This window comes from Paraburkholderia sp. C35 (assembly GCF_003121405.1).
In the GTDB taxonomy this organism is placed as follows: Bacteria; Pseudomonadota; Gammaproteobacteria; order Burkholderiales; family Burkholderiaceae; genus Paraburkholderia.
Genome location: NZ_QBUY01000010.1, coordinates 1 through 52782, shown reverse-complemented (window position 1 = coordinate 52782; position 52782 = coordinate 1). Strand labels below are relative to the sequence as shown.

The window sequence follows — 52782 nt, the reverse complement described above, 5'->3', positions numbered from 1 at the left end:
CGGATCACGAAGGGGCTGGAGTGGATCGGGTCCATCCAGTCGGCGGCCGGGTCGATGCGGATGTTCTCCAGCGGCTGCAGTTCGATGCACGGGCGGTCTTCCAGCACCTTGTCATGCTTGACCGCGCGCATCTTCGGCTTCTGGCCGTCTTCCTCGTACAGGCCCTGACCGGTGTCAGGGTCGATATCCTGCACGTAGGCCGTCTGGCGCTCGGTGCGATAGCGCCAGTACTGATACGAGCACACCGCGCCCATGGTCGACGCATCCTGAAATCCGCCCATCAGGATCATGAACCACGGGATGGTCTTCGTAAGCCGGTACTGCACGAGTGCCTTCAGAACCTGCGCCGACGCGAGCTGCTTCGGATCGCCCTCATTCACCGCGCGCGCATCGAGCACATCGACATTCGAAAAAAAAGCCGCACAGGCGGCGGCTTCAATCTTGCGGATCAGCGTCCGGGTCTTCGGACGGTAGATCTTCGAGCGGTGCCGGAAGGCATCCGTGTTGTACTTCGAGTCCGGCGCGTGCCGCGACTGGAAGGCGTACAGCGCCTTCACCCATTCGCCGCGCAGATTCGAGTCCAGATACGAGGTCGACTGCTGATAGGCCTCAGACGCGATCGACAGCCAGTCGGGCGAGCCGCTACCTGCAGCAGCTTCGCGCTTGGCGAGATCGGGTGGGGTCGGTCCGGCGACTTGATACATAGATTTATGTGTTGTCCGGTTTGAAGAAGCGCGGATCCGCGCCGTCGAGCACCTGTGCGAACTGGCCAGCCCACGCGCCGCGCGCCATCTTCGCGCGCTCGAGCAGCTCGCCGCCCGCCATCACTGCGGCGTGTTTCATCTCCGACCACGTCGCCAGCTTGTCGGGATGCAGCACGAAGCCGTAGAACGAACTGATCGCGAGATTCTTGACCACAATCACGCCACCCTGCCAGCTCACCGCCCAGAGGTGGTTCGGATACTTCTCGTTCAGCGCTTCGCCGATGTTCTTCGCGGTTTCCATCTGCGCGATGTCGTCGGTGCCGCCGAGATCGGCCAGATGAATCTCAACGTCGTTCATTCAATCCTCCGTGTAGTCGGGTTCTGTGAAGTCGCGCATCAGGTTGTGGCGCCCTTCATGGCCGAGCCACATGTATTCCTTCAACGTCACGTGCAGCTTGATGCTGTCAGGCAGATCGTCGTAGTCACGATTGCCCGTCGGATCAAGTGCGCGATATAGCGCGTTGGTTGCTGAGCGCATAGCGGCTTGTCCGTTTCCAGTTGTCGTAGGCCAGCTTCGGCGTGCTGCCGAAGCCGATTGCCCAGCTTTCGGCGAGCGATCTGGCCTCGCCACAGCACCACCGGCCATTCAGCATGTAGATGCGGGGCCGTTCACTCGCCACTGACGTCATACGGTCCCCTCAGCGAGTCCTCCATAAATCTGCTGTTGCTCCACTCGTACACCGTGTCGCGCTCGCCCCATTCTTCGCCCCATGCGGCAATCACCATCGACGTCACGCTGTATGTGCTAAACGTGACCTTCTGACCGAAAGTCGGTTGCCACGGATAGACCGGTGAGTTCATCTCAATCCTCCACGTAATCCGGCTCGAGCGACTGCTCGTCGATCATGATCGGCGCCGGCATGTCCATGTCGTAGATCCGGGAGCACACGTCGACCAGGTCTTTCTTGGCGCCAAACGGGAACAGCCGGTATTCCTCGCGGAACTCGAAGGTCAGGTCATACGCACGGCCGTTCTCGTCGCGGCGGACGATATTGCGACCAACCCGGAAGCCGTCACCCGCCTCGATCACGGTGCGCTGCATACGCGTGACCTTCTTCTCGTCAAAGCCGTATGGAACGAGAAAGCGGCCGTTCTTGCAGTCTGGTTCCAGACGCTGCACACGGTCGATCTTCGATCCGCCGCCCTCGCGCGGCCACGCCAGTTCCTCGATCTCGAAGAAGTGCTGCTCGATCTGCATCCGCTCTTCGAAGTAATCGAAATCAGACTCAGCACCGAACTTCTCGTAGCCGCACTTGACGATCTGCACGCCAGGCATGCTCATCCAGCGCCGGCGGAGCAGCTTCATCGCCTCCCAGCGCTCCGACAACTTCATCTTGTGGCGGAAGCCGTCGAGCAGATACTTGTTCTTCGCGCTGTCGATGCCGATCACCGCGAAGGCAGTGTTGTCGCTGTCCTTCTTCTTGCTGCGCGCCGGGTCGCACATCACCGCGACGTTCAGGATTGACGGACGCACCTCGTAGGAAGTCAGCCACTCCAGCTTGAACATCGCCTGCTGGCCGGTGAGCGGATTCTGCAGCATCTGACACGCGATCGTGTATTCGCCCTGATCGCGCTTCTTCTTTTCCCACTCGTCGACCGTCAGCAGCACTGGATTGCCGCTCGGCGTGCCGTCGTCGGTGGCCGGGTGAATGCGCTCGATCAGGCTCTTGCGGTCGATGATCGACTGGTACGTGTCCGCGAAGCTGTAGCGCGTGCCGACGTGCCAGCGCCGGCCGCCAGCCATGCCGAGGTTGTCCGACAGTTCCCAAGCTTCCGTGGTCTTCTTCACCTGCTCCGGCGTGGTCACCGATTCGCGCGTGACCACATCGTCATACACGCGAAGCCGGAAGTGAGCTGACGTCGGCTGCCCGTCGACCAGACCCCACGCCTCTACGGTCGCTTCCTTCGGATTACTCTCGCGCTTGACCAGCAGACCGTTTTCCAGCGACCAGCGCGGAGATGACTTCTCAGGCGTCCGGTACAGGATGTCAGGGAACGCCGCCTTCAGCCGCTCGTTCGACTGAAGCTCCATCATGATCTGGCGGAGGAACTTCTGCGCGATGCCGCGCGTGTGGGCAAAGATGCCGACGGTGATCTCAGGATCTTTCACGATCTCCTGAATCACGCCAGCGAACGTGATGATGGTCGACTTATAGTGCTCGCGCGCCCACAGATCGAGCTTCTCGTCCGGATCCGCCTCGACCTCCCGGCACCGCGCGTAGATCCACGGATGCAGCATGTCATGCCGGCCGCACACGCGCGTCAGCAGATAGAACCGATCCTCCTGAACCAGCGCGCGGATCGCGGTGAGGTCTCGCCCGCCGTCGTCCAGCTTGTCCCACTCGGTGAGCACTTCCTCCAGAGGGAGACTGTGCAGATCCATCAATCCGCCGTGCGCCCTCTGATGAGCGCCCTCAGATCGGACGCGCGCCCCAAGTCGATCGCGTCATTGTCGTCCGGCGGTGGCTCAGCCTCGCCAATTCCGTAGGCCTCGCGCTCCAGACCGATCAGGCGGGTGCGCGATCTCACGAGCGACTCATGCGACGACACCAGCAGCGCCACGTCCTTGGCGTCGGTCGCATTCTCCATCAGCGTATCAAGCTTCTCGGCAAGCTTTTTCGAGCGCGCCGCTTCCGCCCGGATGTCCTTGCGGTGCTCTGTAATGATCTGAACGTTCGCTGCAGCGGCTGCGAGAATCCCGTGAGCATCACTTTGTACGCTTTCTGTTAGCTTTTCCTGTACGTGTTCCTGTGCCTTTTGTTTCGACTCTTCTACTGCGGCCTGTATCAGTCCAGCTTTGGTCTGCGCACGCACCTGCTGTGAGAGGTCACGTGTCCACTCATACTTCTTGGCACGGCGGACAATTGCCGAGAGCGCGACTTCATGCTTCTGCGCTATCTGACGCAGGGAGAGCTGACCGACGCGGTAGTCGCGCTCGATTGCCTCCCAGTCAATGTCAGAGCGACGTCCCACGTTTATTGGCCCTGAAGGTAGTCGCGCAGCTTGGCGACGAGGCGATTGCCGTCTGTGCGTGCGCTGCCTGTGGCTTTCACGATGAACTGGTCAAGCTGGTTGCACCAGCCGAGCGGCGTATCGTCGGCGGGTTCCGTGCGCTCCGGATAGCTCACTACGGATGCCTGAGGCAGTTCGCCGACTGTGCTGACCGTCGAGCCATCCTCATACGTCTTCGTCTCGAAGCGATCCATCAGGTTAGCGAAAGTAGCAACGGCGTCGGCTGTGGCCGGTGAGAGCGGGGCAACGTCGGTCGAAGTCGCAGTATCGGCAGAATCCGCCGGCCCCGCAGGGTTTCCCGCAATGACAGGCGGAGCCGATCCACCAGCTTCAACGGGTGTGCCACCCTCGCTTGAAGTCGACGGGATCGGGCTTTCCGTCGGCTGGCCGGTTTGGATCGCACCAGTCGGGATGGACGGCGTATCGGGCGTTTGCTGCGGCGTGCCAGATGATTCCGTCACGACAGGGGCCGATGCGCCGCCAGCGGGCTCCCCCACTGGTGCCTGTTGCGGTTCCGTGCTCGACGGCGCCGCGTCCTGGATATCGCTCATGCTGGTGTTCCTCGATTCGATGTATCGCAATGCAGCTGCGGCCACTATTCCCGCCAGAGGGCCACACGCCACGCCAATCACTTCTTGCCCTTCTTGACGTGCTCGGGCAGCTTGCTGACCTTCTTCCCGTGGGTCTCAGCAACGAACTTCTTGCCGACGCTCTTCGGGATGCCGAGATTGCTCTTCCCCTCGGCAGCGGCATGCATAGCCGCGTTTTGAGCTTTCGATTTCGCTGGCATCGTCTTTCTCCGCAACGCCGAAGTCACACGTGCAGGACGCAGCATTGCGCCCGCACAACCCGCAGTCCGACATCACCGGCTCCCGCGCTTGACGGCCGGCTTCGCGCCTCCGCTGGCCACCTTGGCGTACTTCTGCGCTTCCGCGCTCGCGTGCCGCTTCGCCGCTGCGTGCCGCTTCGAGTCGGACTCAATCTCTTTAGCGCGCGCAAGCGTGTGCATGTCTTCTCGCGCACGCCAGTCTTCTTCGGCCTTCATCGTGGGCATGAGCACAGCAGCCGCCTTCTTGGTAGCCATGGGGGAACCTCCGGGAATAAAAAAAGCCCGCGACCTCAACGGTGGCGAGCAGAAAGCCGGACGGTGGCCCGGCAGGAGACGCTTGAATGGTGGCGACGACTAGGGGACTCGAACCCCTGACATCCGGATAGACAATCCAGCGCTCTACCAGCTGAGCTAAGTCGCCATGAGAGAGATGCCAGTCCGTATCACGCTACGACGCCGACCGCCGCTGACTGGCCCATAAACGAAAAAAGCTCACGCCGTTTCGGGCTGTGAGCTTTTCTGTGACAATTACGGAATCTATCGAAACTCTATGATATTACTCATTTTTTGCTCCGTCAAACCGAGGACTCGTGTTCACGAATGAGCATGCCTGCGATTTCGAGGCGGTCCGTGAAGTTGAACCACGCGCGTCCTTCTAGATCCTTCAGAAACTCCTTGATCTTCGCGTGCTGCTCGCCGGCGGTCTTTCGAGACACGCTGCAGAAGTCGGCAATCTCCTGAATGCTCAGCTTCTGACCGAAGAACTTCTCCGTCGATGCAAGGCGAATCGCGCGGCTCGACATGCCGCTGCCGACGGCCGTCAGACTCACGTCACACAGCTGGCTCGTCGCCATCGTCCAGATCGGGTTCGGTGTCCACTTGCTGCAGCAGGGCGATCCACACGTGCATCGAAGTCGCTTGGCGCTGCAGCGTGCGATCAAGGCAAGCGCCTCGGCGTAGTGGATCCGAATGACCTCAGCCATCACCATCCCGGCCTGACCCGATCCATCGAGTCCGGACAGGCCGCGGCCGCTGCCGTGCGCGCCGCGCGTGAGGAACATCGCCATCGGCGACTTCGCATACTGCTGATCGGAGAAGTGAAGCGCGAAAACGATCGCTTCCTTGGCGTCCTTGAAAATCCCCTCATGCTTAGCGCCAGTCATTTCCGCTTGCTCCCGTCGTCATAAAGTTCGCATCTGCGCATCCGATCGATGCACAGCTCAGCTTTTCTCTTTCTCTTGCGGCACGCCACCGCCGCGGTATTGAACAGCCTGTCAGTCTTCAGAAAAACGCAGCCGGCGCACGTGCGGTTCTCCCGGCGAATGAGAATTTCGAGCGGGTCGCCCTTTTCCCATTTCGCTTCTCCCTTGTCAGTCATCGAAGTAGCCAGGCGACAACACATGCGCTGGCTATTCCCAATAGCCACGCGGGCACTAGAGGGATAGAAACGTAGCAAACTGGCTTCCCGCTGTTGTTGGGCCACTGGCCTGTGATCGTCAAACCGCGCGATCCCGGTGACAGTTTCATCGCACCGAACCTTCCATCGAAGATGGGTCGCACGAAGTACTGGTTCGATTTTCTATACACCACGACAAAGCAGCTGAAGTGCAGCGTGCCCATCACCGCAAAATGTTCATTTCCCGGCGTGATCTCTACCTTCTCTAACCACTCCGGCACTTGCGCTCCGGGCACACCAATGCAGAACGGAAATTTCATGGGGCTACCGTGAGTAATCCGCGCTCAACTAACGCGACATAGGTTTTAACGACCATCTCGGCTTCGAAGATCCGCCGCTCGTATTTGTCCATGATCCCGCCCTGATCGAGGATCGAATGACATCCGCGCGTACCCGGCCGATCGCTACACAGTGCCGCCAGCGCGGCATCGCTCGACTTCAGTGCCATGCCTTTGTCGCGGTTCATGTGTGCTGCCTGCGTGTATCCAACGACGCCACAACACACGCACGGCAGCTGCGCGACGATTCGTCGGATTTCTTCGGAACGAAAGGTGAGTGTTTTCGGGAAAATGACGCGTGCTGTCATTTCTCCTCCAGCATCGCGAGGCGACCGTCGAGATTTGCAGGTTCGAACCATTTGGCGTCTGGTCCACATTCGCCGTCCTTGCCGCGCAACTTAACAGGCTCACCGGCGTAGAGCAGCTGCTGACCCGTGACGGGATCAAATTCCTGCCGCGTGCTCCGCGCGACGCAACTCGCACCAACGGCGAACTTCGAAATCTCGGTCACAGGTTTGTAGTGTTTGCAGTCTTTGCAGAACTTCATTCGCTCACCCCAACCGTCGACTGGATGACTGACATCGTTAAAACGCCATTCGTGCGCGCGAGGTCACACGGACGGCCGCACACTTGGCGCCGGATCGAGCCGTCCCCGTACTCGATCACGAGGAAGGCGTTCGCCACTTCTCGCGCATCGTCCTCTGTCATCCAATCGGCCTGCTGGCGCAGATGCGCGGCGACGTCGGTATTGCTCGCCGCGAGGCCGTTGAGCGGAAGGGATTTCAGATCCGCAGACATTCAGTCACACTCCCCGCCATCCGAATCTGCCGCAGCAAAAAGGCGTTGCTTCAACAGGTAGCCTTCGAGCGGCCAGATCTTCTGCACTGCGTTCTGGCGCGCGATCTTGCGGCCGATCTCGATGTCGAAGTTTTCCGGCGATGCGCAAGCACTTTCGCCGGTCACGGTGAAGCCATTGCGCAACGTCAGTACGCAGAAGGTGAGTAGCATGTGCGCACGGCTCGCCACTTCGGGACGCTCGAATGGCGAGACGTCCAGACCGATCGATGCGTGATGTGCTGTGAAATACAGTTCGTCGATAATTGCCGCTTCGATATCGGAAGGCGTCACACGCGGTGCCGTCTTTCCCTTGCGCACAATCTCGTCTTCGATCTTCTCGTCGCCGTTGCGCGGCGTCTGAGTTGCCATGTTCATGTCCATTTTCTCTAGGTGATTTGAGCCAGTTGTTTAGATCGACAGATTCCTGCCGAACCACGATTCGCGTTCGCGCGACGCGGCTTCGAACGCTTCAAGGCACGAGATCATGTATTTCGCAAGAATGAAGTCTGGGGTATTACTAGCGTTTTCACGGGAATGCTCATTAAGAAGTCGTTCGAGTTCTGCCTGAAGCGCGCCATCTGTTCCACTGAGAGGTGATGCGGGAGCGGCAATCTCGGTGCGAGAAGGATTAGGTGCGGGATTCGATGCACTCATTGCGTTTTCTCCTATTGGGATATCTGTGCTATTCGTTATGCCAGGCTCGGCTTAGAAATAATTCGCCGTAATACGGGGTGAACTACACGACAGCGTCATCGCTCGATTTCAGGTCGAAGAAAATTTTCACGATCGGGCGGACCTGAAAATTTGGCATCCCCGATAGGACGAATTACAAGTCGAATCGTTACCTCTTCACACATTCCCATCGTGTGCCTCCGTTCCATGTCGATGTGATGCAGCAACCAGTCAGGAGCAACGCGAGCTATCAATGGCTCGAGCGATTCCTTGAACTGTCTGAAAATCAACCGTGAATGCACGTCGTTATAGGCTGTTCTCATCACGTCGTCTCGTGCTTCTCAATCTGAGCATTCTCTTTCTGCTCATGTTTGACTGCCTGCCCTTTTTGGAAAGGCATCCACTCGGCGTAACCGCCTCCTTCCGGAGGTAAATCATCGCCCTGTAACAACGTCACGCTGGTACGCGAATGTGCACCGCCGCCGCACGCATCAAACACCGCAAGATTCACTGATCGGTCTGAGTGAACGTACGCAATAAGCGCGGCAAGCTGTTGGTCGCTAGCAAGCGCATCATTTTTTTCGGGTGTAAACCAGACAACACGGCCAATGCTGGGTTTGATCATCGTTTGCTCCTGTGGTTAAAAGGTCTCGTCGAACGAGACGGAAAAATCGTTTGCCGCGTTCGCCTGCACGCGGGTAACGTAGTCGGTGAATTCCTTCTGCCCCATCTCAGACGTCGACTTGCGTCGGCTGAACAATTCACCGGTCGGCAGCGTCACGTCGACGCGTGGGCAGTACAGGTTCGCGTAGTACTCGTGCCACGTGTCGGGCTTGAACTGCTGATCGTTCACCCAGGCCTGCTCGGAGATATCGCGCAGCACGACACCCCAGTAGAAGGCGTTAGCTTCTGAGGTGCGGCGCCGATCCTCCGCCGTGACGATCACGCGGAGCGGCGTGCCGCGTTCGATGTGAGCTTTCGCGTGCTCGCGCACCAGCTCCTTAAGCAGATGCCAGACAGCAGGCCCGGAAAGCGTGAATTCCTTGTAGAGACGCGCGCTCACAGAATTCTCCCGATGAGATACATGCAAGCGGCAATACCGTGTGCGGCCCACCATTCCATCTGCCGAACGGTGATGCGTCGGCTTCCCAGCACAATCGACAGCGCAGCAACGAGAAATGTGAGCAGGCATACGCGTGTCATGCCGCCGCCTTCGTGAGGGACGCCGGCGCTGCCGATGGCTTGTGTTCATCGCAGTAGTCGCGCCCTTCGTGGGTCCAATGCGCCTTCACGCGCGGGCCCAAGCGACGGCACACGCAGCAGTAGCGCCAGCCACCGCCCTTCACCATGTCTTTGGTAATCCGTTTCATGCCGCCTCCCGTTCGTCATCGAAGTCCTTCAAATTCATCGACGTCTGAAACACGCGTCCACGCTTGCCCTCTGGAACCCGAGAAAGACCGAGCGCTGTCGAAAACGGATTGATGCTCTTCACGAGCTCGCCCTGCTGCAATTTCATTTCGCGCTGTCGCTGGTGGTAGCGTCGGCTAATCTGAATGGGTGTAAGGCGTGGCGGCCGAGGAGCGCTTTCGCCCCCACCCACCGCCCACACCTTTGACTTGGCCCTGCCGGATGGCTTGTAGTCGACGACGTGGAACTTCGATCCGCAGTTGAAGCGCAGCACCTCCATCACGGTGCGACACGCGATCCGTGTCTCCCCGGCAATCTCGTCTGCCGTCAACGGACCTTTCTTCTCAAGAAGACGGCGGATCAGCACAATCGATACGGACTCGGCGCGCGAAGGTCCGCATGGACGGCGGCCAAACTTGTACAGCGCCGCGCTTCGGACTGCCTCCCATGTGCGTCCAGGGAACAGATGCATCAGCTCTTTGTATGACTTCTCGCTGGCCCATGCTTCCCAGAGAAGCCCCAGATCCTTACCGCTCCACGGTTTATCAGGCACGCTTTTCATCACTCGATCTCCTCAAGCCAAAACCACGATCTCAGAGAAGAAATTGAACGAACCGTCGAAGCTGCGACACCGAATCGAGGGCCAATCGAATAGCTGGATTCGCCGCTCTTCAGCGCTTTCCGAATCTCGATCACTTGAGCCTCCGTCAATCGAACTCGACCAAAGCGCTCCCCACGATTCGACGTTCCATGCATCACCTTGTCAGCTTCGTTTTCCGCCTTCGTCGCCCACCGAAGGTTTTTGTAGAGGTTATTGAGACAGTCGCCGTCGTTGTGCGCGGCTTCGTGCATAGGGGTTGGTGCTGGTCCATGAAACGCCTCGGCAACAAGTCGAGATACGTGACATGCCCGCTTCTTGCCGCCACCTCGCATTACGATCATCAGGCGTCCGTTTTCAGAGAGGTATGGCTTCCTCAATCCGATGTGGCCTAACCGCTTAACCACACGCTTGATGCCCCCGAACTCGCTGATCTCGTACTCAGGCCAGCTTGGGCAGGATCTCCACTCCATTACTCAATCTCCTTTGCAATGGCGTAGTGCAGAATTGCCAAACTATCGGCAGCGTTGTCGTCCACCACCTTGAAGCCGCGGCGCCGGGCTTCGTCCACCATCGCGTCCTTGTTGCAGTTGCCGCGACCCGTCCAGCTCTTCTTCACAGAGGTCACGCTGACCGGCTCGAGGCGGATACGGTTGATGTCGCAGAAGACCTCGAGGCAGGCGAGGAACCCGCCGTATACATGCGCGGCAACAACGTTCGGATGCTCACGCGTGCCGTGCGCCATCACGTTTTCGTAGTAAGCGACGTGGAATTCGCCACCGACTTCCCGCTTCAGCGATGACAGGTGCGCAGAAAAACGAAGCCAGCGTTGCCCAGCTGCGTCGGTCTTGCGCGGATGGAAGCTGATAGATCCATGCCGCACGCGCCCGTTTGCATCGCGCGTCGACCAGCCGAGCTGAGTGCCCAGATCGAGAGCGAGAATGCAGAGTGTGTCCTGCGCTACTTCGACGGTCGGTACATCGAATTCGGTTACGAGATCATTCATTCGTCAAATCCTCTTGATGCCCGAGGTTTCGTGCGCGGCGTCGGGATGTAACCGCCGGAGAGATTGCCGAACTTCGCCTGCTCGGCAATGAATTCGAGATGCGCGGTGCCGAGCGCGCCGTTGCGCTGCTTCGCGACGATCGCCTCGGCTACGCCCTTGTCCGACGTGTCTTCGTGGTAAACCTCGTCGCGGTACAGCAAGACGATGATGTCAGCGTCCTGCTCGATCGTTCCGGAGTCGCGCAGGTCCGAAACCATCGGCCGCTTGTTGGGACGCTCTTCGAGTTTTCGGTTCAGTTGCGATAGCAGCATCACCGGCACGCCGAGTTGCTTGGCGAGCAACTTCAGCCCGCGAGTCACGGCACCGATTTTCAGGTCGTGTCGCTCTTCGCTGCCGAGCTGGATCAGCTGCAGGTAGTCGATGACTACCAATCCCAAACCGTGTCGCCGCTTGATTGCTCGGCTTCGGCTAACGATGTCCCCGAGGGAAACGTAACCAGATTCGTCGACGAAGATCTGCGTCTCGGTCATGTGCTGAACGGCGCTCGTCAGATACGGCCAATCAGCATCATCGAGCTTCGAGCCATCGCGCAGCTTCGAGATCGGAAGGCCCGACAGCCGAGCGAGCGTACGCATGTTCAGTTGCTCGGTCGGCATCTCGAGCGAGAACACTGCCACGGGCAGACCGAGTTCTGTTCCGACGTGGTCGGCGATGCCCATCGCGAAACCCGTCTTGCCCATTGCTGGACGGCCAGCAACGACGATCAGCTCGCCACCACGCATCCCACCGTCCAAGCGCCAATCGAGCGCCTTCAGGCCGGTCGAGATCGAGGTCTTCTGCGAGTTTCCGCTGTGATACTGAGCATCGAGTTTTTCGAGATACGCCGGAAGACTCTCAGACGCTAGCTTCGGCGCATCCGACGACAGATCCGCCAACTCCTCGAGTCGGCTCTGTGCCTCGCCGATGATCTCGTCGACCTCTTTCCCGTTCCGGGTGAACGCCATCGCGCTGACTTCGTCGGCAGCCGTGATGATCCCGCGCAGCTTCCAGCGATCGATCACGATTTCCGCGTAGCGCCCGATATTTGCCGCGCTCGGCGTGTTCGAGAACAGCTTGTTCAGGTACGCCAGGCCGCCGGTCTGGTCAACACGACCGTCCGACTGAAGTCGCTCGTAGACGGTCATGACGTCTGCCGTACGCGTCGCCGCGATCAACTTCGTGATCACGTCGAAGATCACTCGGTGTTCGTAGCGGTAAAAATGTTCGGCGCGCAGGCCTCGCAACTCGTCAAACGCGTCGTTGTCGAGCATCAACGCACCGAGCACGGACTGCTCCATCTCGAGCGAATGCGGCGGGGTGCGCAGGCCTGAATCGTCGAATTCGTGGGGGGCGTTCATGCTGCGTCCCTCGTGAACTGGCCGCCTTTGACCTTCGTGTAGCCGTCACGACCGATCAGCCAATCGAAACCGCAACGCGGCGGCACGTCGACGTTTTTCGCAACCCAAGGGAAATACCGCTTCCAGAAGTCGGGGTCTTTCGTTCGGAAAGTCAGGAAATCGTCGATTGCGTTAGCACGCGCTTCGGTGAACACGGCGGTGTCGATACGGCCTAGGTTGTCTCCAAGCGAGGCGTTGTACGTCTCGATGACCGAGATCTGCTTTTCGGTGTACTCGACCACCAGTTCATCCTGCCAGCAGGCCTTGTTCAGCCAAGTGGACGCGTGCTTGATAAACCGCTTCTGCTTCCACTGCTCCGACTTCTTTGCGATATCCAGACCAGCAAGGATCTGCTCGAGCAAATCGTCATCAGGGTTGAGCGTGGTGAAAGCTTTCAGGGCGTCCTGCTTTTGCGTCTTCCTCGGGTACGCCGACCAGAAAATATCGAATCGCTCGCCAAGCGAGCGAGGGAAGGTTTTTGTCTTTTGGTAGTTGTCTTTTGAAGGGTTGTCTTTTGTGGTTACCGATTCGGTAACGGGGGGGGTTACTGATTCGGTAACCCCAGGGTTACCGATTTGGTAACCCTTTTCAGCCTCATCTGGGGTTACCGATTCGGTAACCGTAGGTGCCTGAGATTCATCCATTTTTTGGTCTGGAATATCGTTGTTTTCCGGTTGTTCGGGGGTTACCGATTTGGTAACCCTAGGGGTTACTGATTCGGTAACCCCAACCCACGACTTGTAGTGCTTGTTGATCCCCAGTCGATGACCGAATTTGCCCACTTCACGCGTGATTACCCGGCGCGCTTCAAGATCGCGAACCGCAACACTGACGTGAGGTTTGGCAATGCCAGTCATCTCTGAGAGCTGGGACAATCCAATGTCATCCTGCTTCTTGTTGAAGCCGTAAGTCTTGCGGATCACGGCCATAACAACGGCCCACTGACGCGCGTTAAGACCGGCCAACAGCAACGCATCAAGCAGTTCATTCGCGAGACGCGTGTAGCCGTTCTCGAGCTGCGGTGATTCGTCTTGCACACAGCCGCCCTTATTCGTCGAAACCGCGACACACCGTCGATCTCGTTAGTCCGCGTTCTTTTTCCATCCGCTCGATCTGAGCCTTCGAGCGATGCGCAATCTCGTCTTTCATCGAGCACCACAGTCGCGCGCGTTCGACGAGATCGGACGACAAAACCATCTGGGCGCCGAGCTGCTCGATACGGGCCTCGCGCGCTGCGTCTTCTGTTGACTGATCGGGTGCGTTCATGCCGCCCTCTGTGCAATGACTTCTTCCATGATCGTTAGCTTCGACTGGCGGTTGAGCCACTGCTGGACTCCCCAGTTACCAACCGTTGCCGCCCAGGCGTTCAGACACTTTGCGGGCAGATCACGACGCGACGGCTTGTCATCTGCCTGCAAATAGTCCGAGACGTGCGACGCATAGCAGCCGATCATCTCGGCCAGCGTCTGGCGCGTCATCGCCTTGCTTCGGCGATTGGCCCACGACACGCGAACGATCTCGCGATACGTCGAACACTTCGCCACCTCGGCATCCGGCAAAAACGCCGGCGCGAGCACTACCCCGCCCACTAACCCCAACTCGTTCATTTCTTTCACCTTTTAGAAATTTTTCATCGCCTAACCGGTTGAATCACCGGTTGGGTTCGGCGCCAAATAAAGGCGTCACGAAGACGCCCCGGAACCAACGATGCTTGCCACCAGACAACCGCAAAAGCGACTGCCTCACCCAATAAAAAAGCCCGGGCCCGAAGGCACCGGGCAGACCTACACACGCGGGGGTAAAGGCGTGCTAGGAGACCACCGTTCCAACTGCAATTCGTTTCTAAGTCACCTTCTCTCCAGATGCGCGAACAAAAGCCCAGTCAACGCGATCGTTGAGCTCTTCGCAGCGGACTTCGCCGCCCGTGAGTTCCTCGATCTTCGGGCACTGTTCCGCAGCAACCGGACGTTTGCCGGTTAGCCACTGGTAGACCAAGCCCTGCGACACGCCAAGTTGCGCGGCAAATGTCGTCTGACTGATCTTGTGTTTGGAGAGGTAATCGGAGAGCTTCATGGACCAAATACTAGCACCGCTAGTTCTAATGTCAAGAGCGCCGCTCGTTGAGGTATCCAATAGCATCGCTACACTGGAATCCATGACGAAAGCAGCGACCAGCACAGATGACCAGCAAGCGGCCGAGGCGCGCCGCCTGGCGGAGCTTTACAAAGAGAAAAGCGGGGGTTTGACGCAGGAAGAGTTTGGTTCGAGATACAACATCGGCACGCAAGGGATGATGTGGCAGCTACTCAACGGTCGACGTCCACTGAGCCTGAAGTCGGCCATAGGTTTTGCGCGTGGACTTAACGTGCCGCTCGACGAGATCAGCCCGGCTATCGCTGCCGAAGTGAAAGAGGCCGCGAAGTTCATTCCGGATCTGATGATTACGCGGTCTGACGGGACGATCGCTATCGTCGAGATCAAAAAGCAAGAGTACGATCCAGAGCTCGCGGAGAGGCAAATAAAGCGCTACGAAGAAAAACTGGGGCAACCTATTACGCGGCTCCCGGTATATGTCGTGGACGCGCAGAACGCGATCGCCGAAGCGTATAAGGCCGACGCGCCTCGCGAGGTATTCGACGCAGTCAGAATCCTGCTATCCCAGCACCAAAAACATGTAGAAAGTGGCACTATTACCGCTCACCAGAAAGACGAGACGGTAAAGAAGCCCGCAGCCTCGATGCAAAGCATCGCGGAAGACGCCGACAGAGCGATTCGGGACGGAGAGAACCGCCTCGCCACACGTACCGAGGACACACGTGCGGCGCGAAAGACCGGGGTTCGAAGATCGAAAGGTGTTCGACATTGACGAGTATCGAAAGCGAAAAAGTCGAGCGTCCACCGATTACGGGGCCAAGATGGCAAAGCGAGACCCAGAAGGGTTTGACGGGCAAAGTACCGTCTACCGTGGGAACCTGTACGTCCACATCGACGACGACGGAAAGGTGGACTACGACATTGTGAAGGCAACGCGCCAGGACGCGCCCGCGCTTGTAATGGCGTGCCTGATCATGGCCATGAAGCTCACGCAGCTCATCGGCGAAGAACATCCCTGATATTTCTTCAGAAAAGACAGATCCGCTTCGGCGGATTTTTTTTCGCCCATCTGACTAGCACTGCTCTTGACAATCAAAATAGCGGTGCTATTCTTCACTCCAACGCAGCACACAACACGGCAGTCATCGGGAGATCGCCATGAATCGCAGCTACTCGTACTACTGGAACGGAAACGAAGTCTCGCGCGCTCAAGCCAGCTTGCTGATGGCTCGCGCCGCATATCAGCAAGGCTACGAGACCGAGAACTGGGAGCCGTCGTTCCGCAGCCCCAGCACCGAAGAGTGCCGCGACTTTCTCTTCGACATCAGCAACTGCCAGCTGGAAATCGTCGCTCACTAAAGCGGACGGCCGCCGTTGCGCGGCCTTTATCCAAAACCTCGGAGACAACCATGTCCCAGATCAACGAAGCACTGCAGTTTTCGATTCCTGAACTCAACGAAGGCGAGGTCTACGCCGGCATCCTGCTCGGGAAGAACGGCGCGGCGCATCAACACGTGATCCTTCTGCCCGGCGATATCGAAGACGGCAAGTGGAGCAACGCAAAGGAATGGGCGCAATCGATCGATGGAGAGTTGCCGACGCGCCGTGAGCAGTCGCTGCTGTTCGCTAACTGCGGTGAAGAGTTCAAGCGCGACTGGTACTGGTCGGGACAGGAGCACGAATCGGACAGCGCCTACGCCTGGTACCAGTACTTCGGCTACGGCGACCAGAGCTACTACCGCAAGGCCAGCTACCACTGTCGTGCGCGTGCCGTCCGCAGATTGCCCATTCAGTAATTCAGTTATTTCCTTCGGCTTTCATCGGGAGTTAGCCATGACCACAGGACGCGTAATCGACGAAGACGGACACGAAGCAGAAGGTGTGCTCCGCGCGAACGGAATCGTTAGTTTCACCATCGGCCGCCTGACGCGCCACGTCAGCATCGATGACTTCGCAGAGTTGGGTTTCGTGTGGAAGGCGAACCGCTCGGACGACGAGTCGCCCGCTACGTATCGCGAGCCCGTCGACAGTCCGCGCGTTTTCCGCGTGACCGGCGAAGGTGTGGCATGAGCCCGCTTCTCGTCCCGGTGATCGCTGTCTTTGTGGTCCTTGGCGTCGCGTTGGTTGTGGAGACGGTGGGCCTCATTCGAGTGGGGAAGTAATGAACACGATTCTTAGCAGTAGCGTTGAAGAACGCGTCAAGGCAGTTGTGGCAGAGCAAATGTGCGTGAGCATTTCGGACGTTTCGTCCGAGGCGCATCTGACGGCGGATTTCAACGCGGATTCACTCGACCTGATCGAAATGATCATGGCGATCGAAGACGAATTCGGCATCGAAATCACTGACGAAGAATCCGAGAAGCTCTCGACGGTCCAGACGCTGATCGACTGTGTTCAAAGAAAGGTTTGAAAAAACCCCGTAGGGGAGGACGGCGTGGCTTGCGACAAGTTCGCGTTGCCCGAGGATCACCCACAAACAGATGACGGGCCCTCAAACAGTCGTGACAGGTCGGAGAGACGGCCACTGAATTCCGGGCAGCGCTGGCATGCCGTAGGGGGAATCAAATCCCGTGAATGCATGCTCACCATTCAGGACAAGGTGTGGAACCCGAGGACACCCCGGAAAGACGGGGACTTTCAGAAGTGAGCGGTTGGCGGCACCGGTTGGGCTCCGGTGCACAGATATCCCCCTGAACGTCTACGGCAGACACGTGCGCCTTACGCGAACACTGACCGTTCACTCCTGAAGGTCGAAAGACCTTTCAAAGCCAGCGCGGCTCTAACAGCGCCATCTTGGGTGGGATGCCCTTGGTACTACTGCCGCGCCAGGCGTGACCGGAATAGGCGTGCTGTTTCCGGCAGAGGGGTGAAAAGTCCCTGATGCAAGTTGGCCCGAGGCGTTCCGCCGAGACAACCGACCTCTGCGAGGCGAATGCCCATACCGGTGGAAGGCCGGCCAAATTATCAGGAGTCCCATCATGCGCTACGTCGATAACCATTCCTCTCACGATGACTGGCTCACTCGCGGTTCTGAGCCGGCCGAGGATTCTGAAACGGACACGTACGAAGACTTCCTCAATCGCCGGTTAAAGGGTGAAGCTGATCTCGACTTCACGGTTCCGTACTCCCACTCACAGGTGTTGCAATGAACTGGTTCGCAATCTGGTTGATCGTCGCCTCGATGTCGCTCCTGTTCATTCGCGGCGCCACGCGTAGCGAAGGGGTTAAGGAGTGAGGCGCTACCTCGTCCATCGTCTTGCCGGCCGTCTGGCGAGATTCGTTCGTGGTGAAGACCGTGAGCCGGTGCACCAGTGGACGGAGTCTGAGCTGCGCCAGCTGGATCACGCGTACGGCGTGCTGGTTGGTCTGACGCTGGCGGCGATCGTCGCGATCTTGCTTCTGCTGATCAACAAGCCTGTCTGTTTTTGACGGCCGCGCGACCGACTCGCGCATCTACCTGAGGAAAGTGGAAATGAAAAAAGCAATCGCTATGGCGGTACTCGCAGTTGCAATGAGCGCCGCACACGCGGGCGGATCCGACAGCAGCTTCAACGTCGGTGGGGGCTTCAGCAGCTCGGTGACGTTGTCGGGCGGATCGATGGCCGAGTCTGGCCAAAACGGCAACGGTTCGTCGTCGCAGTACAGCACGTCGAGCGCATACGGAGTCGCAGCGGGCGGCACGGCTATGGGCGTTGGTGTCCTGCCGGCCGGCTTCGCGGTCGCGGGTCTGGGCGGCAGTGTCAGCGGCGCTTACGGCACCAGCGGCACGTACAGCTATTCGAGCGGATCGACGACGGGCAGCGGCTACGGCGATTCGAAGGGCGGTGCCGGCGTCGACTATTCGTCGTCTGGCTGGAGCGGTCTGTCGGGTTCGTACTCGTACTGATCAGAAAAACAAAAGGCCTCAGCTGCGGGAACAGCCGAGGCCTCACTACCACACACCTGAGGGGTGGCCATGAACAAGTTCACAGCGGTTCTGATTCTAGCACTCAGTGCGTCGGGATACGCACACGCTCAATCGACGACGGCGAACGCATCGCAACAGTCTTCGTCGAGCTCGACGGCACAAGGTTCGATCCAGTTCAGCCAGACGCCCGAGCACACCACGGAGACGATTCGTAACGTGAGCGCGCCCGTCCTCGGTGCGTACGCGTCGAGCTTCTCGCAGATGAACTGCGGACAGACGGTTCAATTCGGCGGCGCGATCGCTGGCGTGTCGTTGGTCGGTGGCGCTTCACACAGCCTGCAGGACTGCAAGCTCGAAGTTGCGGCAGCAGAGACCGTTCGCCAGTCGACGGTGACGGAAGACGCAACCGTGAAGGCCAATCTTCAGAAGGCCGCTGTTCTGATCCGTTGTCAGGTGAGCAAAGAGGTCTATGACGCATACCGCGCGGCGGGCTTCGACTGCTCACTCAAGCCGGCAGAACTGGAATCCCGCACAGACACGCAGCCAGCGAACTATCGCGTCGCTGGCAACTGAACGGAGGCGGACATGCTGAAGGATCGCGTCATTGACCTGAAGTACGAAATGCTGCTCGAACGCACGAAGCGCCGTCAGGCTGCGGCTAAGGCAGAACTGGTGCGTCGCGGCGTTGAGCCGCGCGTCCGGATCGGTGGTGCATGGGTTCCGCCGAACGTCGCGCGCGTCTTCGTCCACACGAACGTGAGAGGTCTGGCGTGAACGTAGTCAAACGCACTGACGAAGCTCCAGGGGAACACATCGTCTGCGATAGCTGCGAGAAAGACGCAGTGATCGTCCAGCGCGATTTCGGAATCGGCCGCAACGAGTACTGGGGCAACAAGAGCGTGCACGTCGATTACCGAAACTGCTGCAGCGAATGCGTCGATGAGGTGTGCTGACATGGCCGAGATCACTTTGAAGCCGTGCCCGATCTGCATGCTGGCTCCTGATCGGTTCTTCGTTGAGCGAGACCATATCGAGGTCATTGCCTGTCGAAAAGGATGCAAGCCGCGAGTTTTCGGTTTTGTCGTGCACATCACTTCCGTGCAGATCGAGGGACTTGGCTGGGCGGACCTAGGCGATGTCTGGAACACGATCCGGATTGAGATCGGCTCCGACGAGCAGCGGCATATCGTTTTCGACAGGTACCCGCCCGGGATGAAACCTCAAGAAATTGTTGGCCAGTTTCTCGCATGGTCGCCTCAAATCTCGGCCCGAAAGGCGAGAGAGCTCGCCATCTTCGGTAAAGCGAAAGGAGCATGACGTGATCCGAGCTTTCGATCGCTTCTACGAAAAGCATCCGCGCATCTGCTTCGGATTGGTCCTGATCGCATGCTTCGCCGTTCTTTACATCGCAAGTGAAGTCGATCGTGACAACGATTCGGCGCTGCGACTGCAATTTCTCTCTTCACACAGGAGCGCAACATGAGTGACAAGCCTCAAATCAGCCGTGCACCGATCGCACTGTCGACGGTGGAATCGTCTCAGATCCACGCAATCGGCCACGACCCGGCGACGAATACGCTCGCGGTCCAATTCAAGGACAAGGAGGGCGGACCGGGTTCGCTGTACCACTACTCGAATTTCGATGCAGAGGAGTTCGAGCATTTCAAGGGCGCTGAGTCGATCGGTAGCCACTTCTACAAGAACATCAAACCGAATGCGACTACGTACCCGTACGCGCGCATCGAAACGGATCCGGAGCAAGCATGACGAACGCAACTATGGCCGACGTCATCGACGTCGAATCCGCCGAAGCGCCGTCGGCCAAGTTGCCGGCGGTGCAGCAAGAACAGCCAGTTGCCCAGACGGCCGTCAGTGTGACGACGCCTGGCGACTTGCTGAGACTGGCCGTCCAGAAAGGCGCCGACATCGGCATGCTCGAGCGCCTGCTTGATCTGCAGCAGCGTTTCGAAGAGCGCGAAGCGGCCAAAGCTTTCGTAGCAGCCATGTCTGCCTTCAAGCGCGAGCCGATCGAGATCTACAAGCGCAAGGGTGTCGGATATCACACGAAGGAAGGTGATTTCGTTGGTTACAAGCACGCGCAGCTGTCGGACGTAACCGATGCGATCGCGCCGGCGATGGCCCGTCACGGATTGTCGTTCGGCTGGGACGTTCAGCAGCAAAGCAACCAGATCACGGTCCACTGCGTTGTCACACACCAACTTGGTCATTCGAAGACGGTGACTATGGTCGGAGCGCCTGACACCAGCGGTAAGAAGAATGCCATTCAGCAGGTCGCGAGCACCGTTACATATCTGCAGCGATACACATTGCTCGCCGTGACTGGTATGTCGACGAAAGACGAAGACGACGACGGACAGGGCAGCAGCGATGCCGATCAGCAGCAAGGTCAACAGCAACAGCCGGCTCAGCAGACGCGTGCCGGCGAATCGAACGACAAGCCAATCTATAGCGACGAGAAATTCAACGCCAACAAAGGCGACTGGAAGATCGTCGTGACAACCGGCCGCAAGACGCCCGAAAAAATGATCTCGTTCATCGAAACGCGCGGCTCTGCGCTGACCGATGCGCAGAAGAAGGAAATCCGTTCGTGGGCTAACGCCGACGGAAATCAGGGAGCGCAATAACCATGCACACGCACGATCTCATTCAAGGTAGCGACGAATGGATGGAATTCCGACTCCACCACTTCGGCGCATCGGAAGCCGCCGCAATGCTCGGCATCTCGAAGAACGTGAAGCGCAACGAGCTGCTTCACATGAAGCACACTGGCACGGCGAAGGAATACAGCGACTGGTTTCAGGAGCACGTGCTCGATCGCGGTCACGAACTGGAGGCGCTCGCCCGTCCGTTTGCCGAAGAAATTATCGGTGACGATCTCTATCCGGTCACCTGTTCTGACGACGTGCTCTCGGCATCGTGCGACGGCCTGACGCTCGACGAAGACACGACGTGGGAACACAAGCAATACAACGAGGCATTGTTCGCGTCGATCAAGCAACGCGTGCTGCCCGAAGAGCACATGCCTCAGGCCCAACAGATCCTGATGGTGACGGGCGCTCGTCGACTGATGTTCTCGTGCTCTGACGGCACGCGTGATGGCATGGTTTCCATGTGGATCAAGCCGGACCCGACATGGTTCGAACGGCTACGCGCCGGTTGGGCACAGTTCGAAAAGGATCTTGCCTCTTATGAGCCGCGGAGCATCAGGGAAAAGCCGCAAGCCGACGTGATCATGGGCTTGCCGACGCTCGCCGTGCAGATCGAAGGCAAGGTCGTCACCAGCAACCTGCCGCGCTTCAAGCAGGCTGCAGAGTCGTTCATCGCAAACATCAAGACGGAACTGAAGACCGACGAAGATTTCGCAAACGCGGAAGAGACGGTCAAGTTTTGCGAGAAGGCGGAAAAGGAGCTCGAAGTTGCGAAGAGCGCGGCCATCGCGCAGACGGCTACGATCGACGACATGATGCGCACGATCGATAGCATTAAGGAGCAGCTGCGTCGCAAGCGCCTCGACCTCGACAAGCTGGTCAAGACCCGCAAGGAAGAGATCAAGACCGGGATCATCGCCGACGGCCGCAAGCTCTTTGCTGACCATGTCGCCGCGCTCAATGCCGAACTGAACATGGTGCGGCTCGATGTTGCCGCTCCCGACTTCATCAGTGCCGCAAAGAACAAGCGCACGCTGGCCAGTCTGCACGAAGCGATCGACACGGCCGTCGCAAATGGAAAGATCGACGCCGACGCGGCCGCGCGCGAACTGCGCTCGAAGCTTGACTGGTATCGCCCCAAGGATGAGGAATACGGCTTCCTGTTCCGCGACCTGCAGACGGTTATCCAGAAACCGGCCGAGGACTTCAAGCTGCTCGTGTCGACACGTATCGACCAGCACAAGAAGGTCGAGGCGGAACGTCTGGAACTGGCTCAACGCCAGCGAGCAGAAGCGGCCGAGCGCGCTGCGACCACTGAAGATCCGGGAAAGGCTGGTGGGACCGCAGAGGCGGCGGCTACTCCTACCTCGACATCTGCCGCCCCGGTTGCCGCTGCCGCAGGCACTGGTAAGCCCGTACCGCGTGGTGGTAGCCGACGCATCGTCCGCCCGACGGCCGCGCAAATCGCCCAACTCGTCGCTAATTCATACGGCGTAGGCGAAGCCGTAGCGGCCAAGTGGCTCATCGAAATCAACTTCGAAGCGGAACTGACCAATCCGCCACTTTCATTGGCGTAACTCATCCGATCCACGAAGGAGAAACGAATGTTCGAGTACGAGCGACAGTTGACGCGCATCAGTCACATCAACGTCGGCCAGGAAAAGCACGGCAATCAGGACGTCAATGCGATGGACATCGATCTTCGCTACACCACCAGCAATCAGGTGCTGGCGATGTTCGCGCCGACGCTGAAATCGACACTGTTCGAAAAGGAAGACAGCCCGCAACAGGAGGTCAACCCCGACGCCGAGCACATGACGGTGGTCAGGCATCCGAAGATGGGCCCGATCAAGTGGGACGACACGTACGAGAACGCGAGCGTCACAGTGCACATCGGCGCGAGCGGCAAGGCCGACATCACTTTCGGCGACTGCAAGGTACGCAAGTTCGTTATCGAACCCAAGCAGGGTGGCACCGTCGTTGTCTCGTATCAGGTGCGCTGTCATCCGAGCGACGAACAGATCGGGAAGATCGCAGGCAAGCTGAATCAGGAAGTCTTCGTGACTCTCGATCCTGAAGCAGAAGGCGGAAGTGACGATGAAGCACCTGACACCGGCAAGGGCGCGAACGAGATCGCCGATCGGCTGAAGAAGGCGCGCGGTCGCAAGAAGCAGACCGAGCTGATCGACTAACCAGTTTCGGGGAAAGCCGCCTGCCGACAGGATGAAGCTGTCCCGATCAGCGTGAATCTCCAACCGGCCCGGTGAGTACCCGACCCATCTGAATGTCCCTTGGAGGAATTGTGAGAGCGGACATCGAGAAGTACCTCGGCACCGTCCCCGAGGCAACCGCCAAGGTCATAGCGGACAAGATCGGCGTCGACCGTCTGCACGTCGCGCGCGAGCTCAACACGATGGTGAGCTCTGGAATTGTCGAGCGTCGGATGCAGGCCGGTAAGTCGAAGGTGGCCAGTGAATACGTCTACTGGCTTTCTTCAAGCAAGGCAGGTGGTGTCGAGATGCACCCGACACGGATACCAGCAAGCGCAACTTTCATTCAGAAAACCATGAACACGAACGAATGCTCGACTAGCAGTGCCGAACTCCTTCGCGTGGAAGCACTCCGGGAACAGAACGTCGCTTTGCAGGATCAGCTGAGCATCGTGCGTGAAGCGCTGGAATCGGAGAAGGAAGCGCATGCCCGGACTCGCTCGGAGCAAAGCTCAGGCGACGCAGGCGCAACCGCGATGATTCGTGCCGAGCTCGATCGTGAGAAGGAAGCGCACGCGATCAACGTCAAGGAATTGAACAAGGTGATCGAAAAACTCGACGCGTCTGAGAAAGAAGCGAAGACATTGCGCGCCCGGTGTGCATCACTTCAGACGCAGCTTGACCAGTACGACGAGCGTCGTCGTTTCGAGACATGGTTTGGCGCGCGTCCCGAGAATTCCGGACAGCCCAGCATCGTGCGTGAAGCGATGTGGGAGTCGTGGCTCGAGCGTTCGAAGATGGTCGAGGTGGCCGCGTGACGACGAGCGAACCGATCTACGTCGCATTGAAGCGTCTTGAGCTCGCCGATCTTGATCCATCCGATCGCGAGGATCTGGCGCCAGCTTTCAACGCACTTCACGGTGGACAGGCCATCGCCCTGCCCGACCACATTGTTGAACGAATCCGCGCGCTCGACGCGCAATTGAGTACGGAATCGAGCTAACGCTCGAAGACGTGCGCGTGCTTGGCCCGGCCCTGTGCCGGGCGCTTTTTGAAAAATTCCGAGGAGCATTCATGCAACAGCTTTCGATTCCCCCGCTCGCAGAAGGCGAGATCTACGTCGGTGCCGTCGGCGACAAGAACGGCGACTTCTATCACGTGGTCCTCCTGCCCGGCGACAACGAAGAAGCATCGTGGGCCAAGCAGCTCGAATGGGCGAAGAGCATCGGCGGCGATCTTCCGAACCGCGTCGAGCAGGCTATGTTGTGGGAGAACCACCGTGATCAGTTCAAGGAAGACTGGTACTGGAGCAATGAGTCCTACCACCGCAATGACGCCTACGCCTGGTTCCAGGGCTTCGACGACGGCTACCAGAACTACGACCGCAAGGTCAGCAACGACTGTCGTGCGCGTGCCGTCCGCAGATTGTCGATTTAATCATTCATCCATTTTCGAGGAGCGTCAGCAATGACCATCACGCTTGAAGCCATTGAGGCCAAGCAGTCCGAGATCAGCGCGCTGATCGAGGGCTTCAAGAAACAGTCGACCAGCACAACGGTCGAGATCGCGGCATCGACCATCACGCTTGCGCCGGGCGAGCGGTACGCGGGTCTCGTACTCGACGAAGACGGCACGCCGTCGCACCACCTCATCCTGCTGCCCAGCGATGCCGACGGCTCAAGCTGGGGCGACGCTACCGCGTGGGCAGATAAGCAAGGTGGTGGATTGCCGACGCGTCGCGAGCAGTCATTGCTGTTCGCCAACCTGAAAGGCGAGTTTCAATCGGCTTACTACTGGTCGAACGAGACGCACGAGTCGGACAGCGCCTACGCCTGGTACCAGGGCTTCGACGGCGGCAGCCAGCACTTCAACCACAAGGACGACACCAACTGTCGTGCGCGTGCCGTCCGCAGATTGGTCATTGAGTAATTTAGTGATTTGAACCAGCATGGCCACACATAACCAACTCCCGATCTACAAAGTCGCCTACGACTTGCTCGACGTCACGACGAGTCTGGTCAAGAACATGCAGCGCGATTTTAAGCGTTCGATCGGTGACAAGATCACCACCGAGTGCATTGAGATCACGGTGCTGATCTTCCGCGCGAACGTTTCTCAGGAAAAGGCGGCTCACCTGCTAGAGCTTCTCGAACGTCTGCAGGTTGCCGAGCTGATGATCCGACTTGCAAGAGACAAACATCTGATCTCGCCAGTCGGATACGCGAACGCGATCGAACTGACAACAAGCATCGGGAAGCAGGCCAATGGGTGGCGTAAATCCGCAGTGCGCCCGATTCATGGAGGTCAAGGCCGCCATGACTGAGCGCCAATCTAATCTGGTCGTGCCGCTGGCTCACGAGGCCAACGCCATGCGCATTGCAGAAACGGACCGCCGGCGTGCGGCACCGTCTGGCGCAGTTTCCCGTCTGAGCACTCGGTCGGGCGACGTAAAAAGCACGATGGGTACGCCTACGCCTGGTACCAGAACTTCAACAACGGCAACCAGAACTACAACCACAAGGACAACAACAACTGTCGTGCGCGTGCCGTCCGCAGATACATCGGATCAAGCTGGTTTCACCTTCTCGGAACTCGTCCACGCCTACTTTGCTTGTAGGCGGACAAAACGGAATAGCTCGAGCGCGCTCGCGTTCGAGGAGCGCCTCGAGCACAACCTTCGCGAACTGTTCGACGAGCTGCAGGCTGGCGCATATCAGCCCCGCCGTTCAATCTGTTTCGTCATCACCAGGCCTAAGCCGCGCGAAGTATGGGCGGCTGACTTCCGCGATCGTATCGTGCATCACCTGCTGTACAACCGTATCGGTCCACGTTTCGAAAACTCGTTCATCGCGGACAGCTGCGCGTGCATAGTCGGGCGTGGCACTCTGTACGCCGCGCAGCGTCTCGAAGCGAAGGTGCGCAGCATTACGCAAAACTGGAGCCGTCGAGCGTTCTACCTGAAGTGCGATCTGGCGAACTTCTTCGTCAGCATCGACAAGCTAATACTTCGCGAGCTGCTCGCCGAGAAGATTGGCGAGCCGTGGTGGATGTCGCTGGCCGAGACCGTGCTCATGCACGATCCGCGCGACGACTTCGAGCTGCGCGGCGATCCGCAACTGATCGACCTGGTGCCGCCGCACAAGCGGCTGATGAACCAGCCGGCGCACCTCGGTCTGCCGATCGGAAATCTGTCGTCGCAGTTCTTCGCGAACGTCTATCTGAACGTGTTGGATCAACGCGCGAAACACCAACTGCGCGCGCGACACTATATCCGCTACGTCGATGACTTTCTGTTTTTGCATGATTCGCCCGACTGGCTCAACGGCGTACTGCGTGACGTCGAAGCGTTTCTGCCCGCTCGGCTGGCCGTACAGCTGAATCCGCGCAAAACCATCCTGCAGCCAATTGATACGGGTGTCGACTTCGTCGGTCACGTGATCAAGCCGTGGCGTCGTTCAACCCGTCGACGCACGTTCAACGAGGCTTTGACTCGTGTTGCCACTGCGCCAGAAGCTGATGTCCACCAGATGGCAAACAGCTACTTCGGATTGCTGCGTCAGTCGACCGCCAGCCATCGTGACCGCGCCAATCTCGCAAATATCGTAAGGAGCCGGGGACACGCGGTCGACAAGTCATTCACCAAGACCTACAGGGGATACGCGAAATGAACCGACTCACCGCTGCCCAAGCACGGGACATCGCCGGTCCGACAGCCGAAGAACGACTTGAACTTCGCCTCGGTGAAGCGCTTAACGCTGTCCGTGAAGCTGCTGAAAAGAAGAAGCGCGAAATCGCATTGCGCGGCGATTTCTGGACGCATGGTGGCTACGGCCAGACAGCGGATTGGATTGCCGCTTGCAACGCTCTACGCAATCTCGGCTACGAAGTGGACTTCTTCTACGAGGAACGCCAGTTCGTGAACATGTACACGATCGTAAGGTGGTAACCATGGAAGCGACCAAGATCATGCCCGTCGAGCAATGTGGCGCCGTGGGCAAGTGCCAGTCGAGTCCCGCTGGTTACTCTCATATGCTTCAGTCTCGCTACAGCTACTCGGAACCGTCGCCCAATGTAGTGGCGAAATATGCGATGCAGCAGCTCGAGCAAGCACGTCAGAAGGACGTCGAGATGCACGAGAAGAACGTGCCCGCGATCGAGACGAACAAGGCGATCACGGAGCGCGTGAAGGCCTTCATGGCAGAGATCGGCATGCCGAATAGCCACAGCGAGCGCGATACGAAATCCCGCGCGCGGTACCCGAAAAGCCTAACGATCCAGTCCGGATGGATTGGTGACGTGGCCCGACACATCAAAACATCAGACGGTTTTGAGTACGCCACGTCGACATATGAACGCTTGAAGCGCGACTACGAGTCCTATGCAGAGCGCGCCGAGCAGGAGGCTGAGCAGAAGCGCACGGAGCTCGAACGCAAGGCCGAAGCCGAGAAGCAAGCGCGCCGCGCGAACGTTGAACTGGCTCGCATCGTGCTGCGATATGAACTGCCAGAGGACTCGGACTGGCGGGATGTTCTCGATGCACTGTGCGAAAAAGATCAACGCATCGATCTGGCGCTGGCAATGATGGATGTGCGAGCCGATTGGAACGAGGGTGCATATCCAGTCCGCAACGCGATCGATCGATTCACCATCGAAACCGACGAGGACAAGGCGATCGCGAACGACATTCTCGCTTGTCTCCACGACTTCGAAGACGGTCGGGTGTTTCGTGACGCCACGTGGAATTATGACCACCTCATCGCGAGTGTCACGGACCAGCAACTGGCGCAGGATGCCAGGGCCGCGTACGAGCAAGTTCACAAGGACCGATAGCGTGACCGCGATCATCAGCGAATGCGGCACCTACCGATATCGCCTCGAGCGCGAACTGCAGCTCGTCGGGATCGTGGTCGCGTTCTTCGGCGTCAATCCGTCCTGGGCTGATTCTGTAATTCCAGATCAGACGGACATGAAGTGGCGCGGCTTCGGGAAGCTGCTCGGCGCGCGCAAGTACATCGCAGGCAATCCATTCGCTTTCCGTGCGCGCGAGGTTCGTGATCTTGCGAAAGCGCTCGATCCGATCGGACCGTTCAACGACATGCACTTGGGCCAGATCATCGGTGATGCGGATTTGCTCGTGCCGTGCTGGGGCGATCGCGCCAAACTGCCGGCGGCTTTGCGCCCTCACCTCGATGTGCTTGCGCGACGCATTCACGGATCCGGCAAGCCGGTAAAGGTCTTCGGTTTCACGAAGAGCGGCGATCCGAAGCATCCGCTGATGCTGGGCTATGACACGGAATTGATGCCATGGGCAGCGTAAGCGATCGAGAATTTCTGATCCATCTGGCCAAAGTCCACCTTGCCGAGTGTTCGCGCCGCAGGCGTGTCGATTCATGGTCGAACTTCTACTGGGTCGTATTCGGATGGGCGCAGAACGCACGCCGACGAGCATCTCAATCTCAGCCCGCCCAGGGCGAACTGTTCTGAGGAGCATATGGACACCGCAATCGAACTGCTGCGCGAGCTGGCTGCACTCAAACGCTATGACAAAAATGGACATCCGAACCGCAGCGAGCACATTGTCACGCTCAACACGACCACAGATCTGCTCGAGCGCATCGACGCCCTGCTTTCTGCGCCGATCGCTGTACCGATGGTGTATCCGGACGAGCTAACCGACGATCTCCGCGATGTGCTCGGATGGCCGAACTTCAAATGTGCTCCCGTCGCACATGTGCTTCGCGCCGGCGGCATGGATGTAAAGAGGAAGTCCGAAGACGAACAGGCGGTTGTTTTGCACTGGTTCATCAAACTCGTTCTCACGCGCGGTGCTGACTGGTGGCTTGGCGCGCGCGAGGAGATCGAGGCCATCCAGGAACGTCTCGGCTCTGTAGACGAGCCTACTTGCCAGTCTGACGCAGCAAAAGCGCGCCATTCCGATGGCCAAGGCTCTCAAGCTGATTGCGTCGTCGGCAGCGCGGGCAGATGAAATAGATGCCGAAATCGTCGATACCGATGGCTTCGGCCTTGAAAGGCACTTCGAAATTGCAACGAATGCAAAGCCAACCGTTGATCCATTCCCCCTCCATGACGACCTCCGCGTGGTCGCAAGGTGAGATATGAACGATAGAACAAATGACGGCGAAGTCAACGTGCCCGGTAGCTGGCAGAGGCTGACCGATGCAGAGGCAGCAGACATCGTCAAGGCCGCCAATGCTCCCGGTAGAGAAATGTTTCCGGGCGATTTTTATAACTTACTGGAATTCGAGATCGCATTCGGCACCGCAGTTCTGCGCGCCTATGAAGCTAGGCTCGTGGTGAGCAAACGCACAACGGAGAAGCAAATGCCTACCTACGACGGAGAAACGCTGCAACAACGTTATGCCAGAGAGTTGAGTTCGGACATGGGCGAATGGCGACCGATTGCGACAGCACCCAAAAATGGTGAATTCTTCGTCAAGGGGGGTGCTTTTCGACCGCCCGGCAACAATCCGCACTGGCACTATCCGCAAGGAGAAGTCAGGGTCCAACGCGTTGCAAACTATTTTTATGTGACGGATGAAAGATACAACCCTCCGCATTGCGGCTGTTTCGTTGCGCCTGACGTGCGCGGTGCTACGCATTGGAGGCCGCTGAACTCACTCTCTACAAGCGACGAGAGGGGATTGTGAAACTCGACGAACTGATTCATCGCGTCGGCGTCGACAACGTCGCCGTCCAGGTCCTGCACGAATCCATCACGAGCGCAAAGCAGCGACGTGGCTATGTCGATATCTCGTTCGGTACCGATTGCGTGTCAATGCGAGACATCGCGACCGGCGAGTGGGAAAACGTCGTGTTTGTGGTCAGCATCAGGCGCGCGGAATTTGAAGCTGCGCGGGTCGCGTCTATCGCGGCCGTCGAGAGCACCGTGGGAGATCCAAAGTGACCGTAAAAACATTCGACTGCGCGGGATGCTCGCCCTTCTGCTACGGCGGATATCACATGACCGAAGACAAAGACGGCTATGGTGATTGGGTACGCAAGGAAGACTATGACGTGGCAATTGCACGCGTCGCCGAACTGGAAGCCCGTGCATCCGAAGCGGCGGCAGGCGAGCCGGCGCCGATGCCGAACGTAGAGAGATTCAGCGAAAGCAGCGGCGAAGGCGGCGGAGTTTATCCAGATTACGACGACGGTGACTTTGTTCGATACGCAGATTTCGTCGCGTTGCATAAATCCCTCACCGCCCCTCCAGCCGCTAGCGAGCAGAAGCTGACGAATCTGCAAGCCGAGGTTGATCGCCTGAACGCGATCATCAACACGCCGCATGCTGATGACTTCCTGAAGGCCGTGAGCATTGAGGGCGAGCATCAACGTCAGCGCTGGGGTAGCGAACACGATGCGGGGAAAACACCGGCTGATTGGTTCTGGCTAGTCGGCCATCTCGGCGGAAAGGCGCTTCACGCGCACGCCGCTGGAAACGTTGAAAAGGCCGAACACCTCATCATCACGACTGCCGCCGCATGCGCAAACTGGCATCGGAACATGTTCGGCAAAACCAACATGCGCCCGGGCATCGACGGGGATGCGGCTCTCCGCGCCTCTGATAGCGCCACAGCCAGCGACAAGGAGGAAGCGTGAGCGAGAACAGCAAAATCGAGTGCGCTGCTCCCGGCGATCCCTGTATCGAATGGGGCGGTTACCGGAAGCGCGATGGATATGGGGTCGTTGGTTTCGAGGGGAAAAACAGAACAGCCCATCGTCTCGCATACTGCCAGCACAACGGCATAAGTATCGAATCGATTGTTGGGCTGGAGGTTCGTCATACTTGTGATAACCGTTCTTGCATCAATCCACGCCACCTGATTCTTGGGACGCACACCGAGAACATGAAAGACATGGTGGAGCGTCACAGGAACCCAACCGGCGAAAAACACGGCTCCTCGATACTCACGAGAAATCAAGTCGAAGAAATTCGACGCCTTTACGTCGCTAACAGCGAAACAGCCAGTTGCGCGTCTCTGGCGAGACGGTATGGCGTTCACAAGTCAACAATTTATCGGATCGTAACTGGCGATGGCTGGAAGTGACATGAAGTCGGCAGCAGAACGCATCATCGAAACTACGCGACGACACTGGGGCCTGAAATGAGCGACATACCTGTGATCGGCGAGCGCGCCATGACGCTCCGTGAGGCAGCGCAGCTGCTGCGCGTCTCCTATGGGACGGTCTACGCGCGCCGCGAGGAACTCGGCTTCTTCCAGATCGGATCGGTCTGGCGGATTTGGCCGGAAAAATTGAGGGAAGCTGTCCAGGGATACAATGAGCGCCGACCGGCGCGGACGGAACAGGAGAGAAAGGTATGTCTATCCGAAAGCGCGGCGGTGTCTGGAACATTGACATCCGCACCCCGAGCGGTGAGCGAATTCGCCGCTCTTGTGGCACGCAGGACCGCAAGGAAGCACAGGAGTACCACGACAAGGTGAAAGCCGAGTTGTGGCGGTCTGCGAAGTTGGGAGAAAAGCCCGCACGGCTATTCGAGGAGGCGGCGATTCGTTACCTCGCCGAAGAATCGGAGAAAAGGGACTATGAGAGTAAGGAGCGCCATCTGGCCGGGTTTGGCGGCCTGTTAGCCGGACGAGCGCTCCATACCATCACCCGCGCGGAAGTCTTCGATGCATTGCCGGTTGAAGACCAACGCAAGTACCGTAAAGGTCAGAAGGTTAGCACGAGCACGCGCAACCGTTATCTTGCGACGATTCGCGGTATGTTTAACTCGGCAGTGAAGTGGGAATGGCTGGACGTTGCGCCCAAACTGAAGGAAACGCCGGTGTCGAACAGTCGGATTCGCTGGATCACCCCTGAGCAGGCGCGATCGCTACTCGTGGCGATACCGACGACATGGCTGCGCGACATCACCGAAATGGCTTTCAACACGGGCTTACGTTGGAAAAACATTTCGTATCTTGAGTGGGCGCAGGTGGAGCTCGTACGGCGGCGCGCGTGGATTCATCCGGATCAGGCGAAGGGAAAGAAGCCGATCGGCGTGCCACTCAACGATGCGGCCGTCGCAGTCATCCGGCGCCAGCTCGGCAAGCATGAGAAGTTCGTGTTTGTGAACAACGACGCGCCCCGGCAGAAGTCAGACTTCCCGCAGTGGCGTCGCGCGTGTGAGAAGGCTGGCGTACTGCCGTTTCGCTTCCACGATACACGGCACACGTGGGCAAGCTGGCACGTGCAGAACGGCACACCGCTGAATGTGCTGAAGGAACTGGGCGGATGGGCCGATTACGACATGGTGCTGCGTTATGCACACCTGGCGCCTGACCAGCTGTCGCAGCACGCGAACACGGTCACGTTCTGGGCACAGCCGGCGCCGGATACTTCGGGCGCAGTGGTCAGGAAAGTTGGCTAGAAGCCTTATGCAGCAGGCGATCCAGCAGCGCTGGATCGAAAATGGGAAGACGGATCGCGCCGGATGAGGAGTCCGGCATCGCCCCAGCCAGAGCTAGATCCGCCATGAAGTGCATTATCGGCCTGAGCCGCGGACGCGTCATCACACAAGTTAACAAGAGACTGTTTCAAGATGCGTCAAAATAGTGCCATGCGCTTGCTGCCGGGCCTTGCGTATGTATCCGCTAAGATAGCGACCCTGGCCACACCTCCTGAAACCACTGACGCTCGCCTTGCCGACCTTTACGCTTCCCTCATCGCTCGAGGCGGAACTCGAAATCCGCAAAAGCCGCTTTATCGCCTACGCGATTCCCGTCGCCGACCGCGATGCTGCGATGGAAGAACTGCGTCGCCTGCGCGAATTGCATCCCACCGCCACGCACGTCTGCTGGGCATTGCTCGCGGGCGGACAGTCAGGCATGTCCGACGACGGAGAACCGTCCGGCACCGCGGGACGCCCGATACTCGAAGTGTTGCGTCATCATGATCTCGATGGCGTGCTGGCCGCTGTGGTGCGGTATTACGGTGGCGTGAAGCTAGGTGCGGGCGGGCTGGTGCGGGCTTATACCGATGCGATCGCGACTGCGCTGCAGGATGCGCCACGGGTGGAGCGGATTCCGCTGGCGTTGCTGTCTGTTGAAATCGGATATCCGGATGAGGCGCGCGTGCGGCGCTGGATCGAGCAGGAAGGGTTTGTTCTCGATGCGAGTGCTTATGGGATGAGTGTGGTGTTGACTGTGCAGATGCCGGTTAATGCGGTTGATGTTTCTCGTGATGCGTTGAGGGATATTACGCAGGGGCGGGCTGGGTTTTTTGATGATGTTTGAAGGTGGATTATCGCTGTTCGCTGGCATCCGCGGTTTGTCGCTGTTCGCTGGCATCCGCGGTTTGGTATCGGTTCTTCATGCGTTGCCCCTGTGCGGGGCGGCACTTACTTTCTTTGCCGCCGCAAAGAAAGTAAGCAAAGAAAGCGGGCTAACACCGCCAATGCTTGTTATTGCCTGCGGGCCCCCGACCGGTCCTATACTTCAAACGGCAACGCGCGAGTCCTTGCTTGTTGCCAACGCTCCGAATAGATGCATCACCCGCTTCAATCATCCGTAGCGCCGCAAGCGGCAGCGACTCGTCAATGCAGCCCAGGTGGCAAACGGTGTGTAGGTCGTAGTCCTTCCCGCGCGAGCGATCCTACGACACCGCCCTTGCTTTTCAGTCCGGAGTGATGCGCATACGCCGCGACAACCGACACACAGTTTGCCACCTGGGCGGCCGTGGACTGACTGGTAAGGCACGCTGTGACGCGGGAGTTTGAACCGGGTGATGCGGTTATTCGAAGCGTTGGTAGCGGGCGTCGGGAAGAACGATGCCGCATGAAGGATAGGACCGGCTGGGGGCCCGCAGGCAGGAAGAAGAGTTAGCGGTGTTCAGCGGCTTTCTTTTGCCTACTTTTCTTTGCCGCGGCAAAGAAAAGTAGGTGCTGCCCCGCACAGGGGCGACGCGTGAAGTACCAGTATCAAACCGCGGATGCCAGCAAAAGCAAAGCAAAGCAGAGCAAAACCAAACCCAACCCCCAACACCGCAGACAAAACAAAAAAAGCCCCACCCCATTCATCAAGAAACTGGATTCAACATGGAAGCGGAACGCCTGAACGCAATCGACTCCTCTCTGGCAGACCTGAGCACACGCGCAGGCGAGCTCCGGGGGTATCTTTGACTACGATGCCAAGTCGGTACGGCTGATCGAAGTCAACAGGGAACTGGAAGACCCGAACGTCTGGAACGACTCGAAGCACGCCCAGGCACTCGGCAAGGAAAAGAAGCTGCTCGAAGGCGTCGTCGACGTGCTGGGCGCGCTCGATAACGACCTGCGCGACACCAAAGACCTGTTCGACATGGCGCGCGAGGAAGGCGACGAAGACACCCTCGTCGCGGTCGAAGAAGACGCCGCCAAACTCGAAGCGCGCGTCGCCGACATGGAATTCCGCCGGATGTTCTCGAACCCGGCCGATCCGAACAACGCGTTCATCGACATCCAGGCAGGCGCCGGCGGCACGGAAGCGTGCGACTGGGCCTCGATGCTGCTGCGCCAGTACCTGCGCTACTGCGAACGCAAAGGCTTCAAGACGGAAGTGCTCGAAGAATCGGAAGGCGATGTCGCCGGCATCAAGAGCGCGACCATCAAGGTCGAAGGCGAATACGCGTACGGCTTCCTGCGTACCGAAACAGGCATTCACCGCCTCGTGCGCAAGTCGCCGTTCGATTCGTCGGGCGGTCGCCATACGTCGTTCTCGTCGGTGTTCGTGTACCCCGAAATCGACGAATCGTTCGAGATCGAAGTCAATCCGGCCGATCTGCGTATCGATACCTACCGCGCGTCGGGCGCGGGCGGTCAGCACATCAACAAGACCGACTCCGCCGTGCGTATCACGCACGTTCCGTCGGGTATCGTCGTGCAGTGTCAGAACGACCGCTCGCAGCACCGTAACCGCGCCGAAGCGATGGCGATGCTGAAGTCGCGCCTGTACGAAGCCGAAATGCGCAAGCGCCAGTCGGAACAGGACAAGCTCGAAGCGGGCAAGTCGGACGTGGGCTGGGGTCACCAGATCCGTTCGTACGTGCTCGACAACAGCCGCATCAAGGATCTGCGCACTAACGTCGAAATCAGCAACACGAAGAGCGTGCTCGATGGCGACCTCGATCCGTTCATCAGCGCGAGCCTGAAACAGGGCATCTAAGCGCAGCCGGCGCGGCATGGTTTCTCTGCCGCGCCGCATTTTTCACCGCCCGCGCCCTGCCGCCATGACAAGCATCACGCGCATCAGGACGCACCGAACACCGAACTCATCACCATGACCGAACCGACCCAGCCGATTGCGGCCCAGCAGACCGCCGCCGAGGTGGACGACAACCAGATCATCGCCGAGCGCCGCGAAAAGCTGCGCGCGCTGCGCGAGCAAGGCGTCGCCTACCCGAACGACTTCCGTCCGACCCACCACGCCGCCGATCTGCAAACGGAATACGCGGACGCCGACAAGGACGCGCTCGAAGCGAAAGCGCTGCAAGTCGCGCTGGCCGGCCGGATGATGCTCAAGCGCGTGATGGGCAAGGCCAGCTTTGCGACGGTGCGCGACGGCTCGGGCCAGATCCAGTTCTTCATCACGCCCGCCGATGTCGGCGAAGCAACGTATGAAGCCTTCAAGAAGTGGGATCTCGGCGACATCGTCGCCGCGAAGGGCGTGCTGTTCCGCACCAACAAGGGCGAACTGTCCGTGCGCTGCACGGAACTGCGTCTGCTGTCGAAGGCGCTGCGTCCGCTGCCGGACAAGTTCCACGGTCTTGCCGACCAGGAAATGCGCTATCGCCAGCGCTATGTCGACCTGATCGTCACGGACGAAGCGCGCAAGACCTTCGTCGCGCGCACCAAGGCCGTGTCGTCGATCCGCAAGTTCATGGCCGACGCCGACTTCATGGAAGTCGAAACGCCGATGCTGCACCCGATCCCGGGCGGCGCGGCAGCCAAGCCGTTCGTCACGCATCACAACGCGCTGGATATGCAGATGTTCCTGCGTATCGCGCCCGAGCTTTACCTGAAGCGCCTCGTGGTCGGTGGCTTCGAGCGCGTGTGCGAGATCAACCGGAATTTCCGTAACGAGGGCGTGTCGCCGCGTCACAATCCGGAATTCACGATGATGGAGTTCTACGCCGCGTACACCGACTACAAGTGGCTGATGGACTTCACCGAACAACTGATCCGTCAGGCCGCCGTCGATGCACTCGGCAACGCGACCATCACGTATCAGGGCCGCGAACTCGATCTGGCGAAGCCGTTCCATCGCCTGACCATCACGCAAGCCATCCAGAAGTACGCGCCGCAATACACCGATGCGCAACTCGCGGACGGCACGTTCCTGCGCACGGAGCTGAAGAAGTTTGGCGTCGACGCCAACCAGCCGCAGTTCCTGAACGCAGGCATCGGCGCGCTGCAACTGGCGCTGTTCGAAGAGACGGCGGAAGCGCAGTTGTGGGAGCCGACCTTCATCATCGATTACCCGGTGGAAGTGTCGCCGCTCGCGCGCGCGTCGGATACCGTCGATGGCATCACCGAGCGTTATGAGCTGTTCATCACGGGCCGCGAAATCGCCAACGGCTTCTCGGAACTGAACGATCCCGAAGATCAGGCCGCGCGCTTCAAGAAGCAGGTCGATCAGAAAGACGCCGGCGACGAGGAAGCGATGTACTACGACGCCGACTATATCCGTGCGCTCGAATACGGCATGCCGCCTGCCGGTGGCTGCGGTATCGGCATCGACCGTCTGGTGATGCTGCTCACCGATAGCCCGAGCATCCGCGACGTGATCCTGTTCCCGCATCTGCGCCGCGAAGACTGATCTCCGCAGCTATCTGCATTTAGCGACATCATCCGCGCATGATTATCGTTCGATCGATCATGCGCGGTGCGCCCTCCTCTGCTCCCTCTCCATGCGCAATATCGGTTGTAACTACCGGTAAAAAATGCGCACGCCAGATACCCTCCGCTTCCACGTCGGCGCGCTGAAAGCCAGACGCAGCGCGGCTCTCGCCGTTCGGCGCACTTTTTGCATTGAGTGGAACTGAGTGTTGCACTCGCCAGCGGTTACAAATTGAAACCCTGGCTAAAGCCGCGTGTCCGACACTTATACCGGTTAGCCGCCATGCGGCTTGCCACTGCGATTCAACCATTTTCTAAAGGTCCAATCTGCCTAGTCGGAGGCCTACAACCATGGATAATCCGAACCCATCGCCACGCCGTCTTCATCCCCTCGTTGCCGTTGCAGCGGGTGCTGTCATCATCGCCAGTCTCGCGGCGACGGCTGCCGTGACAGGGCTGTTCCCGAAAGCATCGAGCAACGGTGCGCAAAGCGACCAGATGCAGGCGGCCGCAGTGACGCAGCAACAGCAGCCCGTCGTCGATACGGCCCAGCCTGCCGCGCTGAGTGCCCAGCAGCCGTCGGTCGCGCAGCAGCAACAGGCGGAACAGCAAGCCGCCCAGCAGCAGGCTCAGGCGCAACAGGCTGAACAGGCGCAGCAGCAGGCTCAATCTCAGGCTGCAGCCGCTCAGGCCGCTGCACAGCAGGCACAACGTGCTCCGGCGCCGAACCAGCAATATGCGCAACAGCCTCAATACGCTCAGCAAGAACCGGCGCGTCCGGCGTATTGCTCGACGTGCGGCACCGTTGAAGCGATTTCCGCCGTGCGGCAGGAAGGCCACGGCACGGGGATCGGCGCGGTCGGCGGTGCGGTGGCGGGTGGTGTCGTCGGCAACCAGTTTGGCAGCGGCGGTGGCCGTACGGCGATGACGCTGCTGGGCGCGCTCGGCGGCGGCCTGGCAGGCAATTCGGTCGAGAAGCATCTGCGCAGCACGACCAGCTATTCGGTCCGTGTGCACATGGAAAGCGGCAAGCCACGCTACTTCACGTACCACGAAGCGCCGCCGTTCCAGCAAGGCCAGCGCGTGCGGATCGAGAACGGCTCGCTCGTCGCGGGTTGAACCCGGTCGGCGCGCTATCGCTGAGCACGAACGCTCAGGCATGAAAAAAGGCGGCTTCCACAGAAGCCGCCTTTTTCTTTGCCGCGATCAATAATCCGCGTCTTCGATCCATGCCGCCTGGATCGCTTCGAGAATCTTCTCGTTCGAACGATTGGGATCGTCGTCGAAACCGTCGAGCTCCATCACCCAGCGGTGCAGATCGGTGAAGCGCACCTGTTGCGGATCGATCTCCGGGTGCTTGTCGGTCAAGGCCATCGCGATGTCTTGCGTGTCGGTCCACTTCATGGCTGCTGGCTCCTGTTAGTGATTTTCCTTCGCGTGGTTGATCGTATAACGCGGAATCTCGACGACGAGATCGTCGCCTTCCGGCACGATCGCCTGGCACGACAGACGCGATTCGCGCTCGAGACCCCATGCCTTGTCGAGCAGATCATCCTCGAGTTCTTCCGACGGCTCCAGTGCGTTAAAACCCTCACGCACGATCACGTGGCAGGTGGTGCATGCGCAGGACTTCTCGCACGCATGCTCGATCTCGATGCCATTGTCGAGCAAGGTGTCGCAGATGCTCTTGCCCGGCACAGCGTCGATGACCGCGCCATCCGGGCACAGTTCGACGTGAGGCAGCACAACGATTTGAGGCATACAAATTCCGTTCTGTTCGGGTCTGGTCTGTGTGGCACGGACGCCGCCCTGCAGGCACCGTACCATTTTACTGGTGGCGCGGCCGATTTTGGCGCGCGCCGCGTGAATCAGATTTCGTCGAGCTTGCGGCCCGCGAGCGCGCGGCGAATGCTCTTGTCCATCCGGCGAGCGGCGAATTCGTCGGTGCCTTCGGCGAGCGTTTTCGTTGCCGCTTCGATCGCGTCGGCGTCGTCGCTGGGTGCGACAGCGCGCAGCGCATCGACGAGGCCATTGAGCGCCGTGCGTTCGTCGGCGTCGAGCAGTTCGCCGTCGGCGGCAAGTGCCGCTTCCGTCGCTTCGATCAGGCGTTGCGCCTCGACCTGCGCTTCACGCAACGCACGCGCGCGCATATCGATTTCGGCCGTCTTGAAGCTGTCTTCGAGCATGCGCGCGACGTCGTCATCGGCGAGACCGTACGACGGCTTCACCACCACCGATGCTTCCACGCCCGAATGCTGCTCGCGTGCGAACACGGACAGCAGACCGTCCGCATCGACCTGATACGTCACACGGATGCGCGCCGCGCCCGCTGCCATCGGCGGAATGCCGCGCAGTTCGAAGCGAGCGAGCGAACGGCAATCGGAGACGAGTTCGCGCTCGCCCTGGACGACGTGAATCGCCATCGCCGTCTGGCCGTCCTTGAAGGTAGTGAACTCCTGCGCGCGCGCGACGGGAATGGTCGAATTGCGCGGGATGATCTTTTCCGTCAGGCCGCCCATCGTTTCGACGCCGAGCGACAGCGGAATCACGTCGAGCAGCAGCCAGTCGTCGCCGTCGGCACCGCGGTTGCCGGCAAGCAGATCCGCCTGGATGGCCGCGCCGAGCGCGACGACCTGATCCGGGTCGAGATTGGTCAGCGGCGGCTGGCCGAAGTAGTTTTCGACCGCACGTCGGATCACCGGCATACGCGTCGCGCCGCCCACCAGCACGACACCGTTGATGTCGGCGGGCGTCAGCTTTGCGTCGCGCAGTGCCTTCTTCGTGGGGCCGAGCGTGCGCTGAACGAGCGCTTGCGTGATAGCTTCGAATGCTGCTTCATCGACGGTGACGTCGATCTTTGCGCCGCTCGCGAGCGTGGCCTGACCCGGCGCGCTCGCGGCCGACGACAACGCTTCCTTCGTCACGCGCACGGTGTCGAGCAACAGGCGCACGTCTTCCGGCGTCAGCGACTGCGCGGACACGTTCGCTTTTTCGAGCACATGACGATACAACGCGTGATCGAAGTCATCGCCGCCGAGCGCCGAATCGCCGCCCGCTGCGAGCACTTCGAAAACGCCCTTCGTCAGCTTGAGAATCGACAGGTCGAACGTGCCGCCGCCTAGGTCGTACACCGCGTACAGACCTTCCGAGCCGTTATCGAGACCATATGCGATCGCGGCCGCCGTCGGTTCGTTCAGCAAACGCAGCACGTTCAGGCCGGCGAGACGCGCGGCATCTTTGGTCGCCTGGCGCTGCGCTTCGTCGAAATACGCGGGCACCGTGATAACTGCGCCGACCAGTTCGTCGCCGAGCGTGTCTTCCGCGCGGTAACGCAGCGTCGCGAGAATTTCCGCCGACACTTCGACCGGGCTTTTCACGCCGTCGATGGTACGGATCTGCACCATGCCCGGCGCATCGACGAAATCGTACGGCGCGTTTTCCGCGTGTTCGACTTCGCTCTTGCCGCGCCCCATGAAGCGCTTGACGGAGACGATCGTGTTGCGCGGATCGCTGGCGGCTTCCGCCTTCGCCGCACGGCCGATGCGCCGTCCGCCCTTCTCCAGATACCGCACGACGGACGGCAGCAGATAGTGGCCGTCTTCGTCAGGCAGCACATCGGGCACGCCGCTGCGCACAGCCGCTACGAGGGAATTGGTGGTACCCAGGTCGATACCGACCGCGAGACGCCGCTGATGCGGCGCGGGCGCCATGCCCGGTTCAGAGATTTGCAGTAAAGCCATCTGGAATCTTCTTCGGGGCTTGCTTCGCCCCGGTCCTGATCATATGTGTTCGCGTGATGAATGCGCAGTCTGTCGCGCGGCGTCAGTTATCGAGCCGCTCGATCTGCGTGCCGATTTCGGCAGCCACGCGTTCGATGAACATCAGTTGCCGCACCGCCTCGCCCGCTGCCTGATTCGAGCCGCTGTCGAGCAAGCCGGCCAGCTTGGTGAAACGCACTTTCTCTTCGTCGCGCAGTTCTGTGAGCAGCGCGTCAAGCGCGTCGACATTCTTCGCCGCCGATGCATCTTCGATCGCCTCACGCCACTCCATCTGCTGCATCAGAAACGCCGGCTCCATCGCCGTGTTGTTCTCCGCGCCGACATCGATGCCGCGCAGCGACAGCAGATAGCGCGCGCGTTTGAGCGGATCGCGCAGCGTCTGATACGCCTCGTTCGTGCGCGTCGCCCATTGCATCGCGATGCGCTTTTGCGCGTCGCCTGCCGCCGCGAAGCGATCGGGATGCACCTGCGCCTGCACCGTACGATACGCGTGATCGAGCGCCGCAGCGTCGAGCGCGAATTGTTCGGGCAGATTGAAGAGTTCGAAGTGACTGTCGTTCAGCGAGGCCATCAGATTACTTTGTCCATCCAGAGCGCGCAGATCAGCGCCGCAATGTGACGCGCAAGTGCGCGGCGAAATTGAAAAAAGGCGGCACAGGCCGCCTTTTCAGCATGACTCGCGCGTTTACACGCGGAACGATTCGCCGCAGCCGCACTCGTCCTTCACGTTCGGGTTGTTGAACCTGAAGCCTTCGTTCAGCCCTTCACGTGCGAAATCGAGTTCCGTGCCGTCGATATACGCGAGGCTCTTCGGGTCCACAATGATCTTCACGCCATTGCATTCGAAGATTTCGTCTTCGGGCGCGAGTTCATCGACGTACTCGAGCTTGTATGCGAGGCCCGAGCAACCCGTCGTGCGCACACCGAGCCGAAGCCCGACGCCCTTGCCGCGCCGGGTCAGATATTTCTGCACGTGTTGTGCTGCCTTTTCGGTCAACGTAATTGCCATAGCGTTTCTCAATGTGCGGCACGCCGTCGTTCATCACGATGCATGTCGCGACCCTGCCTGCTTCTTATATCGTTGCGACGCGCGTCGGATTCAAGTCTCCGGCGCTGCGCCGTGCCACTGTTGCGCGTTTATCCGCAACGCTGCTTAAGCCGACTGCTCAGCCTTCGCTTCGCCAGCCGTTTCGCCGTGACGCTGCTTGTAGTCAGCGACCGCTGCCTTGATCGCGTCTTCCGCGAGGATCGAGCAGTGGATTTTCACGGGCGGCAGCGCCAGTTCTTCGGCGATCTGCGTGTTCTTGATGGTCAGTGCCTGGTCGAGCGTCAAGCCCTTCACCCATTCCGTGACGAGCGAGCTCGACGCGATGGCCGAACCGCAGCCGTACGTCTTGAACTTCGCGGCTTCGATCACGCCGTCCGCGCCGACGCGGATCTGCAGCTTCATCACGTCGCCGCAAGCGGGCGCGCCGACCATGCCGGTGCCGACTGCATCGTCGTCTTTCGCGAACGAACCGACGTTGCGGGGGTTTTCGTAGTGGTCCAGGACCTTATCGCTGTATGCCATTTTGTGACTCCTTGATTCGATTCAACCTGCGTTCGTTTCGACTGCCCGGGTGCCTGATGCGCTTAGTGCGCGGCCCACTGGATGGTCGAAATATCGATGCCGTCCTTGTGCATTTCCCACAGCGGCGACAGATCGCGCAGCTTCGCAATCTTGCTCTTCAGCAGGTTGATGACGTAATCGACGTCCTGCTCCGTCGTGAAGCGGCCGACCGTGAAGCGGATCGAGCTGTGTGCCAGCTCGTCGTTGCGGCCGAGTGCGCGCAACACATACGACGGTTCCAGCGACGCCGACGTACAGGCCGAGCCCGACGACACGGCCACGTCCTTCACCGCCATGATCAGCGATTCACCTTCGACGAAGTTGAAGCTGATGTTCAGGTTGTGCGGGACACGCTTTTCCATGTCGCCGTTCACATACGTTTCTTCGATCTCTTGCAGACCGCGCAGCAGCTTGTCGCGCAGTGCGCGGACGCGTTCGTTTTCCGTCGCCATTTCTTCACGCGCGATACGGAACGCTTCGCCCATGCCGACGATCTGGTGCGTCGCCAGCGTGCCCGAACGCATGCCGCGCTCGTGACCGCCGCCATGCATCTGCGCTTCGATACGCACGCGCGGCTTGCGTCGCACGTACAGCGCACCGATGCCCTTCGGGCCGTACGTCTTGTGCGCCGAAAACGACATCAGGTCGACCTTCAGCTTCTGCAGGTCGATTTCGACCTTGCCCGTCGACTGTGCAGCGTCGACGTGGAAAATGATGCCCTTCTCGCGGCAGATTTCACCGATCGTGCCGATGTCCTGCACCACGCCGATCTCATTGTTCACGTGCATCACGGAGACGAGGATCGTGTCCGGGCGCAGCGCAGCCTTGAACACGTCGAGGTCGATCAGGCCGTCATCCTTGACGTCGAGATACGTGACTTCGTAGCCTTCGCGCTCCAGCTCACGCGTGGTGTCGAGCACAGCCTTGTGCTCGGTCTTCACCGTGATGATGTGCTTGCCCTTGCCCTTGTAGAAGTGCGCCGCGCCCTTGATGGCGAGGTTGTCCGATTCCGTCGCGCCCGACGTCCAGATGATTTCGCGCGGGTCGGCGTTGACGAGCGCGGCGACGTTCTCACGCGCTTCCTCGACGGCACGTTCCGCGTCCCAGCCGTAGGCGTGGCTGCGCGAGGCCGGGTTGCCGAACTGCTCACGCAGGTACGGAATCATCTTGTCCACCACGCGCGGATCGACGGGCGTCGTTGCGCTGTAGTCCATGTAAATGGGCAGGTGGGGAATGTCGTTGTTCATCAATCGCTCCGGGGACATCAGTGCTTATGGCTTCACTTGCTGGCGTTCGCGTCTGGGCGCGCGCTGTCAGCCAGCCATGTTGAAAACGGAATTCGGCCCTTTCGGCACCGCGCGCGGCTCGACAGCGGGCGCTTCGGTGCGACGGTCGCGCAGCACCGCCGTCGCGCCTTCGCGCGAGCGTTGCTGGTCGACCAGGTCTTTCAGGGAAACGGAGTCGAGATACTCGACCATCTTCTGGTTCAGCGTCGACCACAGTTCATGCGTCATGCAGTGGCCGTCGTGATGCTTCGTGCCTTCACACGAACCCTTGCCGCCGCATTGGGTGGCATCGAGCGGTTCGTCGACGGCGATGATGATGTCCGCGACCGTCACATCCTCCGCGCGGCGCGCGAGGTTGTAGCCGCCGCCCGGCCCGCGCACGGATTCGACGATCTCGTGACGGCGCAGCTTGCCAAACAGCTGCTCGAGGTAGGACAGGGAGATGTGCTGGCGCTGGCTGATACCTGCAAGCGTCACCGGGCCCTGCTCCTGGCGCAATGCCAGGTCGATCATCGCCGTGACGGCGAAACGGCCTTTCGTGGTGAGTCTCATATGTGGTGGGAACCGCAATTCTCGACAAGTTTGGTCAAGTATAAATACATGACAGATTTAGTCAAGTATCCCTATCTCGATATGGGTCATTTACTTAACGAGAACTTGTCTTACAGGGTCAATTGGGGCCGCAACACCGCGATCAGGCCACGGCAGGCGGCTTCGCACTGGTCCAGCACGATCTCGAAGCCCTCGCCGCCGCCGAAATACGGATCGACGACTTCGCGTGCATCGAAACCTGGCGCGCGTTTTTCCGCGCCGTTTGCGTCGGTCGCACTGGCGGCCGTCGCAAATTCCATCAGCAGACGAATCTTGTCGCGCTGTGCAGGCGGGGAGATTTGTCTGAGCGAGGCGACATTCTTGTCGTCCATCGCGATGATCAGATCGAAGCGCTCGAAATCCGCTGCGGCAATCTGACGGCCGCGCAGCGCTGACAGATCGTAGCCGCGGCTTTTTGCGGCGCGTTGCGCGCGTTCATCCGGCGCTTCACCGATATGCCAGTCACCTGTGCCTGCCGAATCCACGATCACGCGATCGGCGAGCTTCGCTTCTGCCAACAGGTGACGCATCACGCCTTCTGCAGTCGGGGAACGGCAAATGTTCCCAAGGCACACGAAGCAGATGGCGACAGTTTTCATTCGATGGCTGAGCGGCTCAGCCGCAATTGTCACAAGTGGTAAAACAGTGCCGCGATTATACAAAGGCGTGCAAAATCACGCCCGCAGCGCGCCAGCGCGGCGGATTACATGGCTTGCGCGGGCATGCGGGCGGTTGCGGGCATCGTATCTGCCGGCATCGCGACGTCGCCGCCGACAAAACCATACGAAACCGTGCGCGCCAGTTCAGCCGATACGCGCTCTGCTGCCAAAGGCGACTGCGCAGCCGCGCCGTTATACAGATGCAGGTAAGCAACAGCCGCAAGCGGCACGACCACGGCCAAAGGCCAGTACACCGATATTTTCTTTCTCATGATGTCGTTCTCTTAAAGCGGGCTGTGGTGCACAGACGCACTTTGCCCAGTCGAAATGGTAGATGAACACGCAATCCGGATAAACCCGCGCCAGCCAAACACTCCGTTGCGTACAAGTGAACAGTGAGATCGCGCGAGCGGCGCGCATCGTGCTCAGGTAGTCTTTCGGTTGCCGAAAGAAATCCTTACAAAAGCACACACAGGTAATCATCAAGTAGCGCTACAACTAGCGGTATGGATACAGACAACGCGCCTCTCGCTTGTCTTAACACTCAAATGAAACGTTCTATTCCTTCTCTCGTTCCTGTTGCTGCCGTCGTGTGCGCGGTGGCTGCGCTGGGTGGTTGCGCGGCTTATCCGTATGGCGGCCAGCCCGCCTATGGTTACGACGGCGGCTACTACGACGGCTACGGCGCGCCCGCTCCGGCTTATGGCTATGCGGAACCGCCCGTGCAATCGAGCCTGTTCCTCGGCTTCGGCGGAAACTCCGGACCTGACTACGATCGTCGCTATTGCGGCAATCGTGGTTATGACCGCGGCAATTACAACAACAACAACAACAACAACCACGGACACTGGAATGGCAACGGCGGCCGGCCAGGGAACAACGGCAACAACGGCGGCGGACCGCCGCGCGGTCAGCCGCCGCAGGCAAGCAACCCGCCCCCGCCGCCCAATCCGGGCGGCAATTCAGGTGGCTGGCATGGCAACCGTCCGCCCGTGCAGGCGGGCGCGGGGCAACAGCCACAGGGCGGTGACAATCGGGGAAGCGGCGTTGGGTCGCCTCGTCAGCCGAGACGTGGTGATGGAAGCAGCACCTGGCACTAACCTCCCGACATATTGGGTCGAATGACGGCGAAAAAAGAGGCTGCATCGCAGACGCGATGCAGCCTCTTTTCGTATCGACGCCCGAAAGCGTGCGCGCGCTAACCGATATGCGTCTTGCTCGCCGCGTATAGCTCGCGGAACGTACGGCCGACGGGCGCCGGCATGTCACGCGTATTGGTCCACCCCGCGCCGAGCGGCAGCTTCGCGATCGACTTCCGGTTGCCACCCATGCGTTCGAGAATCCGCACTGCGACTTTGGTAAGCAGCCCATATGCCGCCGGACGCATCGCCAGATAGCCCCAGACGGCCAGTCCGAAACGCTCCTGCCACGGACGCAGATGCCGTTCCATCTGCCGCTCGCGCAGCTTGCGCAGCAGATCCGACAACGGAATGCCGACGGGACACACGCTGTTGCATTCGCCGCAGAGCGTCGCGGCCTGCGGCAGATCGATCGCCTTTTCGATGCCGACGTAGCTCGGCGTCAACACGGAACCCATCGGCCCCGGATACACCCATCCGTACGTATGTCCGCCGACCTTCTGATACACAGGGCAATGGTTCATGCACGCGCCGCAACGGATACAGCGCAGCATCTCCTGAAAATCGCCGCCGATCAGCCCCGTGCGCCCGCCATCGACGAGCACCACATACATATGTTCCGGCCCGTCCTGATCGCCCTCGCGGCGCGGGCCGGTCAGCACGGAGAAATAGTTCGACACGTCCTGCCCCGTCGCCGAACGCGGCAACAGACGCATGGCCGTCGCGAGATCTTCCAGTGTAGGCAGCACCTTTTCGATGCCCGTCACGGCGACGTGCACGCGCGGCATCACGGTACACATGCCCTCGTTGCCCTCGTTGGTCACGAGCGCGACGGAGCCCGTCTCCGCGATCACGAAATTGCCGCCCGTCACGCCCATGTCGGCCGTCATGAAATGCGGGCGCAGCATCTCGCGCGCTTCGCGCGTCATCTCCGGGATTTCCGTCAGGCGCGGCTTCTGGTGCGTCTTCGCGAACAGATCGGCGATCTCTTCCTTATCCTTGTGAACGACGGGCGCGATGATGTGGCTCGGCGGCTCGTTGTCGTTGATCTGCAGGATGTATTCGCCGAGATCGGTTTCGATCGACTGCACGCCCATCTGTCCGAGCACCTCGTTCAGACGCATCTCCTCGGACACCATCGACTTCGTCTTGATCACCTTCTTCACGTCGTGCTTGCGCGCGATGTCGGCGACGAGCTTCGCCGCTTCCGCTGTCGTCTCGGCGAACAGCACGGTGACGCCGCGGCGCGTCGCTTCACGCTCGAAGGTTTCGAGCCAGACGTCGAGGTTCTCCAGCGCGCGATTGCGGCGTTCCTTCAGCGCGGCGCGCGTGGCGGCAAAGTCGATCGCGGTCATGGCAGAAGCGCGCGCCGACACGAACTTCGTCGATAGCTTGGTGAGGTTCTGCTGAAGGCGCTGGTCGGCGAGTTTCTGGCCTGCGCGCGCCTTGAACTGCATCGTTTGGACTTGCATGACGGCCTTGGGGATCGGTTATGTAGATGATCTGCGGCGAGTCAGACGAACATCTGCAACGGCTGGCTGCTCAGGCGTCACCGGCCAGCACCTGCGCGATATGCAGCACGCGCGTGGTGGTGTCGCCCGTGCGACGCAAGCGCCCTTCGATATTCAGCATGCAGCCGAGATCGCCGAGCACGACGGCTGGCGCACCGCTTGCCTGAATATTCGCGCATTTTTCATCGACGATGGCCGTCGAAATATCACCGAACTTCAGCGCAAAGGTGCCGCCGAAACCGCAGCAGTGCTCGCAGTCCTTCATCTCCGTCACGGCGACGCCCGCCTGTGCGAGCAGATCGCGCGGCTGCTGCTTGACGCCGAGTTCGCGCAAGCCCGAGCAGGAATCGTGATACGTCACCGGACCCTGGAATTCGCCCGGCGTCAGCTCGATCTTCGCGACATTGGCGAGAAAATCGGTGAGTTCAAAAACCTTCGGACGCAAACGCGAATAGCGGCCCATCAGCTCAGGATCGTCGGCGAACAGATCGCCGTAGTGCGCGCGTATCATGCCGCCGCACGAACCGGACGGCACCACCACATAGTCGTATTGCTCGAATTCGCGCAGCGTCTTTTCGGCGAGATCGCGCGCGATGCGGCGGTCGCCCGAGTTGTAGGCGGGTTGTCCGCAGCACGTTTGCGCCGGCGGCACGAACACCTCGACGCCCGCCCGCTCGATCAGTTTGAGCGCGGAACAGCCGATTTCGGGGCGCATCAGATCGATCAGGCAGGTGACGAAAAAACCGACTCGCATGTGTGCTCCTCCGGGGAAACGTCCCCGATTATCCGCTGTTTGGCGCGCAATACCAACGCGTAACGGCCCCTATGCGCAATGAACCGCCAGATATTGAGATTCGAGGACCGTCTCCAACGGCGTTCGCTTATTTCACAATACGAGATACAATCGGTTTTCCGCTGTTTGACGCGTCAACCGTTTAGTCTTATGAGCGATACCAGCCCGGACCCCAAAACGTCGATCCAGGTGATCGAGCGCATGATGCGCCTGCTGGATGCCCTCGCCGCGCATAGCGACCCGGTCAGCCTGAAGGAACTCGCGCTGCGCACCGATCTTCATCCGTCCACCGCCCATCGCATTCTGAACGACATGGTGACCTGCCGGCTGGTGGATCGTTCGGATCCCGGCACCTATCGTCTCGGCATGCGGTTGCTCGAACTGGGCAATCTCGTCAAGGCGCGCCTGTCGGTGCGCGACGCGGCGCTGATGCCGATGCGCGAACTGCACCGGCTGACAGGCCAGACGGTGAATCTCTCCGTGCGTCAGGGCGACGAGATCGTTTATATCGAACGCGCTTATTCTGAACGCTCGGGCATGCAGGTCGTGCGGGCGATCGGCGGCCGCGCGCCGCTGCATCTGACTTCCGTCGGCAAGCTGTTCCTCGCCGCCGACGAATCCACCCGCGTGCGCGCTTACGCCACACGCACCGGCCTGTCGGGCCACACGCAAAACAGCATCACCGATCTCAGCAAGCTGGAGCGCGAACTGTCGCACGTGCGCCAGCAGGCTTGCGCGCGTGACAACGAAGAACTCGAACTCGGCGTGCGCTGCATCGCAGCCGGTATTTACGACGACACGGGCAAGCTCGTCGCGGGTCTGTCGCTGTCCGCACCCGCTGACCGCCTGCAGGATTCGTGGCTTGGTCAGTTGAGCAAGACGGCACTGGTGATTTCCGAATCGCTCGGTTATCACCCGCAGGTTCAGCACGCCAGCGCTGCCGCACAGTCGGCGCCGCACTAATCGTCGCTTAGCATCAGCGCAATAAAAAAAGCCCCGCATTGCGGGGCTTTTTTCTTAAGACGCTGCTGTCGCTCAGGTGCCGGCACCGTTGGCGTCCGCGCTCGTGATGCGCTGTTCGCCGCCGTTGTCGAGCCACGTGCGCAGACGCTGCGCATCGGCGAAACGCGAGTACTTGCCCGACGAATCGAGCAGCACCATGATCATCGGACGATCATGAATGGTGGCCTGCATCACGAGGCACTCACCCGCTTCGTTGATGAAGCCCGTCTTCTGCAGACCGATGTCCCACGACGGATTGCGCACCAGCGCATTCGTGCTGTTGTACGCGATCGTGCGCTTGCCGGTGTACACCTCGTAGCTGCGATCGGTCGAGAACTTGCGGATCATCGGGTACTGATACGCAGCGTTGACCATCTTCACGAGATCACGTGCGCTGGACACGTTCTGGCTCGTCAGGCCCGTCGGGTTTTCGAAGTGCGTGTCGGTCATGCCGAGCGCCTTCGCCTTCGCATTCATCGCGGCCATGAACGCCGGACGGCCGCCCGGGAAATAACGCGACAGCGCAGCCGCCGCACGATTTTCCGACGCCATCAGCGCGATATGCAGCATGTCTTCACGCGACAGCACCGAGCCAACCGACAGACGCGAGCCCGTGTTCTTCTCGTAATCGCGGTCTTCGTCCGTGACTTCGACCTGTTCGGTCATGGCCGCCTTCGAATCGAGCACGACCATCGCCGTCATCAGCTTGGTGATCGACGCGATGGGCACGACGGCGCGCGAGTTCTTGTCGAACAGCGACTCCGACGTGTTCTGGTCGACCACGTACGCGACGCTCGAACGCAGCGCGAGCGCGTCAGGCGTTTCGTGCAGGCCGAACGCGGTGCCGACGGACGGCTGACGCGGTTCGAACGCGACGCGGCGCACGACGGAATGATGGCGGCCGTTCATCGAGTACGACACACGGCGCTTCTTCGAGACGGTGCGGGGCTGGTCGTCGTCATCTTTCGCTGCGACCTTCGCGGCGCTCGACGACTTGCTGGAGACTTTCTCGGCGGCTGCCTTCTTCGACGACTTCTTGCCAGCCTTGGCAGACTTGGCAGGAGCCGTGGCGGAAGCGGCGAATGCGTCCACCGGCGCGGCAAAAGCCGCTGCGATGACCACCGAGGCGGCCACCGACAGAGCGGTGCTGAGCGCCGCGCCGTGCATCACTTTCAGTGACGAAAACATGTCGGTTTTCATTGGTGTTCTGGTTGGAGCGGCGAGAGAGTTTCCGCCAGTGTAGTAAAACAGTTAAAAATTAGCAATATTAAGCACTTATCGACTGTCCTTAAACCGAGTTGTCAGGCCCGATTGAGAAAAGGCAATGAGATGCACGTACACAATCGAAAATACCAATGACGCGCCGACACAAGGCCATCGCCAATGTCGCTGAAGAAGTCTCACTCGTTCAGCATATCGGCATCTTCGACACAAACTTGATCAGGGGAAGTACGGTCGCGTACGGATGGCAATACGACTCGCCACAAGCGTCCGAAGCACAATTCCTGCCGCACCGATACACACATACAGGACACCTGGAAGCCAACTATTAAGCGACTACCGGAATCTGCATGCCGCGCATTCGACCGGGTTGGAGTTTTAACGTTCCGCTACGGTTTTCGGTTTACCTGAGAATTTTACCTTTTTGCTCGGAAACGCGCCGTCGGCGTGTTCCTAAGCCTGTACTGGCTTGGGAGACCACGATTTTTGCGGCACCACATCGGTGCAAACCCTAATGTGCATGCGCTTCACCACAATGTCATAAACGCTACATAACGTATTGTTTTATTAGTAATTTCTATGCGTTGTGCGTTGCACAAAATAGTGCTTGACATCCATCGGCAGCATCCTAAAATGGGAACCATTGCTGCGACGCACAATGACCTGCGGACCAGCGATTCCATTGACTTCTGCAGTTAACCCAACTCGGTCCGCGCCAGACGGGCCGGTATTCCAGGAGCGTAAAACATGACTCTGCTGACCCCCGAGCAATTCGCCGCAGCCCAGAAGGCCAACCTCGAAACGCTGTTCGGCCTGACGTCGAAGGCATTCGAAGGCGTCGAAAAGCTGGTCGAGCTGAATCTGCAAGTCGTCAAGTCGACGATCGCTGAAGGCCAGGAAAATGCACAACGCGCGCTGTCGGTGAAGGACGCGCAGGAATTGCTCGCGCTGCAAGCGAGCCTGACGCAACCGGTGGCAGAGAAGGTTCTGTCGTATGGCCGTCACCTGTACGAAATCGCATCGGCTACGCAAGCTGAATTCGCACGTGTTGCTGAAGCGCAATACGAAGAGCAGAACAAGAAGGTGCAGACACTCGTCGAGAACGTCGCGAAGAACGCACCGGCTGGTTCGGAAACGGCTGTCGCCGTGATCAAGTCGGCCATCACGGCGGCTAACACGACGTACGAAACGGTTCACAAGGCAACGAAGCAAGCTGTCGAAATCGCTGAAAGCAACTTCAATGCGGCTGCTACGGCTGCATCGAAGGCTGCGTCGCAAGCTGCAGCACAGGCTTCGCGTACGGCAGCTTCGGCCAAGAAGGCTGCTGTCTAATAACGTAACGGATTCAACGGATCGGGCTTCACCTGCGCGTTGACGGATGCCCCATCATCTGTCGGCGCGCAGCCGCGAGATACACTTGTCGAAGTGACTGGCGGTGGATGAACAGCGCCGCTGGGTGTCGATATTTACTTCGACGACCGAGCGGCCAGACGCTCCGATACGTTAAACAGCGTATCGTTTCCCCGGCTTAGGCCGGGATTTTTTTTTGGCTCACTGGGTTCACCAGGTTTTGGGTTTTGGTTTTGGGTTTTTGGTTTGCCTTGCTGGCGGCTTTGAGGTTGGGCTTGTTGTTTTTGGTTTCTTCGATGGCGTCCGCGGTTTGTTAGTGGTACCTCACGCGTCGCCCCTGTGCGGGGCAGCACCTACTTTTCTTTGCCGCGGCAAAGAAAAGTAGGCAAAAGAAAGCCGCTGAACACCACCCACTACGGTCCTTGCCTGCGGGTCCCCCACCGGTCCTATCCTTCGCACGGCATCACTCTTCTTGATGCCCGCTGCCAGCGCTCTTTAAGGGCGCATCACCCTCTTCAAACACCCGCGTCTCATCGGACCTTACCAGTCAGTCCACGGCCGCCCAGGTGGCAAACGGTGTGTCGGCTGTCGCGCCTTATACGCTTCACTCCGGACTGAAAAGCAAAGGCGGTGTGTCTTGTAGGATCGCCGACGCAGAATGCGCGACAACCTACACACCGTTTGCCACCTGGGCTGCATATGCGCTTCGCTGCCGCACGCGGCGCTACGGGTGAGTGAAGTGGGGTAGGCGAATATTCGAAACGATGGCAACGGGCGGGGACTGAGAGGTTGCCGTGTGAAGGATAGGAACCGTCGGGGGCCCGCAGGCA

Annotated in this window: 80 protein-coding genes and 1 tRNA gene (1 of these 81 only partly in view); 38 read left to right on the top strand and 43 right to left on the bottom strand. The window is 59.6% G+C overall.

The genetic code is table 11. The features are described 5' to 3' along the window. The 30 genes from DK391_RS09195 to DK391_RS09075 all read right to left on the bottom strand — a co-directional run. Nucleotides 1–704, bottom strand: partial view of a hypothetical protein gene (locus tag DK391_RS09195; RefSeq protein ID WP_109477698.1) — the beginning only. Its footprint begins 1387 nt before the window's first position; only the first 704 of its 2091 coding nucleotides appear in the window; the start codon lies at nt 702–704; its stop codon lies beyond the left edge, outside the window. 4 nt (nt 705–708) lie between these two features. Beyond that, nucleotides 709–1062, bottom strand: coding sequence for a hypothetical protein (locus tag DK391_RS09190; protein WP_109477697.1), 354 nt, complete (start codon nt 1060–1062; stop codon nt 709–711). Next, nucleotides 1063–1242, bottom strand: a complete 180-nt coding sequence (locus tag DK391_RS09185) for a hypothetical protein (protein ID WP_109477696.1) — start codon at nt 1240–1242, stop codon at nt 1063–1065. A gap of 131 nt (nt 1243–1373) precedes the next feature. After that, complete coding sequence (locus tag DK391_RS09180; RefSeq protein WP_109477695.1) at nt 1374–1565, bottom strand: hypothetical protein; 192 nt, start codon at nt 1563–1565, stop codon at nt 1374–1376. Nucleotide 1566: 1 nt separating this feature from the next. Continuing rightward, the gene (locus tag DK391_RS09175; RefSeq protein ID WP_109477694.1) at nt 1567–3147 is read right to left on the bottom strand and encodes a hypothetical protein; all 1581 of its coding nucleotides are present in this window, start codon (nt 3145–3147) and stop codon (nt 1567–1569) included. Then, nucleotides 3147–3737 (bottom strand): hypothetical protein, encoded by a 591-nt coding sequence (locus DK391_RS09170; RefSeq protein ID WP_109477693.1) that lies wholly within the window; start codon nt 3735–3737, stop codon nt 3147–3149. Before DK391_RS09170 ends, DK391_RS09175 begins: the two co-directional genes overlap by 1 nt. Nucleotides 3738–3739: 2 nt before the next feature. Then, nucleotides 3740–4327 carry a hypothetical protein gene (locus tag DK391_RS09165; RefSeq protein ID WP_109477692.1) on the bottom strand — a complete coding sequence of 196 codons (588 nt, stop codon included), beginning with the start codon at nt 4325–4327 and terminating at the stop codon, nt 3740–3742. A 77-nt stretch (nt 4328–4404) separates the two neighbouring features. Continuing rightward, entirely contained in the window at nt 4405–4566 is a 162-nt protein-coding gene (locus tag DK391_RS44240; protein ID WP_162600757.1) for a hypothetical protein, read from the bottom strand. A 72-nt stretch (nt 4567–4638) separates the two neighbouring features. Further along, on the bottom strand, nt 4639–4860 hold the full coding sequence (locus DK391_RS09160) for a hypothetical protein (RefSeq protein WP_109477691.1): 222 nt from the start codon (nt 4858–4860) through the stop codon (nt 4639–4641). A gap of 90 nt (nt 4861–4950) precedes the next feature. Further along, nucleotides 4951–5026, bottom strand: a tRNA-Asp gene (locus DK391_RS09155). A gap of 154 nt (nt 5027–5180) precedes the next feature. Continuing rightward, nucleotides 5181–5768, bottom strand: a complete 588-nt coding sequence (locus DK391_RS09150; RefSeq protein ID WP_109477690.1) for a DNA-binding protein — start codon at nt 5766–5768, stop codon at nt 5181–5183. Beyond that, nucleotides 5765–5983, bottom strand: coding sequence for a hypothetical protein (locus DK391_RS09145; protein ID WP_109477689.1), 219 nt, complete (start codon nt 5981–5983; stop codon nt 5765–5767). The genes DK391_RS09150 and DK391_RS09145 overlap by 4 nt, the downstream gene beginning before the upstream one ends. Then, complete coding sequence (locus DK391_RS44235; RefSeq protein ID WP_162600756.1) at nt 5980–6321, bottom strand: hypothetical protein; 342 nt, start codon at nt 6319–6321, stop codon at nt 5980–5982. Before DK391_RS44235 ends, DK391_RS09145 begins: the two co-directional genes overlap by 4 nt. Beyond that, nucleotides 6318–6647, bottom strand: coding sequence for a hypothetical protein (locus DK391_RS09140; RefSeq protein ID WP_109477688.1), 330 nt, complete (start codon nt 6645–6647; stop codon nt 6318–6320). Before DK391_RS09140 ends, DK391_RS44235 begins: the two co-directional genes overlap by 4 nt. Next, nucleotides 6644–6886, bottom strand: coding sequence for a hypothetical protein (locus DK391_RS09135; RefSeq protein WP_109477687.1), 243 nt, complete (start codon nt 6884–6886; stop codon nt 6644–6646). The genes DK391_RS09140 and DK391_RS09135 overlap by 4 nt, the downstream gene beginning before the upstream one ends. Beyond that, nucleotides 6883–7137 carry a hypothetical protein gene (locus tag DK391_RS09130; protein ID WP_109477686.1) on the bottom strand — a complete coding sequence of 85 codons (255 nt, stop codon included), beginning with the start codon at nt 7135–7137 and terminating at the stop codon, nt 6883–6885. The genes DK391_RS09135 and DK391_RS09130 overlap by 4 nt, the downstream gene beginning before the upstream one ends. Beyond that, nucleotides 7138–7545 (bottom strand): Gp49 family protein, encoded by a 408-nt coding sequence (locus tag DK391_RS09125; protein ID WP_343225394.1) that lies wholly within the window; start codon nt 7543–7545, stop codon nt 7138–7140. A 39-nt stretch (nt 7546–7584) separates the two neighbouring features. Continuing rightward, nucleotides 7585–7830, bottom strand: a complete 246-nt coding sequence (locus DK391_RS44230; RefSeq protein WP_162600755.1) for a hypothetical protein — start codon at nt 7828–7830, stop codon at nt 7585–7587. Nucleotides 7831–7925: 95 nt separating this feature from the next. Further along, a complete protein-coding gene (locus DK391_RS44225) occupies nt 7926–8171 on the bottom strand; it encodes a hypothetical protein (protein WP_162600754.1) in 246 nt (81 codons plus the stop codon). Further along, nucleotides 8171–8473 carry a hypothetical protein gene (locus DK391_RS09120; protein ID WP_109477684.1) on the bottom strand — a complete coding sequence of 101 codons (303 nt, stop codon included), beginning with the start codon at nt 8471–8473 and terminating at the stop codon, nt 8171–8173. Before DK391_RS09120 ends, DK391_RS44225 begins: the two co-directional genes overlap by 1 nt. A 15-nt stretch (nt 8474–8488) precedes the next feature. Continuing rightward, the gene (locus DK391_RS09115; protein ID WP_204117323.1) at nt 8489–8911 is read right to left on the bottom strand and encodes a recombination protein NinB; all 423 of its coding nucleotides are present in this window, start codon (nt 8909–8911) and stop codon (nt 8489–8491) included. 136 nt (nt 8912–9047) lie between these two features. Then, the gene (locus DK391_RS44220; protein ID WP_162600753.1) at nt 9048–9218 is read right to left on the bottom strand and encodes a hypothetical protein; all 171 of its coding nucleotides are present in this window, start codon (nt 9216–9218) and stop codon (nt 9048–9050) included. After that, on the bottom strand, nt 9215–9817 hold the full coding sequence (locus tag DK391_RS09110; RefSeq protein ID WP_109477682.1) for a hypothetical protein: 603 nt from the start codon (nt 9815–9817) through the stop codon (nt 9215–9217). Before DK391_RS09110 ends, DK391_RS44220 begins: the two co-directional genes overlap by 4 nt. Next, nucleotides 9817–10326, bottom strand: a complete 510-nt coding sequence (locus DK391_RS09105; RefSeq protein WP_109477681.1) for an HNH endonuclease — start codon at nt 10324–10326, stop codon at nt 9817–9819. The genes DK391_RS09110 and DK391_RS09105 overlap by 1 nt, the downstream gene beginning before the upstream one ends. After that, nucleotides 10326–10859 (bottom strand): polynucleotidyl transferase, encoded by a 534-nt coding sequence (locus tag DK391_RS09100; RefSeq protein ID WP_109477680.1) that lies wholly within the window; start codon nt 10857–10859, stop codon nt 10326–10328. The genes DK391_RS09105 and DK391_RS09100 overlap by 1 nt, the downstream gene beginning before the upstream one ends. After that, the gene (gene dnaB / locus DK391_RS09095; protein WP_109477679.1) at nt 10856–12256 is read right to left on the bottom strand and encodes a replicative DNA helicase; all 1401 of its coding nucleotides are present in this window, start codon (nt 12254–12256) and stop codon (nt 10856–10858) included. The genes DK391_RS09100 and dnaB overlap by 4 nt, the downstream gene beginning before the upstream one ends. Further along, on the bottom strand, nt 12253–13332 hold the full coding sequence (locus DK391_RS09090) for a replication protein (RefSeq protein ID WP_109477678.1): 1080 nt from the start codon (nt 13330–13332) through the stop codon (nt 12253–12255). Before DK391_RS09090 ends, dnaB begins: the two co-directional genes overlap by 4 nt. Nucleotides 13333–13342: 10 nt before the next feature. Beyond that, nucleotides 13343–13561 carry a hypothetical protein gene (locus DK391_RS09085; RefSeq protein ID WP_109477677.1) on the bottom strand — a complete coding sequence of 73 codons (219 nt, stop codon included), beginning with the start codon at nt 13559–13561 and terminating at the stop codon, nt 13343–13345. Next, nucleotides 13558–13902: a helix-turn-helix transcriptional regulator gene (locus DK391_RS09080; protein WP_162600752.1), complete on the bottom strand. Its 345-nt coding sequence runs from the start codon at nt 13900–13902 to the stop codon at nt 13558–13560. Before DK391_RS09080 ends, DK391_RS09085 begins: the two co-directional genes overlap by 4 nt. A gap of 235 nt (nt 13903–14137) precedes the next feature. After that, nucleotides 14138–14368: a helix-turn-helix domain-containing protein gene (locus DK391_RS09075; RefSeq protein ID WP_109477782.1), complete on the bottom strand. Its 231-nt coding sequence runs from the start codon at nt 14366–14368 to the stop codon at nt 14138–14140. Between DK391_RS09075 and DK391_RS09070 the strand changes: the two genes are divergently transcribed. The 35 genes from DK391_RS09070 to DK391_RS08905 all read left to right on the top strand — a co-directional run bounded on the left by DK391_RS09070 (nt 14367) and on the right by DK391_RS08905 (nt 38131). After that, nucleotides 14367–15161: a helix-turn-helix transcriptional regulator gene (locus DK391_RS09070; RefSeq protein ID WP_162600751.1), complete on the top strand. Its 795-nt coding sequence runs from the start codon at nt 14367–14369 to the stop codon at nt 15159–15161. The genes DK391_RS09075 and DK391_RS09070 overlap by 2 nt on opposite strands. Beyond that, complete coding sequence (locus tag DK391_RS09065) at nt 15148–15408, top strand: hypothetical protein (RefSeq protein ID WP_109477674.1); 261 nt, start codon at nt 15148–15150, stop codon at nt 15406–15408. The genes DK391_RS09070 and DK391_RS09065 overlap by 14 nt, the downstream gene beginning before the upstream one ends. 139 nt (nt 15409–15547) lie before the next feature. Then, a complete protein-coding gene (locus DK391_RS09060) occupies nt 15548–15748 on the top strand; it encodes a hypothetical protein (RefSeq protein WP_109477673.1) in 201 nt (66 codons plus the stop codon). 50 nt (nt 15749–15798) lie between these two features. After that, nucleotides 15799–16185, top strand: a complete 387-nt coding sequence (locus tag DK391_RS09055; RefSeq protein ID WP_109477672.1) for a DUF1566 domain-containing protein — start codon at nt 15799–15801, stop codon at nt 16183–16185. A 37-nt stretch (nt 16186–16222) separates the two neighbouring features. Then, a complete protein-coding gene (locus DK391_RS09050; protein ID WP_109477671.1) occupies nt 16223–16459 on the top strand; it encodes a hypothetical protein in 237 nt (78 codons plus the stop codon). Between the two features lie 91 nt (nt 16460–16550). Next, nucleotides 16551–16799, top strand: a complete 249-nt coding sequence (gene acpP / locus DK391_RS09045) for an acyl carrier protein (RefSeq protein WP_109477670.1) — start codon at nt 16551–16553, stop codon at nt 16797–16799. A gap of 568 nt (nt 16800–17367) precedes the next feature. Beyond that, on the top strand, nt 17368–17538 hold the full coding sequence (locus tag DK391_RS44215; protein WP_162600750.1) for a hypothetical protein: 171 nt from the start codon (nt 17368–17370) through the stop codon (nt 17536–17538). Between the two features lie 82 nt (nt 17539–17620). Then, nucleotides 17621–17818, top strand: coding sequence for a hypothetical protein (locus tag DK391_RS44210; protein ID WP_162600749.1), 198 nt, complete (start codon nt 17621–17623; stop codon nt 17816–17818). Nucleotides 17819–17861: 43 nt separating this feature from the next. Continuing rightward, nucleotides 17862–18275: a hypothetical protein gene (locus DK391_RS09040; protein WP_109477669.1), complete on the top strand. Its 414-nt coding sequence runs from the start codon at nt 17862–17864 to the stop codon at nt 18273–18275. Between the two features lie 69 nt (nt 18276–18344). After that, nucleotides 18345–18869 (top strand): hypothetical protein, encoded by a 525-nt coding sequence (locus DK391_RS09035; protein ID WP_109477668.1) that lies wholly within the window; start codon nt 18345–18347, stop codon nt 18867–18869. Between the two features lie 12 nt (nt 18870–18881). Continuing rightward, nucleotides 18882–19070: a hypothetical protein gene (locus DK391_RS09030; RefSeq protein WP_109477667.1), complete on the top strand. Its 189-nt coding sequence runs from the start codon at nt 18882–18884 to the stop codon at nt 19068–19070. Between the two features lie 180 nt (nt 19071–19250). After that, the gene (locus tag DK391_RS09020) at nt 19251–19613 is read left to right on the top strand and encodes a hypothetical protein (protein ID WP_109477665.1); all 363 of its coding nucleotides are present in this window, start codon (nt 19251–19253) and stop codon (nt 19611–19613) included. 162 nt (nt 19614–19775) lie between these two features. After that, nucleotides 19776–20063, top strand: coding sequence for a KTSC domain-containing protein (locus DK391_RS09015; protein ID WP_109477664.1), 288 nt, complete (start codon nt 19776–19778; stop codon nt 20061–20063). Next, entirely contained in the window at nt 20060–20941 is an 882-nt protein-coding gene (locus DK391_RS09010) for an ERF family protein (protein WP_204117322.1), read from the top strand. Before DK391_RS09015 ends, DK391_RS09010 begins: the two co-directional genes overlap by 4 nt. A 2-nt stretch (nt 20942–20943) precedes the next feature. Further along, nucleotides 20944–22542, top strand: a complete 1599-nt coding sequence (locus DK391_RS09005; protein ID WP_109477663.1) for a YqaJ viral recombinase family protein — start codon at nt 20944–20946, stop codon at nt 22540–22542. Between the two features lie 27 nt (nt 22543–22569). Further along, the gene (locus DK391_RS09000) at nt 22570–23157 is read left to right on the top strand and encodes a hypothetical protein (protein ID WP_109477662.1); all 588 of its coding nucleotides are present in this window, start codon (nt 22570–22572) and stop codon (nt 23155–23157) included. Nucleotides 23158–23267: 110 nt separating this feature from the next. Further along, nucleotides 23268–23993, top strand: a complete 726-nt coding sequence (locus DK391_RS08995) for a hypothetical protein (protein ID WP_109477661.1) — start codon at nt 23268–23270, stop codon at nt 23991–23993. Beyond that, nucleotides 23990–24178, top strand: a complete 189-nt coding sequence (locus DK391_RS08990; RefSeq protein WP_109477660.1) for a hypothetical protein — start codon at nt 23990–23992, stop codon at nt 24176–24178. Before DK391_RS08995 ends, DK391_RS08990 begins: the two co-directional genes overlap by 4 nt. Before the next feature lie 71 nt (nt 24179–24249). Beyond that, a complete protein-coding gene (locus DK391_RS08985) occupies nt 24250–24612 on the top strand; it encodes a DUF1566 domain-containing protein (RefSeq protein WP_109477659.1) in 363 nt (120 codons plus the stop codon). A gap of 30 nt (nt 24613–24642) precedes the next feature. Then, the gene (locus tag DK391_RS08980; protein ID WP_109477658.1) at nt 24643–25104 is read left to right on the top strand and encodes a DUF1566 domain-containing protein; all 462 of its coding nucleotides are present in this window, start codon (nt 24643–24645) and stop codon (nt 25102–25104) included. Nucleotides 25105–25123: 19 nt separating this feature from the next. Then, entirely contained in the window at nt 25124–25498 is a 375-nt protein-coding gene (locus DK391_RS08975) for a four helix bundle protein (RefSeq protein WP_109477657.1), read from the top strand. Nucleotides 25499–25718: 220 nt separating this feature from the next. Then, entirely contained in the window at nt 25719–26843 is a 1125-nt protein-coding gene (locus tag DK391_RS08970; RefSeq protein ID WP_239482774.1) for an RNA-directed DNA polymerase, read from the top strand. After that, on the top strand, nt 26840–27121 hold the full coding sequence (locus DK391_RS08965; protein ID WP_109477655.1) for a hypothetical protein: 282 nt from the start codon (nt 26840–26842) through the stop codon (nt 27119–27121). The genes DK391_RS08970 and DK391_RS08965 overlap by 4 nt, the downstream gene beginning before the upstream one ends. 2 nt (nt 27122–27123) lie before the next feature. After that, entirely contained in the window at nt 27124–28005 is an 882-nt protein-coding gene (locus tag DK391_RS08960; RefSeq protein WP_109477654.1) for a hypothetical protein, read from the top strand. Between the two features lies 1 nt (nt 28006). Further along, entirely contained in the window at nt 28007–28492 is a 486-nt protein-coding gene (locus tag DK391_RS08955) for a DUF1643 domain-containing protein (protein WP_109477653.1), read from the top strand. Nucleotides 28493–28666: 174 nt separating this feature from the next. After that, complete coding sequence (locus DK391_RS08950) at nt 28667–29161, top strand: hypothetical protein (protein ID WP_109477652.1); 495 nt, start codon at nt 28667–28669, stop codon at nt 29159–29161. Nucleotides 29162–29291: 130 nt separating this feature from the next. Continuing rightward, nucleotides 29292–29843, top strand: a complete 552-nt coding sequence (locus DK391_RS08945; protein WP_109477651.1) for a hypothetical protein — start codon at nt 29292–29294, stop codon at nt 29841–29843. Next, nucleotides 29840–30100 carry a hypothetical protein gene (locus DK391_RS08940; protein ID WP_109477650.1) on the top strand — a complete coding sequence of 87 codons (261 nt, stop codon included), beginning with the start codon at nt 29840–29842 and terminating at the stop codon, nt 30098–30100. The genes DK391_RS08945 and DK391_RS08940 overlap by 4 nt, the downstream gene beginning before the upstream one ends. Before the next feature lie 56 nt (nt 30101–30156). After that, the gene (locus tag DK391_RS44820) at nt 30157–30795 is read left to right on the top strand and encodes a hypothetical protein (protein ID WP_204117321.1); all 639 of its coding nucleotides are present in this window, start codon (nt 30157–30159) and stop codon (nt 30793–30795) included. Further along, nucleotides 30792–31244, top strand: coding sequence for an HNH endonuclease (locus tag DK391_RS08930; RefSeq protein ID WP_204117320.1), 453 nt, complete (start codon nt 30792–30794; stop codon nt 31242–31244). Before DK391_RS44820 ends, DK391_RS08930 begins: the two co-directional genes overlap by 4 nt. A 272-nt stretch (nt 31245–31516) precedes the next feature. Next, the gene (locus DK391_RS08925) at nt 31517–32569 is read left to right on the top strand and encodes a site-specific integrase (protein ID WP_109477649.1); all 1053 of its coding nucleotides are present in this window, start codon (nt 31517–31519) and stop codon (nt 32567–32569) included. Nucleotides 32570–32840: 271 nt separating this feature from the next. Next, nucleotides 32841–33434, top strand: a complete 594-nt coding sequence (locus tag DK391_RS08920; RefSeq protein WP_109477648.1) for a YigZ family protein — start codon at nt 32841–32843, stop codon at nt 33432–33434. Nucleotides 33435–34234: 800 nt separating this feature from the next. Next, a protein-coding gene (gene prfB / locus DK391_RS08915; RefSeq protein WP_109477647.1) for a peptide chain release factor 2 occupies nt 34235–35339 on the top strand; the annotation gives its coding sequence in 2 pieces (ribosomal slippage) (nt 34235–34315 and nt 34317–35339; 1104 coding nt in all). 114 nt (nt 35340–35453) lie between these two features. Then, nucleotides 35454–36992, top strand: coding sequence for a lysine--tRNA ligase (gene lysS, locus DK391_RS08910; RefSeq protein ID WP_109477646.1), 1539 nt, complete (start codon nt 35454–35456; stop codon nt 36990–36992). 371 nt (nt 36993–37363) lie between these two features. Then, entirely contained in the window at nt 37364–38131 is a 768-nt protein-coding gene (locus DK391_RS08905; protein ID WP_109477645.1) for a glycine zipper 2TM domain-containing protein, read from the top strand. 87 nt (nt 38132–38218) lie between these two features. Here DK391_RS08905 and iscX read toward each other — a convergent pair whose 3' ends face one another. The 10 genes from iscX to DK391_RS08855 all read right to left on the bottom strand — a co-directional run bounded on the left by iscX (nt 38219) and on the right by DK391_RS08855 (nt 45208). Then, nucleotides 38219–38416, bottom strand: coding sequence for a Fe-S cluster assembly protein IscX (iscX, locus tag DK391_RS08900; RefSeq protein WP_007586799.1), 198 nt, complete (start codon nt 38414–38416; stop codon nt 38219–38221). A 15-nt stretch (nt 38417–38431) separates the two neighbouring features. Further along, nucleotides 38432–38773, bottom strand: a complete 342-nt coding sequence (fdx, locus tag DK391_RS08895; RefSeq protein WP_109477644.1) for an ISC system 2Fe-2S type ferredoxin — start codon at nt 38771–38773, stop codon at nt 38432–38434. A 107-nt stretch (nt 38774–38880) separates the two neighbouring features. After that, complete coding sequence (gene hscA / locus DK391_RS08890) at nt 38881–40752, bottom strand: Fe-S protein assembly chaperone HscA (RefSeq protein ID WP_109477643.1); 1872 nt, start codon at nt 40750–40752, stop codon at nt 38881–38883. Between the two features lie 82 nt (nt 40753–40834). Next, entirely contained in the window at nt 40835–41362 is a 528-nt protein-coding gene (hscB, locus tag DK391_RS08885) for a Fe-S protein assembly co-chaperone HscB (RefSeq protein ID WP_109477642.1), read from the bottom strand. A gap of 114 nt (nt 41363–41476) precedes the next feature. Continuing rightward, nucleotides 41477–41800 carry an iron-sulfur cluster assembly protein IscA gene (iscA, locus tag DK391_RS08880; RefSeq protein WP_109477641.1) on the bottom strand — a complete coding sequence of 108 codons (324 nt, stop codon included), beginning with the start codon at nt 41798–41800 and terminating at the stop codon, nt 41477–41479. Nucleotides 41801–41944: 144 nt separating this feature from the next. Further along, the gene (gene iscU / locus DK391_RS08875; protein ID WP_109477640.1) at nt 41945–42361 is read right to left on the bottom strand and encodes a Fe-S cluster assembly scaffold IscU; all 417 of its coding nucleotides are present in this window, start codon (nt 42359–42361) and stop codon (nt 41945–41947) included. Nucleotides 42362–42423: 62 nt separating this feature from the next. After that, nucleotides 42424–43647 (bottom strand): IscS subfamily cysteine desulfurase, encoded by a 1224-nt coding sequence (locus DK391_RS08870; RefSeq protein ID WP_109477639.1) that lies wholly within the window; start codon nt 43645–43647, stop codon nt 42424–42426. A gap of 66 nt (nt 43648–43713) precedes the next feature. Beyond that, nucleotides 43714–44238, bottom strand: a complete 525-nt coding sequence (gene iscR, locus DK391_RS08865; protein WP_012400853.1) for a Fe-S cluster assembly transcriptional regulator IscR — start codon at nt 44236–44238, stop codon at nt 43714–43716. A gap of 110 nt (nt 44239–44348) precedes the next feature. After that, complete coding sequence (locus DK391_RS08860) at nt 44349–44876, bottom strand: low molecular weight protein-tyrosine-phosphatase (RefSeq protein WP_109477638.1); 528 nt, start codon at nt 44874–44876, stop codon at nt 44349–44351. Nucleotides 44877–44980: 104 nt separating this feature from the next. After that, nucleotides 44981–45208 carry a hypothetical protein gene (locus DK391_RS08855; RefSeq protein WP_109477637.1) on the bottom strand — a complete coding sequence of 76 codons (228 nt, stop codon included), beginning with the start codon at nt 45206–45208 and terminating at the stop codon, nt 44981–44983. 276 nt (nt 45209–45484) lie between these two features. On the opposite strand from DK391_RS08855, the gene DK391_RS08850 reads away from it, so the two are divergent. Then, nucleotides 45485–46036 carry a hypothetical protein gene (locus DK391_RS08850; RefSeq protein ID WP_109477636.1) on the top strand — a complete coding sequence of 184 codons (552 nt, stop codon included), beginning with the start codon at nt 45485–45487 and terminating at the stop codon, nt 46034–46036. Between the two features lie 98 nt (nt 46037–46134). Here DK391_RS08850 and DK391_RS08845 read toward each other — a convergent pair whose 3' ends face one another. Both DK391_RS08845 and DK391_RS08840 read right to left on the bottom strand, forming a co-directional pair. After that, nucleotides 46135–47547, bottom strand: coding sequence for a LutB/LldF family L-lactate oxidation iron-sulfur protein (locus DK391_RS08845; RefSeq protein ID WP_109477635.1), 1413 nt, complete (start codon nt 47545–47547; stop codon nt 46135–46137). 70 nt (nt 47548–47617) lie between these two features. Next, nucleotides 47618–48340: a (Fe-S)-binding protein gene (locus DK391_RS08840; RefSeq protein WP_109477634.1), complete on the bottom strand. Its 723-nt coding sequence runs from the start codon at nt 48338–48340 to the stop codon at nt 47618–47620. 189 nt (nt 48341–48529) lie between these two features. Between DK391_RS08840 and DK391_RS08835 the strand changes: the two genes are divergently transcribed. Further along, on the top strand, nt 48530–49342 hold the full coding sequence (locus tag DK391_RS08835; RefSeq protein ID WP_109477633.1) for an IclR family transcriptional regulator: 813 nt from the start codon (nt 48530–48532) through the stop codon (nt 49340–49342). A gap of 72 nt (nt 49343–49414) precedes the next feature. Here DK391_RS08835 and pbpG read toward each other — a convergent pair whose 3' ends face one another. Beyond that, nucleotides 49415–50581 carry a D-alanyl-D-alanine endopeptidase gene (pbpG, locus tag DK391_RS08830; protein WP_109477632.1) on the bottom strand — a complete coding sequence of 389 codons (1167 nt, stop codon included), beginning with the start codon at nt 50579–50581 and terminating at the stop codon, nt 49415–49417. Between the two features lie 768 nt (nt 50582–51349). Between pbpG and DK391_RS08820 the strand changes: the two genes are divergently transcribed. Next, nucleotides 51350–51934, top strand: coding sequence for a phasin family protein (locus DK391_RS08820; protein ID WP_109477630.1), 585 nt, complete (start codon nt 51350–51352; stop codon nt 51932–51934). Nucleotides 51935–52782: the final 848 nt, after the last annotated feature.

Coding starts and splice junctions, on each gene's coding strand:
- DK391_RS09190 (WP_109477697.1), bottom strand. CDS start 1,062: ATGAACGACGTTGAGATTCATCTGGCCGATCTCGGCGGCACCGACGAC.
- DK391_RS09185 (WP_109477696.1), bottom strand. CDS start 1,242: ATGCGCTCAGCAACCAACGCGCTATATCGCGCACTTGATCCGACGGGC.
- DK391_RS09180 (WP_109477695.1), bottom strand. CDS start 1,565: ATGAACTCACCGGTCTATCCGTGGCAACCGACTTTCGGTCAGAAGGTC.
- DK391_RS09175 (WP_109477694.1), bottom strand. CDS start 3,147: ATGGATCTGCACAGTCTCCCTCTGGAGGAAGTGCTCACCGAGTGGGAC.
- DK391_RS09165 (WP_109477692.1), bottom strand. CDS start 4,327: ATGAGCGATATCCAGGACGCGGCGCCGTCGAGCACGGAACCGCAACAG.
- DK391_RS44240 (WP_162600757.1), bottom strand. CDS start 4,566: ATGCCAGCGAAATCGAAAGCTCAAAACGCGGCTATGCATGCCGCTGCC.
- DK391_RS09160 (WP_109477691.1), bottom strand. CDS start 4,860: ATGGCTACCAAGAAGGCGGCTGCTGTGCTCATGCCCACGATGAAGGCC.
- DK391_RS09150 (WP_109477690.1), bottom strand. CDS start 5,768: ATGACTGGCGCTAAGCATGAGGGGATTTTCAAGGACGCCAAGGAAGCG.
- DK391_RS09145 (WP_109477689.1), bottom strand. CDS start 5,983: ATGACTGACAAGGGAGAAGCGAAATGGGAAAAGGGCGACCCGCTCGAA.
- DK391_RS44235 (WP_162600756.1), bottom strand. CDS start 6,321: ATGAAATTTCCGTTCTGCATTGGTGTGCCCGGAGCGCAAGTGCCGGAG.
- DK391_RS09140 (WP_109477688.1), bottom strand. CDS start 6,647: ATGACAGCACGCGTCATTTTCCCGAAAACACTCACCTTTCGTTCCGAA.
- DK391_RS09135 (WP_109477687.1), bottom strand. CDS start 6,886: ATGAAGTTCTGCAAAGACTGCAAACACTACAAACCTGTGACCGAGATT.
- DK391_RS09130 (WP_109477686.1), bottom strand. CDS start 7,137: ATGTCTGCGGATCTGAAATCCCTTCCGCTCAACGGCCTCGCGGCGAGC.
- DK391_RS09125 (WP_343225394.1), bottom strand. CDS start 7,545: ATGGCAACTCAGACGCCGCGCAACGGCGACGAGAAGATCGAAGACGAG.
- DK391_RS44230 (WP_162600755.1), bottom strand. CDS start 7,830: ATGAGTGCATCGAATCCCGCACCTAATCCTTCTCGCACCGAGATTGCC.
- DK391_RS44225 (WP_162600754.1), bottom strand. CDS start 8,171: ATGAGAACAGCCTATAACGACGTGCATTCACGGTTGATTTTCAGACAG.
- DK391_RS09120 (WP_109477684.1), bottom strand. CDS start 8,473: ATGATCAAACCCAGCATTGGCCGTGTTGTCTGGTTTACACCCGAAAAA.
- DK391_RS44220 (WP_162600753.1), bottom strand. CDS start 9,218: ATGAAACGGATTACCAAAGACATGGTGAAGGGCGGTGGCTGGCGCTAC.
- DK391_RS09110 (WP_109477682.1), bottom strand. CDS start 9,817: ATGAAAAGCGTGCCTGATAAACCGTGGAGCGGTAAGGATCTGGGGCTT.
- DK391_RS09105 (WP_109477681.1), bottom strand. CDS start 10,326: ATGGAGTGGAGATCCTGCCCAAGCTGGCCTGAGTACGAGATCAGCGAG.
- DK391_RS09100 (WP_109477680.1), bottom strand. CDS start 10,859: ATGAATGATCTCGTAACCGAATTCGATGTACCGACCGTCGAAGTAGCG.
- dnaB (WP_109477679.1), bottom strand. CDS start 12,256: ATGAACGCCCCCCACGAATTCGACGATTCAGGCCTGCGCACCCCGCCG.
- DK391_RS09085 (WP_109477677.1), bottom strand. CDS start 13,561: ATGAACGCACCCGATCAGTCAACAGAAGACGCAGCGCGCGAGGCCCGT.
- DK391_RS09080 (WP_162600752.1), bottom strand. CDS start 13,902: ATGAACGAGTTGGGGTTAGTGGGCGGGGTAGTGCTCGCGCCGGCGTTT.
- DK391_RS09070 (WP_162600751.1), top strand. CDS start 14,367: ATGGACCAAATACTAGCACCGCTAGTTCTAATGTCAAGAGCGCCGCTC.
- DK391_RS09075 (WP_109477782.1), bottom strand. CDS start 14,368: ATGAAGCTCTCCGATTACCTCTCCAAACACAAGATCAGTCAGACGACA.
- DK391_RS09060 (WP_109477673.1), top strand. CDS start 15,548: ATGAATCGCAGCTACTCGTACTACTGGAACGGAAACGAAGTCTCGCGC.
- DK391_RS09055 (WP_109477672.1), top strand. CDS start 15,799: ATGTCCCAGATCAACGAAGCACTGCAGTTTTCGATTCCTGAACTCAAC.
- DK391_RS09050 (WP_109477671.1), top strand. CDS start 16,223: ATGACCACAGGACGCGTAATCGACGAAGACGGACACGAAGCAGAAGGT.
- acpP (WP_109477670.1), top strand. CDS start 16,551: ATGAACACGATTCTTAGCAGTAGCGTTGAAGAACGCGTCAAGGCAGTT.
- DK391_RS44215 (WP_162600750.1), top strand. CDS start 17,368: ATGCGCTACGTCGATAACCATTCCTCTCACGATGACTGGCTCACTCGC.
- DK391_RS09040 (WP_109477669.1), top strand. CDS start 17,862: ATGAAAAAAGCAATCGCTATGGCGGTACTCGCAGTTGCAATGAGCGCC.
- DK391_RS09035 (WP_109477668.1), top strand. CDS start 18,345: ATGAACAAGTTCACAGCGGTTCTGATTCTAGCACTCAGTGCGTCGGGA.
- DK391_RS09030 (WP_109477667.1), top strand. CDS start 18,882: ATGCTGAAGGATCGCGTCATTGACCTGAAGTACGAAATGCTGCTCGAA.
- DK391_RS09020 (WP_109477665.1), top strand. CDS start 19,251: ATGGCCGAGATCACTTTGAAGCCGTGCCCGATCTGCATGCTGGCTCCT.
- DK391_RS09015 (WP_109477664.1), top strand. CDS start 19,776: ATGAGTGACAAGCCTCAAATCAGCCGTGCACCGATCGCACTGTCGACG.
- DK391_RS09010 (WP_204117322.1), top strand. CDS start 20,060: ATGACGAACGCAACTATGGCCGACGTCATCGACGTCGAATCCGCCGAA.
- DK391_RS09005 (WP_109477663.1), top strand. CDS start 20,944: ATGCACACGCACGATCTCATTCAAGGTAGCGACGAATGGATGGAATTC.
- DK391_RS09000 (WP_109477662.1), top strand. CDS start 22,570: ATGTTCGAGTACGAGCGACAGTTGACGCGCATCAGTCACATCAACGTC.
- DK391_RS08985 (WP_109477659.1), top strand. CDS start 24,250: ATGCAACAGCTTTCGATTCCCCCGCTCGCAGAAGGCGAGATCTACGTC.
- DK391_RS08980 (WP_109477658.1), top strand. CDS start 24,643: ATGACCATCACGCTTGAAGCCATTGAGGCCAAGCAGTCCGAGATCAGC.
- DK391_RS08975 (WP_109477657.1), top strand. CDS start 25,124: ATGGCCACACATAACCAACTCCCGATCTACAAAGTCGCCTACGACTTG.
- DK391_RS08965 (WP_109477655.1), top strand. CDS start 26,840: ATGAACCGACTCACCGCTGCCCAAGCACGGGACATCGCCGGTCCGACA.
- DK391_RS08960 (WP_109477654.1), top strand. CDS start 27,124: ATGGAAGCGACCAAGATCATGCCCGTCGAGCAATGTGGCGCCGTGGGC.
- DK391_RS08950 (WP_109477652.1), top strand. CDS start 28,667: ATGGACACCGCAATCGAACTGCTGCGCGAGCTGGCTGCACTCAAACGC.
- DK391_RS08945 (WP_109477651.1), top strand. CDS start 29,292: ATGAACGATAGAACAAATGACGGCGAAGTCAACGTGCCCGGTAGCTGG.
- DK391_RS44820 (WP_204117321.1), top strand. CDS start 30,157: ATGACCGAAGACAAAGACGGCTATGGTGATTGGGTACGCAAGGAAGAC.
- DK391_RS08925 (WP_109477649.1), top strand. CDS start 31,517: ATGTCTATCCGAAAGCGCGGCGGTGTCTGGAACATTGACATCCGCACC.
- lysS (WP_109477646.1), top strand. CDS start 35,454: ATGACCGAACCGACCCAGCCGATTGCGGCCCAGCAGACCGCCGCCGAG.
- DK391_RS08905 (WP_109477645.1), top strand. CDS start 37,364: ATGGATAATCCGAACCCATCGCCACGCCGTCTTCATCCCCTCGTTGCC.
- iscX (WP_007586799.1), bottom strand. CDS start 38,416: ATGAAGTGGACCGACACGCAAGACATCGCGATGGCCTTGACCGACAAG.
- fdx (WP_109477644.1), bottom strand. CDS start 38,773: ATGCCTCAAATCGTTGTGCTGCCTCACGTCGAACTGTGCCCGGATGGC.
- hscA (WP_109477643.1), bottom strand. CDS start 40,752: ATGGCTTTACTGCAAATCTCTGAACCGGGCATGGCGCCCGCGCCGCAT.
- hscB (WP_109477642.1), bottom strand. CDS start 41,362: ATGGCCTCGCTGAACGACAGTCACTTCGAACTCTTCAATCTGCCCGAA.
- iscA (WP_109477641.1), bottom strand. CDS start 41,800: ATGGCAATTACGTTGACCGAAAAGGCAGCACAACACGTGCAGAAATAT.
- iscU (WP_109477640.1), bottom strand. CDS start 42,361: ATGGCATACAGCGATAAGGTCCTGGACCACTACGAAAACCCCCGCAAC.
- DK391_RS08870 (WP_109477639.1), bottom strand. CDS start 43,647: ATGAACAACGACATTCCCCACCTGCCCATTTACATGGACTACAGCGCA.
- iscR (WP_012400853.1), bottom strand. CDS start 44,238: ATGAGACTCACCACGAAAGGCCGTTTCGCCGTCACGGCGATGATCGAC.
- DK391_RS08860 (WP_109477638.1), bottom strand. CDS start 44,876: ATGAAAACTGTCGCCATCTGCTTCGTGTGCCTTGGGAACATTTGCCGT.
- DK391_RS08855 (WP_109477637.1), bottom strand. CDS start 45,208: ATGAGAAAGAAAATATCGGTGTACTGGCCTTTGGCCGTGGTCGTGCCG.
- DK391_RS08850 (WP_109477636.1), top strand. CDS start 45,485: ATGAAACGTTCTATTCCTTCTCTCGTTCCTGTTGCTGCCGTCGTGTGC.
- DK391_RS08845 (WP_109477635.1), bottom strand. CDS start 47,547: ATGCAAGTCCAAACGATGCAGTTCAAGGCGCGCGCAGGCCAGAAACTC.
- DK391_RS08840 (WP_109477634.1), bottom strand. CDS start 48,340: ATGCGAGTCGGTTTTTTCGTCACCTGCCTGATCGATCTGATGCGCCCC.
- DK391_RS08835 (WP_109477633.1), top strand. CDS start 48,530: ATGAGCGATACCAGCCCGGACCCCAAAACGTCGATCCAGGTGATCGAG.
- pbpG (WP_109477632.1), bottom strand. CDS start 50,581: ATGAAAACCGACATGTTTTCGTCACTGAAAGTGATGCACGGCGCGGCG.
- DK391_RS08820 (WP_109477630.1), top strand. CDS start 51,350: ATGACTCTGCTGACCCCCGAGCAATTCGCCGCAGCCCAGAAGGCCAAC.